49 protein-coding genes and 2 pseudogenes (1 of these 51 only partly in view) are annotated in these 57,671 nt (G+C 41.4%); 18 read left to right on the top strand and 33 right to left on the bottom strand.

The genetic code is table 11. The features are described from left to right. On the bottom strand, window positions 1–1,182 hold the beginning of the coding sequence (locus tag O9X84_RS12750) for a DNA internalization-related competence protein ComEC/Rec2 (protein ID WP_269520151.1). The gene continues 1,656 nt to the left of window position 1, outside the view; 1,182 of the gene's 2,838 nt are visible here — the first part of the coding sequence; the start codon lies at window positions 1,180–1,182; its stop codon lies off the left edge, out of view. Window positions 1,183–1,324: 142 nt separating this feature from the next. Here O9X84_RS12750 and O9X84_RS12755 point away from each other — a divergent pair, with 142 nt between their 5' ends. Then, window positions 1,325–1,858 (top strand): DUF2062 domain-containing protein, encoded by a 534-nt coding sequence (locus O9X84_RS12755; protein WP_032094201.1) that lies wholly within the window; start codon window positions 1,325–1,327, stop codon window positions 1,856–1,858. Window positions 1,859–2,083: 225 nt separating this feature from the next. Here the strand turns inward: O9X84_RS12755 and ligA (O9X84_RS12760) are convergent. Beyond that, window positions 2,084–3,097 (bottom strand): annotated as a pseudogene (ligA, locus tag O9X84_RS12760) (NAD-dependent DNA ligase LigA); the annotation flags it as partial. A 113-nt stretch (window positions 3,098–3,210) separates the two neighbouring features. Here ligA (O9X84_RS12760) and O9X84_RS12765 point away from each other — a divergent pair. The 6 genes from O9X84_RS12765 to O9X84_RS12790 all read left to right on the top strand — a co-directional run bounded on the left by O9X84_RS12765 (window position 3,211) and on the right by O9X84_RS12790 (window position 10,880). Further along, on the top strand, window positions 3,211–5,397 hold the full coding sequence (locus tag O9X84_RS12765) for a hypothetical protein (RefSeq protein WP_052009988.1): 2,187 nt from the start codon (window positions 3,211–3,213) through the stop codon (window positions 5,395–5,397). Window positions 5,398–5,400: 3 nt separating this feature from the next. Next, the gene (locus O9X84_RS12770; RefSeq protein WP_052009989.1) at window positions 5,401–7,422 is read left to right on the top strand and encodes a hypothetical protein; all 2,022 of its coding nucleotides are present in this window, start codon (window positions 5,401–5,403) and stop codon (window positions 7,420–7,422) included. A 1-nt stretch (window position 7,423) separates the two neighbouring features. Next, window positions 7,424–7,960, top strand: coding sequence for a hypothetical protein (locus O9X84_RS12775; RefSeq protein WP_032094202.1), 537 nt, complete (start codon window positions 7,424–7,426; stop codon window positions 7,958–7,960). Between the two features lie 11 nt (window positions 7,961–7,971). Then, a complete protein-coding gene (locus O9X84_RS12780; RefSeq protein ID WP_232043425.1) occupies window positions 7,972–9,315 on the top strand; it encodes a site-specific integrase in 1,344 nt (447 codons plus the stop codon). Between the two features lie 282 nt (window positions 9,316–9,597). Next, window positions 9,598–10,500, top strand: a complete 903-nt coding sequence (locus tag O9X84_RS12785; RefSeq protein WP_032094204.1) for a GIY-YIG nuclease family protein — start codon at window positions 9,598–9,600, stop codon at window positions 10,498–10,500. 125 nt (window positions 10,501–10,625) lie between these two features. Beyond that, window positions 10,626–10,880 carry a helix-turn-helix domain-containing protein gene (locus tag O9X84_RS12790; RefSeq protein WP_032094205.1) on the top strand — a complete coding sequence of 85 codons (255 nt, stop codon included), beginning with the start codon at window positions 10,626–10,628 and terminating at the stop codon, window positions 10,878–10,880. Here O9X84_RS12790 and O9X84_RS12795 read toward each other — a convergent pair. Then, the gene (locus tag O9X84_RS12795; protein ID WP_232043427.1) at window positions 10,863–10,994 is read right to left on the bottom strand and encodes a MerR family DNA-binding transcriptional regulator; all 132 of its coding nucleotides are present in this window, start codon (window positions 10,992–10,994) and stop codon (window positions 10,863–10,865) included. The two genes, O9X84_RS12790 and O9X84_RS12795, sit on opposite strands and share 18 nt — an antisense overlap. A gap of 104 nt (window positions 10,995–11,098) precedes the next feature. Between O9X84_RS12795 and O9X84_RS12800 the strand changes: the two genes are divergently transcribed. Further along, the gene (locus O9X84_RS12800; protein WP_269520152.1) at window positions 11,099–11,260 is read left to right on the top strand and encodes a hypothetical protein; all 162 of its coding nucleotides are present in this window, start codon (window positions 11,099–11,101) and stop codon (window positions 11,258–11,260) included. Here the strand turns inward: O9X84_RS12800 and O9X84_RS12805 are convergent. From O9X84_RS12805 to O9X84_RS12835, 7 genes are all read right to left on the bottom strand, one after another. After that, window positions 11,253–14,363 (bottom strand): efflux RND transporter permease subunit, encoded by a 3,111-nt coding sequence (locus O9X84_RS12805; RefSeq protein WP_269520153.1) that lies wholly within the window; start codon window positions 14,361–14,363, stop codon window positions 11,253–11,255. The two genes, O9X84_RS12800 and O9X84_RS12805, sit on opposite strands and share 8 nt — an antisense overlap. A gap of 60 nt (window positions 14,364–14,423) precedes the next feature. Beyond that, window positions 14,424–15,371 carry an efflux RND transporter periplasmic adaptor subunit gene (locus O9X84_RS12810; RefSeq protein WP_032094207.1) on the bottom strand — a complete coding sequence of 316 codons (948 nt, stop codon included), beginning with the start codon at window positions 15,369–15,371 and terminating at the stop codon, window positions 14,424–14,426. Next, window positions 15,364–16,791, bottom strand: a complete 1,428-nt coding sequence (locus O9X84_RS12815; RefSeq protein WP_032094208.1) for a TolC family protein — start codon at window positions 16,789–16,791, stop codon at window positions 15,364–15,366. The genes O9X84_RS12810 and O9X84_RS12815 overlap by 8 nt, the downstream gene beginning before the upstream one ends. 71 nt (window positions 16,792–16,862) lie before the next feature. Further along, a complete protein-coding gene (locus O9X84_RS12820) occupies window positions 16,863–17,240 on the bottom strand; it encodes a hypothetical protein (RefSeq protein ID WP_032094209.1) in 378 nt (125 codons plus the stop codon). A 19-nt stretch (window positions 17,241–17,259) separates the two neighbouring features. Continuing rightward, on the bottom strand, window positions 17,260–18,171 hold the full coding sequence (locus O9X84_RS12825) for a cation diffusion facilitator family transporter (protein WP_032094210.1): 912 nt from the start codon (window positions 18,169–18,171) through the stop codon (window positions 17,260–17,262). Beyond that, window positions 18,158–18,523 (bottom strand): DUF3703 domain-containing protein, encoded by a 366-nt coding sequence (locus O9X84_RS12830; protein WP_032094211.1) that lies wholly within the window; start codon window positions 18,521–18,523, stop codon window positions 18,158–18,160. The genes O9X84_RS12825 and O9X84_RS12830 overlap by 14 nt, the downstream gene beginning before the upstream one ends. Then, a complete protein-coding gene (locus tag O9X84_RS12835; protein WP_032094212.1) occupies window positions 18,520–19,146 on the bottom strand; it encodes a cation transporter in 627 nt (208 codons plus the stop codon). Before O9X84_RS12835 ends, O9X84_RS12830 begins: the two co-directional genes overlap by 4 nt. A gap of 81 nt (window positions 19,147–19,227) precedes the next feature. On the opposite strand from O9X84_RS12835, the gene cadR reads away from it, so the two are divergent. Next, window positions 19,228–19,653 carry a Cd(II)/Pb(II)-responsive transcriptional regulator gene (gene cadR, locus O9X84_RS12840; protein ID WP_032094213.1) on the top strand — a complete coding sequence of 142 codons (426 nt, stop codon included), beginning with the start codon at window positions 19,228–19,230 and terminating at the stop codon, window positions 19,651–19,653. Between the two features lie 101 nt (window positions 19,654–19,754). Here cadR and O9X84_RS12845 read toward each other — a convergent pair whose 3' ends face one another. Then, window positions 19,755–20,210: a hypothetical protein gene (locus tag O9X84_RS12845; protein ID WP_269520154.1), complete on the bottom strand. Its 456-nt coding sequence runs from the start codon at window positions 20,208–20,210 to the stop codon at window positions 19,755–19,757. Between the two features lie 954 nt (window positions 20,211–21,164). On the opposite strand from O9X84_RS12845, the gene O9X84_RS12850 reads away from it, so the two are divergent. The 6 genes from O9X84_RS12850 to O9X84_RS12875 all read left to right on the top strand — a co-directional run bounded on the left by O9X84_RS12850 (window position 21,165) and on the right by O9X84_RS12875 (window position 26,923). Beyond that, window positions 21,165–22,973: a copper resistance system multicopper oxidase gene (locus O9X84_RS12850; RefSeq protein WP_442864539.1), complete on the top strand. Its 1,809-nt coding sequence runs from the start codon at window positions 21,165–21,167 to the stop codon at window positions 22,971–22,973. Window positions 22,974–22,983: 10 nt separating this feature from the next. Beyond that, on the top strand, window positions 22,984–23,733 hold the full coding sequence (locus O9X84_RS12855; RefSeq protein WP_032094216.1) for a copper resistance protein B: 750 nt from the start codon (window positions 22,984–22,986) through the stop codon (window positions 23,731–23,733). A 22-nt stretch (window positions 23,734–23,755) separates the two neighbouring features. Continuing rightward, window positions 23,756–24,172: a hypothetical protein gene (locus tag O9X84_RS12860; protein WP_032094217.1), complete on the top strand. Its 417-nt coding sequence runs from the start codon at window positions 23,756–23,758 to the stop codon at window positions 24,170–24,172. A gap of 21 nt (window positions 24,173–24,193) precedes the next feature. After that, window positions 24,194–24,703 carry a DUF305 domain-containing protein gene (locus O9X84_RS12865; RefSeq protein WP_032094218.1) on the top strand — a complete coding sequence of 170 codons (510 nt, stop codon included), beginning with the start codon at window positions 24,194–24,196 and terminating at the stop codon, window positions 24,701–24,703. 46 nt (window positions 24,704–24,749) lie between these two features. Further along, a complete protein-coding gene (locus O9X84_RS12870; RefSeq protein ID WP_032094219.1) occupies window positions 24,750–25,490 on the top strand; it encodes a MauE/DoxX family redox-associated membrane protein in 741 nt (246 codons plus the stop codon). Between the two features lie 95 nt (window positions 25,491–25,585). Next, window positions 25,586–26,923 carry an APC family permease gene (locus O9X84_RS12875; RefSeq protein WP_032094220.1) on the top strand — a complete coding sequence of 446 codons (1,338 nt, stop codon included), beginning with the start codon at window positions 25,586–25,588 and terminating at the stop codon, window positions 26,921–26,923. Between the two features lie 106 nt (window positions 26,924–27,029). On the opposite strand, the gene O9X84_RS12880 is transcribed toward O9X84_RS12875, so the two are convergent. The 6 genes from O9X84_RS12880 to O9X84_RS12905 are packed head-to-tail and all read right to left on the bottom strand — an operon-like array spanning window position 27,030 to window position 31,399. Further along, window positions 27,030–27,233, bottom strand: a complete 204-nt coding sequence (locus O9X84_RS12880) for a hypothetical protein (protein ID WP_032094221.1) — start codon at window positions 27,231–27,233, stop codon at window positions 27,030–27,032. A 52-nt stretch (window positions 27,234–27,285) separates the two neighbouring features. Next, entirely contained in the window at window positions 27,286–27,651 is a 366-nt protein-coding gene (locus O9X84_RS12885) for a hypothetical protein (RefSeq protein ID WP_032094222.1), read from the bottom strand. Window positions 27,652–27,709: 58 nt separating this feature from the next. Beyond that, entirely contained in the window at window positions 27,710–28,363 is a 654-nt protein-coding gene (locus O9X84_RS12890; RefSeq protein WP_032094223.1) for a methyltransferase family protein, read from the bottom strand. Then, window positions 28,353–28,652 carry a DUF2933 domain-containing protein gene (locus O9X84_RS12895; RefSeq protein ID WP_032094224.1) on the bottom strand — a complete coding sequence of 100 codons (300 nt, stop codon included), beginning with the start codon at window positions 28,650–28,652 and terminating at the stop codon, window positions 28,353–28,355. The genes O9X84_RS12890 and O9X84_RS12895 overlap by 11 nt, the downstream gene beginning before the upstream one ends. A 29-nt stretch (window positions 28,653–28,681) precedes the next feature. Next, on the bottom strand, window positions 28,682–29,038 hold the full coding sequence (locus tag O9X84_RS12900) for a cupredoxin domain-containing protein (protein WP_172602873.1): 357 nt from the start codon (window positions 29,036–29,038) through the stop codon (window positions 28,682–28,684). Window positions 29,039–29,047: 9 nt separating this feature from the next. Beyond that, window positions 29,048–31,399: a heavy metal translocating P-type ATPase gene (locus tag O9X84_RS12905; RefSeq protein ID WP_172602874.1), complete on the bottom strand. Its 2,352-nt coding sequence runs from the start codon at window positions 31,397–31,399 to the stop codon at window positions 29,048–29,050. 793 nt (window positions 31,400–32,192) lie between these two features. Between O9X84_RS12905 and O9X84_RS12910 the strand changes: the two genes are divergently transcribed. Further along, window positions 32,193–33,194, top strand: a complete 1,002-nt coding sequence (locus O9X84_RS12910; RefSeq protein ID WP_032094225.1) for a hypothetical protein — start codon at window positions 32,193–32,195, stop codon at window positions 33,192–33,194. A 175-nt stretch (window positions 33,195–33,369) separates the two neighbouring features. Here the strand turns inward: O9X84_RS12910 and O9X84_RS12915 are convergent, their stop codons facing one another. From O9X84_RS12915 to O9X84_RS12965, 12 genes are all read right to left on the bottom strand, one after another. Then, window positions 33,370–34,440, bottom strand: a complete 1,071-nt coding sequence (locus tag O9X84_RS12915) for a hypothetical protein (protein ID WP_032094226.1) — start codon at window positions 34,438–34,440, stop codon at window positions 33,370–33,372. A gap of 507 nt (window positions 34,441–34,947) precedes the next feature. Then, window positions 34,948–35,295, bottom strand: a complete 348-nt coding sequence (locus tag O9X84_RS19655) for a cupredoxin domain-containing protein (protein ID WP_052009990.1) — start codon at window positions 35,293–35,295, stop codon at window positions 34,948–34,950. Between the two features lie 164 nt (window positions 35,296–35,459). Further along, window positions 35,460–35,813 (bottom strand): hypothetical protein, encoded by a 354-nt coding sequence (locus tag O9X84_RS12920; protein WP_032094227.1) that lies wholly within the window; start codon window positions 35,811–35,813, stop codon window positions 35,460–35,462. A gap of 94 nt (window positions 35,814–35,907) precedes the next feature. Further along, the gene (locus O9X84_RS12925; protein ID WP_235207747.1) at window positions 35,908–36,222 is read right to left on the bottom strand and encodes a hypothetical protein; all 315 of its coding nucleotides are present in this window, start codon (window positions 36,220–36,222) and stop codon (window positions 35,908–35,910) included. Window positions 36,223–36,597: 375 nt separating this feature from the next. Beyond that, on the bottom strand, window positions 36,598–37,080 hold the full coding sequence (locus tag O9X84_RS12930; protein WP_032094229.1) for a YybH family protein: 483 nt from the start codon (window positions 37,078–37,080) through the stop codon (window positions 36,598–36,600). A 46-nt stretch (window positions 37,081–37,126) separates the two neighbouring features. Then, entirely contained in the window at window positions 37,127–38,053 is a 927-nt protein-coding gene (locus tag O9X84_RS12935; RefSeq protein WP_032094230.1) for a copper resistance D family protein, read from the bottom strand. 28 nt (window positions 38,054–38,081) lie between these two features. Further along, window positions 38,082–38,504, bottom strand: a complete 423-nt coding sequence (locus tag O9X84_RS12940) for a copper resistance CopC family protein (protein ID WP_032094231.1) — start codon at window positions 38,502–38,504, stop codon at window positions 38,082–38,084. A 182-nt stretch (window positions 38,505–38,686) separates the two neighbouring features. Continuing rightward, the gene (locus tag O9X84_RS12945) at window positions 38,687–41,824 is read right to left on the bottom strand and encodes an efflux RND transporter permease subunit (RefSeq protein WP_032094232.1); all 3,138 of its coding nucleotides are present in this window, start codon (window positions 41,822–41,824) and stop codon (window positions 38,687–38,689) included. Next, on the bottom strand, window positions 41,821–43,653 hold the full coding sequence (locus O9X84_RS12950; RefSeq protein WP_032094233.1) for an efflux RND transporter periplasmic adaptor subunit: 1,833 nt from the start codon (window positions 43,651–43,653) through the stop codon (window positions 41,821–41,823). The genes O9X84_RS12945 and O9X84_RS12950 overlap by 4 nt, the downstream gene beginning before the upstream one ends. Further along, complete coding sequence (locus O9X84_RS12955; RefSeq protein WP_032094234.1) at window positions 43,650–45,011, bottom strand: TolC family protein; 1,362 nt, start codon at window positions 45,009–45,011, stop codon at window positions 43,650–43,652. Before O9X84_RS12955 ends, O9X84_RS12950 begins: the two co-directional genes overlap by 4 nt. Then, window positions 45,011–45,535 carry a DUF411 domain-containing protein gene (locus O9X84_RS12960; RefSeq protein ID WP_052009992.1) on the bottom strand — a complete coding sequence of 175 codons (525 nt, stop codon included), beginning with the start codon at window positions 45,533–45,535 and terminating at the stop codon, window positions 45,011–45,013. The genes O9X84_RS12955 and O9X84_RS12960 overlap by 1 nt, the downstream gene beginning before the upstream one ends. A gap of 96 nt (window positions 45,536–45,631) precedes the next feature. After that, complete coding sequence (locus O9X84_RS12965) at window positions 45,632–45,919, bottom strand: hypothetical protein (RefSeq protein ID WP_152561491.1); 288 nt, start codon at window positions 45,917–45,919, stop codon at window positions 45,632–45,634. Window positions 45,920–46,296: 377 nt separating this feature from the next. Between O9X84_RS12965 and O9X84_RS12970 the strand changes: the two genes are divergently transcribed. Beyond that, window positions 46,297–46,980: a heavy metal response regulator transcription factor gene (locus O9X84_RS12970; RefSeq protein ID WP_013783912.1), complete on the top strand. Its 684-nt coding sequence runs from the start codon at window positions 46,297–46,299 to the stop codon at window positions 46,978–46,980. Beyond that, window positions 46,964–48,361 (top strand): heavy metal sensor histidine kinase, encoded by a 1,398-nt coding sequence (locus tag O9X84_RS12975; RefSeq protein ID WP_032094236.1) that lies wholly within the window; start codon window positions 46,964–46,966, stop codon window positions 48,359–48,361. Before O9X84_RS12970 ends, O9X84_RS12975 begins: the two co-directional genes overlap by 17 nt. A 281-nt stretch (window positions 48,362–48,642) precedes the next feature. Here the strand turns inward: O9X84_RS12975 and O9X84_RS12980 are convergent, their stop codons facing one another. The 4 genes and pseudogenes from O9X84_RS12980 to smc all read right to left on the bottom strand — a co-directional run bounded on the left by O9X84_RS12980 (window position 48,643) and on the right by smc (window position 57,343). After that, window positions 48,643–50,577: a BRCT domain-containing protein gene (locus tag O9X84_RS12980; RefSeq protein WP_032094237.1), complete on the bottom strand. Its 1,935-nt coding sequence runs from the start codon at window positions 50,575–50,577 to the stop codon at window positions 48,643–48,645. A 187-nt stretch (window positions 50,578–50,764) separates the two neighbouring features. After that, a pseudogene (gene ligA, locus O9X84_RS12985) lies at window positions 50,765–51,793 on the bottom strand (NAD-dependent DNA ligase LigA); the annotation flags it as partial. Window positions 51,794–52,104: 311 nt separating this feature from the next. Next, window positions 52,105–53,760 (bottom strand): cell division protein ZipA, encoded by a 1,656-nt coding sequence (gene zipA, locus O9X84_RS12990; RefSeq protein ID WP_269520156.1) that lies wholly within the window; start codon window positions 53,758–53,760, stop codon window positions 52,105–52,107. Between the two features lie 19 nt (window positions 53,761–53,779). Beyond that, on the bottom strand, window positions 53,780–57,343 hold the full coding sequence (gene smc, locus O9X84_RS12995; protein ID WP_269520157.1) for a chromosome segregation protein SMC: 3,564 nt from the start codon (window positions 57,341–57,343) through the stop codon (window positions 53,780–53,782). Window positions 57,344–57,671 lie beyond the last annotated feature (328 nt).

A 57,671-nucleotide genomic window follows, 5' to 3' on the forward strand; every position in this document is an offset into this window, starting at 1 on the left:
GGGAATTTGCCGTCCACAACAGCGTTGTTTATAAACCGGCCAACACGAGCGCCAATCAGGAATACGCAACAAAACCACTACGCGTTGCAGCAGTATCTTTAGGTGACTCCTCACAAATAAAACAATTCCGCAAAACACAAATGTATACGCCGCTACAACACCTAAGTGCATACCCGATATGCTAAAAAGGTGCCCTGTACCGGTAATTTGCAATAGCTGCCAATGCGTTTTATCGAAGTTGACCCGTACACCTACTAACAGCGCTTGCCACCAGATTCGATTTTGAATGTCGATATCATCTAATACAGTCGCCATACGTAATCGAAAACTGTGCTTATGAGTAACCGACGTTGAACGTAAGGTTTTGATGTATCCAGTTACATGAACGTTATCTACCAATAGCTGCTTTTGTTTATTAAACCCAACGGGATTTTGAGTGCTGTATCTCGGTTTTAGCTTTACCACCGCTGTAAATTCATCGCCGTTGTGTAGGCAATAGTGTTCAGCTTCCGCGTCTTTGATAACTGTGTAAGTAGACATGGTTAGCAAACCTTTCTTACCTATTAAAAACTCGGCATCGCTTACTGTCTGTTTGTCTGTCTCGTTGTCTTTCTCGTCTTGTATTGTGCTCTCTTTCTCAATTTCTTTCGCTCTATCTAGTCTTCTGCGTCGGTTATCACTTTGATTATGTGAAATTGTTGTTATGTCAGTGTGGACGAGATTACCCGCTAATGTCGTTGGTTCTAAAGCAATAAATTTTACTACGTATTTATAGTTCTTTTCGCATGTAGAAGCGTGTTCAGTCTGGATATTACCTAACGGGATACACCCACCTTTGAGAACGCGAGCTCGGATTGTGATCTCTTTTTGAATTTTGTCGTTTGGTAGTTGCCAAGCATAGTGTAAATACCCTACACTCGCCTCCATCAGTGCTCCGATGACACAACCACTTAATACAAGGCAGCCATAGTAGATACCTTTACCGGCTTTAGCATTCAAAGTGAACAGCGTATTATTGATGTGTTTGCTATGCAGGGAAAGCAGTATGAGCAGCAAACATGAAATACACAGAGCTATCAGTAAAATCGTAAGTTCGATGTTGGTTGGTAGCCGCGGCCAAAAGGCGGCACTTAACGCACCTAAGCAAAAACTGATTAACCAAATTGTGATACGATTTACCATGTGTCCACGTAGTCATTAATGCGTATTGCGTGGTATGTGGCGAGTAAGGCACATTCAGCGGAACATATTTTCTTTTTTATTTGTAACGGATTGCGAGCTATCATGTTTTTTTTGACTCTAATTTTAAGACGCATCGAGTTTTATGCCTAAGAAATTCATACGACGCTTTTTGCCTGATCATCAAAGCATTAAGAAAAATAAGGCACTCAAGATATTTGGCCATGTGCTTCATGAGCCGAACTTATGGCATTTGAATCGCCGCTCTGCGTCGGGCGCTTTTGGCATAGGGCTTTTCTTCGCATTCTGGCCAGTGCCCTTTCAAATGTGGTTGTCTGCGGGCGTTGCCATTCCTTTTAGAGCCAACATTCCGTTATCAGTAGCCACCGTTTGGATAACTAACCCCTTTACTATTCCACCCATATTTTACGGTGCCTACAAGGTGGGTACTACTGTACTGGGGACTAAGCCTGAGCATTTTGAATTTCAGTTTAGTTGGCAATGGGTGGTGGAAAGCATAAACACCATTGGGCCTGCGTTTTTGGTTGGCTGTGGTATCTGTTCAGTAGTGTTTGGTCTGCTAGGTTACTTATCGCTTAACTGGATATGGCGCTTTCAAGTGAGTAAAGCGTGGGAGCGCAGAAAGCAGAGACGGAATATGAAGGCGAATTCGCTGTAATTTTTTGTTGTAGGTTTTTTGTTATAGCTGTTTGCTACAGGTTTTTACAATAGTTTTTACGATGCTGCTTTATAATATATCTTTGTAATATATCTTTGTAATATATTGCCTTCCCCTCTTCAATCACATTGCTATCTTAATGAAGAGTGTTCTTAACACAATGAACAGCGGCGCCGTATATGATTAATATACTTTCTAGCACCGCTATCCACTTTTAAAGCATCTCTAACCTTCGTGTTCGTCAAGATATGCAATTAGTGCAGCTTCGTCCCACACTGCAACATCAAGCTCTTGAGCCTTGGTTAATTTAGAGCCAGCCTTTTCACCTGCAACCAAAAAGTCCGTATTTTTTGAAACTGACCCAGCAACCTTTGCACCTAGTAACTGAAGTCGCGATTTAGCATCTGTTCGGCCCATTTCATTGAGCGTTCCGGTGATGACGCAGGTTTTACCTTTTAGCGGCAAGCTGTCTTCTCGGGGCTTCTCAACGGCAGGCCAATGGATGCCTTCACGTAACAAGGCGGTGATCACATCAGTGTTGTGCGCTTCATTAAAGAAATTGAAAATATGCTCGGCCACAATAGCGCCTACATCTTGCACCTCAATTAATGACTCAATAGACGCCTCTTGAATAGCCTCTAGCGTGGTAAAGTGCATTGCAAGGTTTGCAGCAGTGGCTTCACCTACCTCACGAATGCCTAACGCATATAAGAATTTCGCTAATGTCGTTTGCTTTGATGCCTCAAGTGAGTCTAACAATTTAGACGCCGACTTCTCGGCCATTCTCTCTAAACCAATTAGGCGACTAAGAGACAAGGTAAAGAAATCTGCCGGACTGTGCACTAAATCAGCATCGACGAGCTGATCCACAAGCTTATCGCCAAGTCCGTCGATATCAAACGCTTTGCGAGACGCAAAATGCTTCAGCGCCTGCTTACGTTGTGCTGGACAAATCAGCCCTCCTGTACACCGCGCAACCGCTTCGTCTTCTAATTTCTCTGCCTTCGAGTCACACACCGGGCAATGGGCTGGAAAATTAATATCTACCTCATCACCAGTGCGGTTAGCTTCTACCACAGACACCACTTGAGGAATAACGTCGCCAGCCCGTCTTATCACCACAGTATCGCCAATTTTTACGCCCAAGCGCTCTATTTCATCTTGATTGTGAAGCGTTGCGTTAGACACGGTAACCCCGCCTACAAAGACAGGTTCAAGCCTTGCCACAGGCGTTACTGCGAAGTGTCACCAGAGCAACCTAATTTCAATTAGAGAACATCCGGTTATATTAGACTTTATATCAAAAATAAAATAGCTTCACCTATTTGAAAACATACAGGTAGGAAATGCAAATGGATACGACAATGAGCTTAGATGAAAAATATGCCTTTATCAAAATCCATTATGGAGAGTCTATACACGGTGGCACGGTTGAACTGTTCAAAGAAATAAGCTACTCCCAAGTCATGAAAATATCAAAAAATCTTGTTGCATATAGCAATATCCTCTGCCCTGTATTGCTATCTAGTGGTAGAAAGGACTTAACTTATTGTTTGAAACTTGTAGCTATAGATTTAAGCCAGCGACTTGCTAAACCTACTGCATATTCAAACTTTATATCACTAAAAACACATATTATTAAATTGATAGAGCGTGGCGATATAACTTGGGTACCTTATTCTACAGAACATCTCTCTTTTCTCAGTGTTGCTATCCCCAAAATGACTTATGAAGAACTTAAAAAGCAAGCAATCCCTAGAAAAATTCAATTAGGATTCAAGCATGTAAATCCTAAAATTGGAGTATTTAAAGAAGTCCTGAATAAAACATGTAGCCCTGAAATCTCTGGCGCTTTGATAAATCACGCGATGGCATACAAGAAGAAAACGAAGCAGAGGATAATAGCTCAATTAACAGATTTTCTTAACGGTATAACTACAGATAAGCCTGATTGGTATAATCATCCACTGGTTTTACAAAGTGAATTAATTAAGTTCCGGGCGAACCTGCTTGACCGGTATCAAAGAAATACAGCTTATTTGCATTTCCATATTATTAGTAAAGCAATAAGAACACTAATGGAACAAGGACTACTAGACAGCCAAATAGACCTGCCTGACAACTATAAGGGGTCATGGCGTGATCAAACATTGCATGCAAACAATCCCTTAGTATCTAGCTTAGATTTATACGATTTAAAAAGTATATCTTCTAATAAAGATACGCCACGATTTCTCGAACTGTTGAAAAAAGAAATCCATACGAACCTTGCCTGCTTGACGGATGTAGCAAAAGATATTGTTTGGAAAGGTTATCAAGATTATTTATTAGGATCCGAAGTTGTTACTCAATATAAAAATTTCATTGTACAACATACAGATAAAAACATTGATATCGAAGCTGAGCTTGCTCCCAAGTTTCAAGCTAAATTAAGCGCGATTTGGCCAGAAAACAACATATCTGACTTTTTAACATCTAAGCGCGTTGCGTATTATGACAGCAACTATGAGTTTTATATCGCAGGTGGGACCAATGACCCAAATAGCCCTTACAAAGTAAGTAATTCTGTAAACAGATATTTGGGACTGACCATAGAAGTAGCTTCAGCTATGCAAACGATAATCGTGGAAGAAATTGGCATCAATCCATTTTCTCTCTACGATATCTCGATATCATCTGACGGGGTTGGTAGAGAGTTTGTTCAAATTACTGATGAAGGGTCTGTCCGACTTCGCGCTTTAAAAAAACGCGCAAAACAATCAAAAACAAGGAAAGCTAAAGGAGGCCCCGTCTTACTCTCACAGATACAAAAATCAGATATAGATGCTGCTACTTGTCTGAAAATGGCTTTAGAAATGACAAGTAGAGCCAGAAATTCGAGCGAAATTAGAAAGCTTTGGATAATTCGGACAGCAAATGGGGTGCAACATGTTTCAGACACTGCATTTCAACATAACTTTAACAAAATGAAAGCGAGCCTACCTAGTGAAAATAATGCCTTACAACACTCAACATTAAAAAAAATAAGAGGTTCCAAAGGGGTGTTAATATTTCTTCAATCAAGAGGGGATGCATTGAGAACCGCAAATTACTTAGGTAATAAAGTCGAAACAACCTTAAATAGATACATTCCCCCTTATCTATCAGAGCTAATCTATAGAAATAAAATTAGAGCGTTTCAAAATATATTGCTATACATGGCGATTGGTTTGGAAGATTCGCCCTCAGACGCGCTTAATATGAGTGAGGAGGAATTAAAGTCTCAGCTTGAAGTTGCTTTTAACAATGAAGATATGGGTGGTAATTTTTACGACAAACTTAAAAACCCGAATGATGAAAATACCCAGAATAAAGAGGTGTATTTTTGTGTTTCTATCGACAATATAAAAACAGCTCTTATCTATATTAAAACTGGTAGTGATCCGATACTTAAGGAGCAATGTGTCAATGCTGTTTCAGCAATATCTGAAAGCACTGTCATAATGAAACAAATGCTCCGAACTGCTCAACTTGCAGTGCAAAAAAGCGAGGTTAAATAAAACATGAGTGAAAGTGCAAATTTAATAGACGATGATTTTGTTGACTTTTCCAAATTGATTGATTCCGCAGGAAAGTTTGAATACGAAATGCCCAGATGGCTATTAAATGACAATATTTACGACCAAGAATGGTTAGCTTCAAAAGTGGCTATAGATATTGACTACTATCGTAAGAACAAAAACAAAGCACTAAAGATAAATTTTAAAAGAAAGATTTCTGACGTGGAGTATTTGACTGACGGAAATAATGAACCTTTATTGAAAGACATTATGCATAGCTTATTATACTTGGACGCACGAGGAAAAATAACACGACCATTAAGAGCTAAAGCCATTCTGGTCGCCATTACAGACTTAATTAAACATGCTAATGAGGTTCGGCAAAAAAAATCAAGATTGCTTGTACGGGGACTAGATCAAATAAAATTAAACGAGCTTAAAGATTTTATTATGGATTATAATACACAGCCTCATGTATTTGCTGCCGCCCTTAAAATCATAGATTTGAACTATGGTTCATCTTCACGAATCGACTGGATTAAGATAAAAAATGAGCTTAATTTAACAACAAGATCACTAATGTCATTGCAGCACTCTTTGAAAAAACACTATAAGAGTAACCCACCTAAAAACGATAAGAGTTCTTATCAAGAAGACCACTCAGTGACAAAGAAATGGAACCAACCCAATAAGGTTCGTGAATTTCAACCTGCGAATACAATGGATTTCGATATAGACACAGATTTACAACCTTCAGAAAAGACAATATCAAATATAGTATCTTTGCTTGAGGCGGTCTACACAGCAAGGGCATCTCAAAAGTATAAATTTGCTCACTCGCCCGCAGCATTATTTAGCAATGGTGAAACTCTGTTTGATAGCATGAGACAATCAATAAAAACCCCCATAATGCCTACTTCTAATTACCTGCATTCTATTTCAACAAGCCTTAAATTTGCTAGGAAGTATGGTTATGCTATCCGCCAGCATTTATCCGTTCTTGCGAAAAATGAGCTTAAAAAAGTAGATAACAGCGACGTTTACCGCTCAAGCTCATCATTACAAGAGGAAGTGTTTAAAGAAACACCTTTGCCAGACGTATTAAAAGAACTGAATATTACGTCGTGGTGTGACGACAATTTGGTGTGCTTCAGCCAATTTAGACGAGAAATGTCCATGGCCGTTGCGATAAGGTTATATTTAGCCTCAATTTACATACTAGTAGCAGGTTTTGTTGCTAGTAGAGTTATGTCTATGAGAAGTTTAAAACGGAACTGCTTTGTTCAATCGCCTATTGATGGACTTTTCGATTTAGTCTTAAGAATTCCAAAAACTTCTGAACGTATTGAACTTGAAGATGTTCACCGCCCAATACCAGACTTGATATTCGATTATGGCTTAGAGTTTGCACTTTTAAATAATGTTCTAGAAGAGAGAAGAGGCTTTATTGTAGATGAAAACGAACAGTTCTTATTTGGTGGTTTTTTGTCACACACGTCTTTTAAAGCCTATACATCAGAATTTGCTCAATCGCGTGTTACCCCTCTCAGCGATGATTATATAAATGGTTGCCTAGACTTGTTTGCAGACTGGAGTTTCTCTCCCTTAATTAATGGAAAACGATGGTATCCAAGAAGTCACCAATACCGACGAACGTTTGCTGTACTGTATTTCAACATGACTGACAATACGGGGTTAGAAGAATTGTCCTGGTTTTTGGGGCACGCTGACCTAGAGCAAACTTTTCACTACGCAGAAGTATCTCCAAGTTCCGAGTGGATTGACGAAGCAGAAGTTACAATTGCAAGGATTGGTGCTTCTCTTGGTAAGGCGATACTGGGTGATTCAAGCGTAACAAATATTGTAAATACAGCTCGTAAAAAAGCAAAAACATCTCTGGTAATTGAACCTTTAGTAAGAGATTTGATCGATGAGCATAAAAAAAATACTGGTGAGACAGTTCGATTTCATCGAATTGAAGGAAATGCTGTGTTTTTTTATTTTCAGAAAAAAGAGGCATATTGACGTGGCGAGATTTCAAAAAGGGCAAACTTCTCAATCTGTAATTTTGAAAAAAAAAATGATCACTGAATCAATGATTCGTAAAAGTGAAATCCTCAATAGCATAAAGCATTATGATGAGATTCCCGATAGCTTAACGACCAGTAAATCAACCATCACTAAGACAATGGTAAATAAGTGGCACGACGACTCATTAGGCGTAATAAGGTATTCTTACAACTCTTCAATGACAGAACACAACGCATTAGCTTTACGCGAATTATCAGTTGCTATTGAAGACCTTAATGTAAGGCTTAAAAAATCAGAAGCAAACAAAAATAAAAACGTTGCGATAAAAAAGACTCGGTTAACAACCCATGATATTAATGAGTTGAAAAGAGAAAATGAAGACTTAAAATCTGCACTTGCAGAAGTTTACAGGGCATACATGCAACTTTTAGATAATTGTAGAGAGGACGAACAAATAGACAAAGCTTATAGAAAACTGATTTTGGATCAGGCTCGTATTTTAGGAAATAACAGATTGGCTTTGATAAAATAATGTCATATGTCATGACGGCTAAATCACCCTGCCTTGATTTCCTTATAACCAGTCAGCGCAGAAATGAAAAACATGATTGCTCACTGTCTTTAATAATGAAGAAAGGCGGTGGCATAGATTGGCACGCCAATGCTTACCTAACCAAATTGGGCGGAGGCGCTCAAATATTTAATATTAGGCCGTTAGCACCGACGGTTACAAAGAAAGCTTATAGCCTAAATATATTTTGTTCTTTCCTTGAAGATAAAAAAATTTCTCTATCCGACATCAATGATTCGGCTTTATATCAATTCATAGGCGTATTAAAAGATCGAAAGATTGCCGATGAAACAGTATTAACGCACGCCAGAGTCGCTTTGGGTTACGTTATATTTTTATCTGATGAAAATCCCCACTGGAAACTAGCAACTGAAGAAAAAGACACGGTGAGAGCATACAGTGTTCATTACTCTGAAAAGAAGTTTAAAGCAGGTAATAGAGAAATAACTTATGTAGATCATGTATCATTTGCGGGGTTGATTAGCATTGCCGTGGACGTAGAGTATATTCACGATCATGAATTTGTTTTATGGTTGGACGCCATTAATGAAAGCACGTATCACCCAGAGCTTAATGAATTTTTAATATACAGATGGCAAGCCTTCTCCACACTACTTGAGATTACTGGGGCAAGAATAAGTGAAGTTCACCAGATAACAAAATCTTCAGTTGAAAACGCTTCTAAGTCGCTCCTGAATTCCAAGAAGTGTGTATTAAGAGATATTCCGATTCTAAAGGGTAAATATAAAGGTAAAAAAAGAGAAGTAGAAGTCACAGGTGATGACCTACAGATCATAATGTATTACCTAAAGTTAGTCGAAAACACATTTCCCAACCAAAACCATGACGCCATTTTTGTTGATGCACGAAGTGGCAAACCATTGGCAAAATCATATCTAAAAAACTATGCAAAAAAAGTAATTAATGCCAGTAAGTATAAGGAAGAGTTGCGCCATGTCACAAATCACTCTTTCCGACACAGATTTATTACAATGAATGTAGCTAAGGCGATTAAGAAACTAGCAGCATCAGGAAGCTTTAATAATATTTTGAGTGTTGCTGCTACAGCATGCCGAAAAGTCACAATGCATGCTTCAAATGCAACTATGGCAAGATATGTCCATTTGGCGTCTGAACTGAATCATCAATCAACTCAGCTAGATAGTGTTTTACTTGCAATGTCGTCTCAGGTCAGAATTAGAATGATTAGAATGATAAATATCAGTAAGTCCTTGAAAGCGAAAAAAATCGATGAGACTGAGGCGATTCAATCGTTATTGACTAACATTGACGAGATTGCAAAATTCGATTTATAAGTTGTCTTAGTGTGGTTGCCAGATCAAGTCTGAGCTAGTACAAGTTACTAGTACAAGTTACCGCACTTTACGCTCAATAATCTTTCCACTAAGACCACTACAATCGTTCCCTGTAGTGGCAGAATAAACCCGTACACCTTCTTATAATTCGGCTACCAATAGATAACAGTCACAAAGTTAATTAAACACCGGCAAATATTTATTTGGTTTAAATAAGGTAACTGTATATTATTCAATATAATCGGGACAAAATAATTGAGCCGAAGATATTTGGGAATTAATATGACCGTCAGCTCTTATGAAAAAGACCTCGCTATATGTGAACATGTATTTAATCATTTTATTTTAAGTGACCAATTCTTTGGATTTGTCACCATTGGTATCCTTGCAAAGTATGCTAACAAAAATAATGTTTATTCTAGTGATTTTAAATTATTGGTTCGCGAACGAGGTTTTGATTTAAAATCAAAATGTAACGAAAGAGGCGTATACTTCTCTCGCTCGTGCTCCAAGGCTCTCGCAAACAAACATCCAGTTAAATTATTACGATGTGCTGAAATACAATCAGTGATTGCTGAAAGCGGTATAAAGGGGGCTTTATCGCAGTTAAAAATTAAAAGGAGCATAATCGACCAACTCTTTTACGAAATGCTAGGGTCGGTGCAGTACCGAACCAATTTTTTAGAGCTTGGATGGGATATTGCCGACTTACCCCACCTTACCACTCCTCTTTATAAACAGATGGTCAAATACATAGTAAACAATCAGGTTACCGATAAGCATGCATTACGCAATGCAATTGTGAGAGATATGAATGATGGAAAAAAATGGTGGTTGCACGAACATTTAGTGAATACTGACAAGCCTGGCTTCATTTACGTAGCTATGCTGTCAGAGGAAAACAATTTGTATCGGGTTAAAATAGGCCAGACTGAGCGTGAAATAAAAAAACGCCACAGTGAACATCTCAGAGCAAAAAAAGTAAATATCGATACCACGTTTTTGTGTAAATATGTCGAGTCTCCTGTTAAAGAAGAATCCGCTATTTTGTCTTATTTCAGGGAGCATGGGCAGCTGATTAGTGGCAGAGAAGAATTTATCATTAATAATAAGTTGGCAGCGACACTCAAGGACTATTTAGTCAGCGATGTTAGCTTTGCTACTTTCGTTTCTCAAGCACAATAATAGCCTAAAGATGTCCATAAAAGGCGTAGCAGTCCAAATTACAATGGCAAGTTGGCAACTAATCTCTTAGCATGAACGATATTCCCTAATTTCGGGACATAAGGTTTCACTGTCATAATGCAGTGATGATTAAATCTCTTGCACATCCCGATTATTTAGCCCTTACAAGTTGGCTTAAAAATTCCCGTAAACAGAAAGGGTTAACTTTGAGAGATGTTGCTGAAAGAATTGACGAACCATTTCAAACAGTGAGCAAGATTGAAAATGCACAGCGCAATTTAACGATCTTAGAGTACGTAGAGTATTGCAGAGCAATAGAAGTAGATCCGGCAATTGGCTTAGATTTGATCATTAAACTATCGTCAAAGAGAAGATATTGATAGTACACCTTGAGATGGTTTTATCGGTTGCTGCAACAAGGCCTTCTTTTCATAGAATCGAATAGTATCTACACCCACATTTGCTTCCTTTGCGAGTTTACTTATTGTGTACATATAAAGCCCTAAATAGTTTGACTCACTTACTAAACGAAAAATAGCATCAAGTCATAATTTATACCGAGTTTGCATAAATTCATCACGAGCATCAACAATAACTGATGATGGCAATTCGACAAAATCGAACGGTAAAAACAACACAACCCCTTGGTCGTCATGCTCAGTCACACCCTAAAGTCGTCTATAAAGAGCCTGATATCACAGAGTTAGCATGGCAGATGTCTTTTTTAAAGAAATCTGCCGTTCACTTCTCCTTTATTTAAGTTTTCTGCCGTGCACAAGTCGATATAAAACAGGCAAGACTATCAATGTCAGCAAAGTAGAAGAAATTATTCCGCCAATGACCACTGTTGCCAAAGGTCGCTGCACTTCTGCTCCCGTTCCCACATTAAGCGCCATTGGCACAAAACCAAGGCTAGCAACCAATGCCGTCATCAGTACCGGCCGCAAACGCGTTAAAGCACCATCAACAATAGAGTTAATTAACTCACCTGTCTCTTCCAGCCTTTGACGGATAAACGACAACATAACCAAACCGTTAAGCACAGCAATGCCAGACAGTGCAATAAAACCAACGCCTGCTGATATAGACAAGGGCATGTCTCTCACCCATAGCGCAAAAACGCCACCTGTTAATGCTAAAGGCACACCGGTGAAAATTATCAATGCATCTTTCACCGAGCCAAAGGCAATGACTAGCAATGCAAGAATTAAGAAAAGCGTCGCTGGGACAACAAGGCTCAATCGCTGACTCGCACTTTCTAACTGCTCGAACGTACCGCCATAATCAACCCAATAACCACTTGGCAATACGACATTTTCTGCTATTTGCATTTTTGCTTCAGTAACAAACGAGCCTAGGTCGCGCTCTCTTACATTCGCCGTTACCACAATACGGCGCTTGGCGTTTTCTCGGCTGATTTGACTGGGTATACTGGCATATTTAAGCGTTGCAACCTCTACTATAGGCACATAATCACCATCCCCTGTCATAATGGGTATGGTGCCTAGCGTATCAAGATTATTGCGAATATCCTCTGAGTAGCGCACGACTATCTCGAATCGCCTGTCGCCCTCGAATATCAAGCCAGCTTCTTTGCCGCCAATCGATGCGCTTAACCAAGTTTGCAAATCAGTGACATCCAAATTATAACGCGCTAAAGCATAAGGCTTGGGGTTCACAGTAAAGATAGGAATTTCATCAACTTGCTCAACGCGTGCATCCGCAGCGCCGGGTATATCTTGCAGTACCGCTAATATATCACCGGCTGAATCGCGCAGTTTATTTAAATCATCCCCATAAATTTTTATACCTAAGTCGGCTCTAACGCCACTAATTAATTCGTTAAACCGCATTTGGATAGGTTGAGTAAACTCGTAATTATTGCCGGGCACGTTTTGAAGCTCACGCTCCATTTGCTCGACAAATTCGGCTTTAGATAAAGTAGGATCTGGCCATTGGTCGATAGGTTTCAACATCACAAACGTATCGGTAACATTTGGCGGCATCGCATCTGTGGCAACTTCTGCCGTGCCGGTTTTAGCAAAGACAGTGCTCACTTGTGGGTACTGCATAATGACGTCTTCCAGCCTTTTTTGCATATCCACGGCTTGCTCTATGCCAGTGCCGGGCACTCGCATAGCGTGCAAGGCAATATCCCCCTCATCAAGTTGAGGAATAAATTCAGAGCCAAGTCGCATGCTTAGCCAAACGCTTACAACAACCAATAATGTCGCTGAGCCTATTACCAACCAACGTAGTTTAAGCGACCATAAAAGAACCGGACGATACACCGATTTCGCCCCAACTATAATTGGGCTCTCTTTTTCACTGACTTTACCCGACATAAACATCGCAACGGCTGCTGGCACAATAGTGATTGAGAACACCATCGCAGCAAGTAATGCCAAGATAACGGTGGCCGCCATCGGGTGAAACATCTTCCCTTCTACCCCTGTTAAACTAAAAATAGGGATATATACAATGGTAATAATCATCACGCCAAAAAGACTAGGTCGTATTACTTCGTTGGTTGCTTCATATACAACTTCAAGTCTTTCCTTGATGAGCAGCACTGAGCCGGTTCGCCGCTGCGCTTCACTTAAGCGCCTGATACAGTTTTCAACGATGATAACCGCACCATCTACAATTAACCCGAAGTCTAACGCTCCTAAGCTCATTAAGTTTGCGCTTACTCCTGTTTGCACCATCCCTGTTATTGTGGCGAGCATAGCGAGCGGTATCACAGCGGCGGTAATAATAGCTGCTCTTATATTCCCAAGCAGAAGAAACAACACCACAATCACCAGTAATGCGCCCTCAACGAGGTTTTTACGCACGGTATTGATGGCTTTATCTACCAGTGCGGTCCTATCGTAAACGGTTTCTATTATCACACCTTCGGGCAAGCTAGCTTGGATTTCATCCACTTTGTCAGCCACTGCCAAGGCCACAGCACGACTATTTTCACCAATGAGCATCATGGCAGTGCCTAAGACGGTTTCCTTACCCTCTCGTGTCGCAGCCCCCGTTCGAAGCTCTTTACCAATAGCCACTTCGGCAATATCGTTAACGGTCACTGGAGATTGGTTAGTGAGTGTCACCACGACATTACCAATATCTTCAATTGTGGCCAGCTGCGCTTGAGAGCGCACCAGTATTTGTTGACCGTTACGTTCGATATATCCGGCACCTTGATTGGCATTATTTCGCTCCAATGCCCTCAGCAGATCGTCAGTGCTCACACCATAATTAAGCATACGTTGAGGATCAGGATTCACATGATATTGCTTGGTAAAGCCGCCAATAGCGTTTACTTCGGTGATACCTTTTACTAAAGCGAGTTGAGGTTTTACCACCCAGTCATGCAGTTCTCGTAGTGCCATCGCATCAAAGTCTCTGCCGTCAGCCGTCAATGTGCCCGGCTCAGCGCTGAGCGTGTACATGTAGATTTCACCCAGACCCGTGGCAATCGGCCCCATTTCTGGCTCGATACCCTCAGGTAGCTGACTTTTAATAATGCCTATCCGCTCATTAATGAGGTTTCTGGCAAAGTACAGGTCGGTGCCTTCTTCAAATACGGCGGTCACTTGAGACAAGCCATAACGAGATAGTGAACGGGTATAATCCAAGTTTGGCAAACCCGCTAAAGCGTTTTCTACCAAAAAGGTGATGCGCTGCTCAGTTTCAAGCGGCGAATAACCAGTTGCTTGTGTATTGATTTGAACTTGGATATTGGTGATATCGGGTACGGCGTCAATAGGCAGCTTTTGATAACTAAATAAGCCAAAACCAATGACTAAAAAACTCAGCATCAAAAATATACCGCGCCTGTCGATTGCAGTGCGAATAATGGAGGCTAGCATGTTAAGCCTCCCTTAGAGCCTTGCAGTAGCAAACATGTATATTCAGGTTGTATTGAGGCATTAATGATCATGACCGGCCTCCGATTTTTCTAGATCTGCTTTGATCAGGTAACTATTTGTAGCCACCACACGCTCACCTATTTCAATGCCGCTTATGACTTCAATATAGCGACCATCAGTTACACCGAGCTGCACGGGTCGTGGTTTATATTCATTATCATGGTTAACAAATACCACTTGCTTTTCTTCATACTCTTGCACGGCAGTCACAGGCACCATATGACTCACGGCCTTGGTGGTTGTCGTTACCTGCGCTTTTACCAAGGTGCCTAATGGCCAATAGCCACTGCTATTGTCAACAGTGACATTAGCAAGCGAATGCGGACTACTATCAGCAGATGGTGTCAGGTAAGCAATTTCAGATAGCTGCTCAAAGTTTGCATGCCTTAATTCAACAGCTTGTCCGACCTTAATTTTGCCGAGGTGCTGCGAGAACACGGTTAATTGTGCCCACACATCCTTGTAGTTGGCTAAGGAAAAAAGTACTTGTCCGTTTGATAACTCACCATTGTTGGCATGCCGAGCTATTACGTTGCCATCAAATGGAGATGTAATTGAGTAGCTTTTTAAACTCTCATTTGATTCTACGACCGCTAAAATATCTCCTTTTTTAACGGTGTCGCCAATGTTGACTTTGACATCGTTGATCACACCGTCAAAACGCGCTCTGATATGACTCAAAGAAGCAGGATCTGCACTTATTCGGCCATAAAGTGTGGTCGAGAGTGCAATGTCGCCAGCAATAACATTTGTGGTAGTAATGCCATTTTGCAAAGCAGTCTCGTCGCTCATCGCAACGACTTCACCAGCGTGTTTATCATCCTCATGAGAATCACCGTCTGCGTGTTTGTCTCCCGCGCTCACCGCCCCATGTATCATCATTAGCGTGATGCTTAAAACGAGTACTTTTAATATTGTGAATGTTTTTAATAGAGTAAATTTATTCATGATAGTTACTTCTTATCGAAATGTTTGATGGCTGCTGCATAGTGATGTCGTGCGCTAGCTTTTTGGAAGCGTTGCTCTTTGCAGTATCCGTTTTTGCAGTGCTGCTTTGTGAAGCCTTAAGTGCGAGACCGGTAAGCGTTTCAATTTCTGTTTTGCTTAGGTGCACTTGAGACGCCGCCTCAATTAATGTCAGGCGCGTATTTAAGAACTCTTGTCGAGTAGATACCCACTCCAAATAGCTAAACCGGCCATCTAAATAGGCGCTTTCGACTAACTCCAAGGCTTCTGTAAGAGGCGGTATGACAGTTTGTTGGATAGCGTCAACCTCTAATAATGCGCGGGTGTGCTCACCTAAGGCTTGATTAACTGAATGTAAAAGACTGCGCACATTACTCTGTTTTTGCACCTCTATTGCATCAAGGCGAGCTTTTTGCGCCTCGTATTCACCTAAGTTTCGTTTTTGTTGAAACAATGGCACGCTGATCCCGGCTATTAAAGCAGTTTCATCAATACCTTGTATTCGTCGAATACCCGCCGACCACTCAATGTCAGCTCGATTATTGGCTTGCACTAATCTGAGCTGTGCTGCTTGAACACGGCTTTGTTTTGCAAACAAGTCTATATGCGGACTGCTTTGGATAGCGGCAGAAAGCATCTCGAATGACCCAATGTCTTGAAACGCAAAAAGCTTACCTTCCACACGCTTAAAAGTGGGCGTTTGTTCGCCCCACATGGTGGCAAGACTGCGCAGTGCAAATTGAAGACCTTCTTGAGCTAATTTAACATCGAGTTTTGCTTGGGCTAGCGCTGCTTGGGCGCGTTTTTGCTCTAGCAATGGTGACGCGCCTGCATCAACGCGCTTAGAAACTGCGTTATAGGTATAGAGTGCAAGTGTCTCTGCATCGTTTTGCACGTCTAAGGTGGCTTGCAATACAAGTGCATCGATGTACCGACGATTCAGCTCGCCAAGGACATCCAATGTGCGTATTTTCTTTTCCACCTCTTGTTGTATTTTACGCTCAGAGAGTACGTCCAATCTTGCGCTAGGCTTGTCGTTGAGCTGTAGTACAGATGACAAGGTCAAACTGACTTCGAGCTCCTTAATGCCCGACACCTCGCCGGTTCCCATAAAGTTTTCTAGTTCAATCCCAGCATTCAGTGCGGGTTTAAGCGCGGCAGTTTTTGATTCACCGTCAATCACTCGCTGTCTAAATTCAAACTCATACAAACTTGGATTATTGGCAAGTGTAAGTCTGATTGTATCTTCAAGGCTCAGCGTTTCTCGTACGGGCGCTTGAACACCTTCATCTAAATAGCGACTAGTTTGCACCGCTTGTGCGGCAATTGGACTCAATGTTAAGCCCAGCATGCAAGCAAACGCAATGGCGCGTGCATGCACAAAAATATGAAACATTTTCATTAGAATATCCTAATAATTTATCAATATTCAGTGACGCGCTTTTTCTCAGCGAGACACTATCGAAAGCGATATTAGGATAGTGTTTTGGGTGGGCGTAGTAATCGGTTGATGGGTGCGTCGATAATCGCATCCAAATAATTAAAGTTGTGGGTAGACACCACAGATTGTAGATTGTTGATGTCGTGCTGGCCTAACCACTGCGCATGCGTACCGTGGCAGTGGCCACAATGATGGCAATCGGCAGGGTTATGGTGATCTGCTTTTGCTGACTCACCAAGCACTTTAGTTGGCATATCATTTGAAGCTTGATTGTGCTCTGAATGCTGATGTTCATGTTGCAAATGTTGTGTGTCTATTGCATGAAAATCTAACGAATTGGCCACAGCAGAAAACGACTGAAAGAGTATCAGCGAGATCATGATGTAACTTATTCGTTTTAAATTTTTCATAAGTGCCAGTCTACCAAGCCTATTTCACTTCGTCACGACATTGTTCGTCAGCAAATTCCAGCTCTACTGTGGTATGTTCAAAATGATACTTTGCTAATGAGCTTTGTATGCCCTCTTTCAATGACTGTATGTGCTCAACACTGACTTCACCTTCCAACACAAGGTGGACAGTCATCACATTGCGCTCTCCGTCTAAAGACCAAATATGAAAATGATGGAGGTCGCTTATCTTATCGTTTGCAAGCAAGTCGTTTCGGATTTTTGACATTTGCTCTTCATCTGGCGTTGCCTGTAAAAATAGCATCAGGGTTTCTTTTAGGTTACGAAACACATTGAAGAGGATGAACAAAGTAAAGCCAATGGACAGGATGGGATCTAAAATCGCCCAAGGCTTAAACATTAAGACGATGGATACAATAAATACGGCAACCCAACCGAGAACATCTTCTAGCAAATGCCAATTAAGCACGCGCTCATTTAATGACGTTCCTTCGCTTAGTTTATAAGCGGCGAAACCGTTTACTGCCATACCAAAAATAGATAAGGCTAACATCCCCTCTACTTGTGGCATTTCAGGCACAGCCAAACGTGGGATTGCTTCAAACAATATCCAAATAGAACCTACCGTGAGCACTAAACCGTTAATCAACGCGCCCAATAAAGAAAAGCGCTTATATCCATATGAGAAGGTTTTATTAGCTGATTTATCGCTAAGTTTGTTCAATCCCCAAGCTGTGCCAATTGACAAACTATCGCCGAGGTCATGCACCGCGTCTGCCATGATAGCGGTGCTGTTGGTTAGCCAACCACCGATAAACTCGATGATGGTGAACACCACATTTAAAAAGAACGCCCAGCCAATGCGCCTTGATGCATCGTCTGAATTTCCATCTGAGTGCGTATGGCTATGTGAATGATTATGACTGTGCATGTTTGATCTTATCCAAGATTACTTTATTTGCAGGTGAAAGCGGCATGAGTTTGAACGGGCTTACACTTGCCCCGCCCGTATTGCCCTCCGGCAACAAGCCAATAGCCGTTTTGGTAACAGCACCAATCAGCCTGAAGAGCTGCCCGAAGACTTCTATAAAGTCCTTACGTTTTAATCCAAACTTGAGCATTTCATAGTGTACTCGGGTATGGTGATAAGTTGAATGTTGCCCAATCACATGTGCATCTTCCAATGCTGTAAATCCAGCCTCATCATCTTTGTCAGTAAATAATTTATGTGCTTCATTCAATTTCTGGGTTACGTAAGGCTTTGCTGCTTGCGTAAAATTCATAAAACTTCTCCATTAGATGCGCTGTTATTACGAAGTTCTTGCTTGGCATCTTTTAAGATTAAGATTGCACCCCGCAAGACGATAATTGAAACAATAAAGCCAATCACTAAATCAGGCCAGCGAGTGTCAAATAGATAAACCGTCACTCCCGCTACAATTACGCCCACGTTGGCAATAACGTCATTCGCCGAGAAAATCCAACTCGCTCGCATATGTACTTCGCCACTCTTCTGTTTTCTAATGATTGCTAAACATATAACGTTAGCGATTAAGGCAACAAACCCCATCCCCATCATTAACAATGACTCGGGGTCACTGCCTAATATCGAACGACGAGCAATATCTAATAAAATAATAAGGCCTAGAATCAATTGAAAATATCCGCTAATTTTTGCGGCATTTGCTTTGTGAATGATGGTTTTACCCACTGCATAAATACCAATGCCATACACCACCGCATCCGCAAGCATATCCAATGAATCAGCAATAAGCGCTGTTGAGTCAGCCAATAACCCTACACTCATTTCAACAACGAACATAACGGCATTAATGCCTAATAACCAATACAACACCCTTTTTTGTTCTTGGTCTTTGATTTCAATGTCGCACCCACAGCCGCTCATAAAAACACTCGCTTTACTGACTTATGACACAAGTGTAAACTCTATACTTGGTATAGAGTCAAGCGCATTAGGTAAAGTAAAATGAAAATAGGACAGTTAGCAGATAAAACGGGCTTAAGTATTCAAACTATTCGCTTTTATGAACGAAAGGCGTTGTTAGCAGCACCACAGCGCACGCAATCGAATTATCGAAGTTATTCGGACGAAGCACTAAAGCAGTTGCTGTTTATTAAGCAATGCCGTTCGCTAGATATGACGATTGAAGAAATTAGTTTAGTACTAGAAACACGAACTAACCCAGAAAGCAGTTGCGAAAACGTCAATGCTACAATGGACAAACATATTGATGATATTAAGCATCGAATATCTGAGCTAAACGCTCTACAGAAAACACTTAAATCCATGCGAGCCGCTTGTAACGACGATAAGAAAATCAAGGAATGCGGTGTTTTGCACAGAATAGACAGCATTGTAGATTCGCACTGCCCTGCAAAACGTAACGACTGAGCCTCAATGACTCGTTCGCTAGCGAACGGTATAACAAGTTGTTGCCTCACAATAAATAGTATTTCCAATGAAACGCTAGTTTTACCGATTGGGTTATAAAATTAAATATCCTGAAATCTATTTAATCCTTGAGCCATCCGCACAATTTCTTGATTTTCCAGTGCCAGTAAGTTGTCCAAAAGTTCTTTATGATGAGGGATTACAGCCTGCTCTCTTAGATAAGAATAAAGTGCTATCACTTCTTGATGTTGTTCAATTACGATTGCTGCAATCTCTGAGTCTGCCTTTTGTTCAAATGCGCCGTCGCAATGTTCGTGTAAAACTATTGGATTCTTTTCCAAATATTCTATAAAGAGCGTTTCCAACTCTTCAGATTCCGCTTTCACTGAAAATGATTTAATAAGCGCTGCTAAATGCTCCTCATGAGCAATCAAGTATTGCATTGCCATTTTTGAGCGCTCAGAATTATTTGGTTCGCAATGCGTGAGGCAGCTTGCTAGTTGTTTATGGAAATCCATGGTCCACTCTAAAATATCTCTTACACTTTCTATTTTCATACTAACTCTCGATATCCCGCACAGATTAAAAAGGCTCCAGACAGAAATTTAAAGTAAATACCGCTTAAAATCATAACGGCTAGATTACAGTTGCATTACAAATTTGTCAGATCCGCTCGTTTATGTGTCGTTTCACGTTGGGTCACTTTAAATTAAAAATTAAGCCATGAATACGTCACCACTTATTCGCTTATTTCAATTAAGAAAGAGGCTAAAACTCTCATCTAGGCTTGACTAGTCATAGTCGGACTGCTTTTTGCACTACTCTCAAATATGACTAGGAGAGAGTGACTATATGGACATTAAGTTGTGCTCTACTTCCCAAGACTTAGGGCGTTTTGACTTGATTTGTTGTAGAAGAGCGATTTTTTATTTCTGTAAGGTTGATTGCATTATTTACCTACATATGTGAACTTTTTACCCGATATTGACGGGGTTTGAGCAACATTATGAACGCAAATAAAACAGATAAAGGATTACTTGATGCATTTGTAAAATGCGCTGCGTGCCTCGCTTTGCTTGTTTTATCATTGTCTAGTGTTGCATGTGAGCCTTCAAACAAAAATGACGCAACTGCCAACTTCATTGAGTCCGCAACGACTCAGCATCATTCTGACAATACGCAACATTTGGAACATTCGCAACACTCGGAACATCAAGATCATACAGAGTGCGACGGTAAGTGTTGTGACGGTGTTTGTGAGTGTAAATTAGGCTCGAGCTCTAACCTTTCATCAATGGTTGCACCTGTTTTGAAATCAATCAATGCACCATCTTTTTCAAACTTTTATTTCTTCAATTTTTATCATTTCTACTCGGGGTTTAGCCTCCTGAGGCCGCCTAAAATCAACTTCAATTCTTAAGCAGTTTGTCAGGTTACTACCTTACAAACATGTAAACAGTGCAGCGTATCGCACATATCGCTAAAGAAGTGAGGTTCTTATGAATAATCGAATGAAGCAACATAGGCGCATTTTTTTGAGAAACGCGGCTTATGCCACTGGTGGCTTTGCCCTGCTAGGTCAGATGAGAGCACCTTGGGCTTTCGCAGAGGGTTATAGCAATAGCAAAAATGACAACAGTATTGCAGAGGTAAACTACGGGGATGCAGTAGTAAGTGGGAAAAACATCAACATGACTATTTCTCGCCAGCAAAAGAAAATTGCCGGCGATGTTGCAAGCCCTATTACCATCAACGACATATCACCTGGCCCATTGCTCCGGTTAAGAGAAGGTCAGCAAGTTAAGATTCATGTTACCAACGAATTACCAGACAGCACGTCTATTCATTGGCATGGTTTTATTCTCCCATTTAACATGGATGGAGTACCTGGCGTTTCATTTCCTGGTATCGACCCGAACTCTACGTTTACCTATGAATTTGATATAAAACAAAACGGCACCTATTGGTATCACAGCCACTCGGGACTGCAAGAGCAACTGGGGCACTTAGGCCCGGTCATCATTGACCCTTCCGACGGTGACATAGGTGCAGACAGGGAGCATGTCATTCAGTTAAGCGATTGGACCTTTGAAGATCCACACGATGTGTTCAGGCATTTGAAAGTGGCAGAGGGTTACTACAACTATCAACAACGCACCATAAGCGACACTGTTAACGATATTAAAAAGCAAGGTTTTTTTAATACAGTAAAAGAAAGAGCTATGTGGGCCAATATGCGGATGAATCCCAGAGATATTCTCGATGTAACAGGCTCCACATATACATATTTAATAAATGGCAGAGATGCTCAAACCAACTGGACCGCGCTCTATAAGCCCAATGAAAGCATTCGATTAAGGCTCATAAATGGCTCCGCCATGACGTATTTTGATTTTCGTATTCCGGGCCTCGAAATGACGGTAGTGGCTGCTGATGGACAACCAATAAAACCCGTTAAAGTCGATGAACTTCGAATCGCGGTTGCTGAAACCTATGATGTAATTGTAAGGCCAATCGGCACGACTACATACACTCTTTTTGCAGAAAGCATGGACAGAAGTGGCTTTGTTCGTGGAACGCTTAGTACTGAACTTGGGAAAGAAGCGCCTGTGCCGACATTGCGTGAAATGCCAGAGCGTGGCATGGCGGCCATGGGGATGAATTCAGATATGGCCGGGATGGAAGGCATGAACAAGCAATCTAATAAGCCAATGAATAAAGAAGAGTCTTCTGAGTCATCAATGGACACAATGAATGACCATTCATCGATGCATATGCGAGCACTCCCGGTAGATAATATTAATATTGAGCATGATGAGGAGGGTCATGGACCCAGTGCAAGTATGCTTGCAACAAACCCTACCAGTCGACTTGATGAGCCAGGCATTGGCTTAGAGGACGCAAAACATCGGGTACTATTATATAGCGACTTGACCGGCGCTGAGGAATGGCCCGACACCAGAGAGCCGACCCAAACTATTGAATTACATCTTACTGGCAATATGGAACGTTATATGTGGTCGTTTGATGGACTCAAATTTAACGAAGTCGATGGCCCTATTCATTTTAGGTATGGCGAACGAATTCGTTTGATTTTAGTGAACGATTCTATGATGAACCATCCAATCCACTTACACGGTATGTGGATGGAGTTAGAAAACGGGAATTATCCGCCCCCCCGAAAACATACGATAAGTTTAAAACCCAGCGAAAAAGTGTCGCTCTTGATAAGCGCAGATGCCCCCGGAAATTGGGCATTCCATTGTCACCTGCTCTATCACATGGATGCGGGCATGTTCAGAATCGTATCGGTCTCGTAGGGGAAATTATATGAAAAACACGTCTAAAATTTTCAGTACTTTACTAATTGGTCTTTGCGCATCGTCTAATGCGCAAGAGATTCCATCAGATTGGCCAAAACCAGTCGAACAGTACAACACGGGCATGATTTTATTTGACCGTTTTGAATATACACGCACAAACGATGAAGAAAACATCGGAGTGTGGGACATGATCGGATGGTACGGCGGTGATACCTATCGCCTTTACTTCAAAAGTGAAGGCGAAAACAAGCAAGATGATGGCGAACCAACAGATTTAGAGCGAGCTGAGCTCCTTGCTAGTAAATTAATTGCGCCATTTTGGGAATTTCAAGTCGGTATTGGCACAAGAGGACTGCTAAGTAGCGATACGAGTATGGAGAACTATGCCGTCATTAGCTTGTATGGGGTTGCTCCTTATCAATTCGAAATGGATAACTCCATTGTGATTAATGAGGATGGTGATGTCAGTTTCTCAGTAGAAGCCGAATATGAAATAAGAGTAACCCAAACGTCATTCTTACAACCGAGACTTGCCCTTGCTGGTTCGCTTTCAGAATCTGAAAGGTTTGACCGCCCCTCTGGCCTCAATTCGATACGTTTAGGTTTGCGATATCGCTATGAGTTTGCAAGAGAGTTTGCACCATACGCAGGCATTTATTGGAGTCGGAGTCTCGTTAATAGCGCTGATATTGCTCGAAACAAGGGTGAGTCGGTAAGTGAAACTGGTTTCGTGGTGGGTGCTCGATTCTGGTTTTAAGCGCTTTTAAAAGGAGCAATCAATGGAAGTAATTATTCAGTTGATGATAGCTTTAGTGGCAATAGGCCTCGCTACGACGAGTCATTTTTTAAGCCTCAGAGCGTTAAAAAATTACGTTGTTAGCTCAGACCTTTCTGCATACTTAAAGCTCATTGCAGTAGTTTATGGCATAACCTTTAGCCAGTTGATAGCTGCCTTTTGGTTCGCCGTAGGGTTTCTGTTATCTATAGAGATCGGTCTAGGCGATTTGCAGGGATCAAGTTCTCTTTATTTTATTGAAATTTATTACTTCTCACTCATTAACTTAACCACCTTAGGATTAGCTCAACTAGAGCCAATTGGGCATTTAAATTTCTTATCAGGTTTGGAGGCAATGACGGGCTTTTTGCTTGTTAGCTGTTCGGCCTCTCTAATATTTAAAACAATGAATCAGTCCTAGAAGGACAGACAGGATAACGTGATGACTAAATATACAAAATTTTTAGCAATGATCTTTACATCAACTGCGGCCATGCTGTTAATGATGTATTTCAATACATATGCATTTGACCACATTTTTTTTAGCGAAACGCGGTTTTACATGGCTATCTATATGGGCTCAATAATGGCAATCATTATGTTGCTATTTATGCTTAACATGTATGAGAACAAAGCCAAGAATTGGACAATTTTGCTAGGTAGCGGACTCATCTTTGTGATCTCACTGTACCTAGTCCGCTCTCAATCAACCATCGCTGATGAAGCGTGGATGAAAGCAATGATACCGCATCACTCTATTGCGATTTTAACTAGCGAGCGAGCCAATATCTCAGATAAGCGAGTCCTCAAGCTAGCAAACGAAATCATTGCGGCGCAAGAGCGAGAAATCAAGGAAATGAAATGGTTACTAGAGGACATAGAGAAGAATGGTGAAGTAAAAACTGAAGCTGAAGTTGAAAGTCGTCAAGTACCGGATTTCAGTCAAAAATAGACACGCCATTGGAAAATTACAAATTACTTATAATTAGGAGAAGACCATGGAATTAAGAGCAAAATTATATCGAATGCATACAGATGAACACATTTGTCCCTATGGCTTGCGATCTAAAGACCTACTGGAACGAGAAGGGTATCAAGTAGAGGACCACAAGCTAGCAAGTCGTGAAGAAACCGATAAGTTCAAAAACGAACACGAAGTAGAAACAACCCCTCAAACGTTTATCAATGGAGAAAGAATCGGAGGGTATGACGATCTACGTGAATATTTTGATTTAGGGGAAGCAGGACAAACGGGCACCACCTATACACCTGTCATTGCAATATTTTCAGTTGCATTGTTAATGGCACTAGCAATCGCATATGCCTTTGTTCAAAGCAATTTTTTCATTCAAGTTATAGAATTATTTGTTGCATTTAGCATGAGCTTATTAGCGATTCAAAAGCTTAAAGATCTCTATAGTTTTACGAACTCCTTCATCACCTATGACTTACTCGCTATGAGGAATATACGCTACGGCTACATTTACCCCTTTGCCGAAGCGTTCGCTGGAATCGGAATGCTCGCAGGCCTGTCTGGTTATCTCGTTGGCCCTGTCTCTCTATTTATCGGGACAGTAGGCGCGGTTTCAGTATTCAAAGCGGTGTATATTGATAAGCGTGAACTCAAATGTGCATGCGTGGGCGGTGATAGTAACGTACCGCTTGGCTTTGTATCACTCACAGAAAATCTCTTTATGATTGCCGCAGGGTTATGGATGCTCTCAACCGCAATGATTTAAAGACGGTGGAGACATATTTAAAGCTTTAAAAACAAAATAGATTTGTGTCTCCACAAAATAGTCTTTCTTAAACCGCATTTTAAGGAATATTTACAATGAGTTCTCACAACGAAGATTATGAAAAAGGAAGCTTAAGTTTAACCGGTACAATAGCGATGGGCACTGGTGTAATGATTGGAGCAGGAATATTTGCGCTCACCGGTCAAGTCGCGGAATATGCAGGTTCGCTTTTCCCGCTTGCATTCATCATAGCCGCCATCATTAGTGGATTTAGTGCCTACAGTTACATCAAGGTTTCAAACAAATATCCATCTGCGGGCGGGATCGCAATGATATTAAAAAAGGCCTATGGACCAAGTGCCGTGACCGGAGGTGCCGCATTATTAATGGCACTTTCAATGATTATCAATGAAAGTCTGGTGGCCCGAACGTTTGGCACATACACCCTTCAGTTATTTGATGTGCAAGAAAATAGCATATTAGTCCCGATACTAGCTATCGGACTCATCATTTTTGCATTTGTTGTAAATGTTGCGGGTAACAAGGTAATTGGAAGTGTATCTAAGGTTACAGCCGTCTTGAAAATTGGTGGCATATTAATTTTCGCCCTTGTAGCACTCTGGGCAGCAGGGTTTGCTTTTCAAGCCGCTAGTGCTGATGTAAGTGAAAATTCCTCTGCTAGTGGATTTTTAGCTGGGACCGCTTTGGCGATTTTAGCCTACAAAGGATTTACAACTATCACCAATAGCGGCGACGAGGTGGTCGACCCAAACAAAAATGTTGGGCGAGCCATTATAGTGTCTTTATTAATTTGTTTGGTTATCTATTTATTAGTCTGCTATGCCGTAGGCTCCACATTAACGGTCAAACAGATAGTTGCAGCTAAAGACTATGCACTCGCTGAAGCGGCTCGTCCCGCTATCGGACAGTATGGTGTTTGGTTTACGGTGGGTATTGCAATAATAGCGACCGCATCGGGTCTACTAGCCAGCGTTTTTGCGGTTTCGCGTATGTTGGCAATGTTGACAGATATGAATTTGATCCCCCATCGGCACTTTGGTATGCCCGGTAATATTCAAAAACATACTTTGGTCTTTACTGTAGTTGCTGCCGGACTACTTGCCGCTTTTTTTGATCTTTCAAGGATCGCATCTTTAGGAGCCATTTTTTACTTAGTAATGGATATTATCATTCATTGGGGCGTATTAAAGGTACTTAGAAAAGAGGTTGGAGCAAACCCACTGGTGGTGATCACCGCAATTATATTAGATGCTGTTGTTCTTCTCGCATTCATTTGGATCAAAGGCAGTGATGATTTACAGATTATCATCATTGCTGGCATTGGCATTGTTGCCGTTTTTGCCTATGAGCGCTTTTTCCTCAGGCATAAGCGCAAAGATGATGACGATGAAGGACATGCCCATGATGGCTAGAATAAAAAAACTTTGAGGATATAGTGCGGGAAATGCACGTTTATCGGCCTGAACATTCTATAAAATTGAATCAGTCCGATAGACGTGTAGATATGAGCTCTACTAGTTACACCTTCACAGATATTGATTGCTTAATTTCACTCGGCTCGGTCTGGTTATTACCGTTCACTTTATTCGCCTCCGCAATGGCGCTTTCTCCAGCTTCTTTCTTTTTACAGTTGGATGTTTCTGCTTCTGCTGTTTGATGATTTTTTTCCAATTTGTCACTCACAATCGGTCGATAAACTGGCGTGTTGTTAGAAATCTGCATTGATAATGTCTCCTTAAGATTAAAAAGGTTTTGAACGATGTTTTAAGTCTTTTTATTTAGAGCGCTTGCCCAGATCAGTTGTATGGCAGCTCCATGGCTTATGTTTGGCATTTTCGCGAATATTTTCGTCAACAAATTGATAATAGCCTTCTTTGAAATGCGTCCACCAATCGTCCGAAATGTCGGCTCTGTGCGTTCGAACTATATTCTCGATGCCATCCAGTTCACAATGCGTCGCATCATAACCAATATGAAGCGTGTTGGATGACTCTTCAAAGGACACTGCATCAACGCCGATGGTTGAATCTATATCTCGGACAATTAAGTCTAAATTGTCCGCAGTCACACCCGTCAGTCGAAGGTGACGAATTACTAAATTTAATTCATTTACACCAACTCTATGATGTTTGTTACTCATTGTTTTTTCCTGCCTATAAATATGTTGATACCTTCGACCATCGCGTTTTACAAAAACGTTAATTGCCATATTGTAGATTTGAACTGCTTAATTTAGGGAGCCAAGCAGGCGTGTTATCTTTGTATGCTAAATAACGCTCCCCAAATTCGGCTATCGCAGCCTTTTCTTCACGTTTCGCTAAGCGAATATAGACTAGTGTCAATATTGGAAACATGATCAATGTCGGGATGGTGGGCCATTGCAATAAAAAGCCAAACATTATGATAATAAAAGCTAAATACTGTGGATGGCGACATCTTGCATACCAACCTGTATTGGCAAGCGAATGGTTTTTCTGCGCATGATGTAAAACGTTCCACGCAGAAGATAAAATAAAGAAACCAGCAACGATGAGTACATTGCTAGTAATGTGCAATATGCTCCAATGGGCATCCCCCTCAAGACCTAAAATCGTTTGGAGCAAATGTCCATTTTCATGTGCAAAAAAATCTGTGTTTGGGTAAAGCTCTGTTAACCAGCCTGACAAAAAATAGATGGTGAGTGGAAACCCATACATTTCTGTGAACAAAGCAAGTATAAAAGCGGAAAAAGCACCCAAGCTTCTCCAATCGGTCTTTGATTGTGGTTTTACAAAGCTAAATGCAAAAAATATAAAAATGGCCGAATTTATGAAAACTAAGCCCCATAGGCCATAGTCGGATTCACCGTGCATCGTTTTCTCTCTTTTCTTCGATGTTTGTAGTTGTTTTTTGTTGAGGCCTTTCTTTGAACGTCATTTGGTCTTCTTCTGTCTCTTTTTGCTCGTTATTATGACGATCGTGCCCGTGACTCCCATGCATAAAAAAATGCATAAAGGGGCAAAGTAACAGAATCAGGTAAGGCAAATATGACCACACATGCTCGCCATGCTCAAAAAATAAAAAGTAACTCGCAGCAGCAATGAGTCCCAGTGCAGCCCACCCAGAAGGCGTTTTCCAAAATGATAAATTTGAATTGCTCATATTTATTCTCCTTTTTGAAAGCTAACGAATCATTGAACCGTTATCTTCCCTTTATACATTTGCATTTGACAGTGAAACGCGTACTCACCTGATGGTAGCGCTGGAAGAGATATAACTGTCTTCTTATTTAAAGGTAGCCGTTCTGAAATATCTAAATCGGGTATTGATAGCATTTCTGCGCAAGGAGTCGCATCAGCTCGATGAAATACTATTTGTCTTTCTTCATTCGCTCTGATTTTGATGTGTGCTGGTTGGTAAATACCGTCTTTTACCAAGACCTCTAACGAGCCTTCAGCGATACTAATATTGTGCTCTTTGTACAACCAAAACCACCAGACGATTAGAACAATAAGCGCAATTCCTACAAGGTTGATCCATAGCATCATCACAATCTCCTAATGCTCTTTTGCTTTAAACAATCGCAAACGATTGGCGTTGGTGACGACTGTTAGTGATGAAAACGCCATCGCAGCACCAGCTATTACTGGACTTAATAAAAGACCGAAAAATGGATATAAAACACCGGCAGCGAATGGAATACCCGCAACGTTGTAAATAAATGCTCCGAATAGGTTTTGCTTAATATTGGTTAGAGTGGCTTTACTCACAGCAATTGCGTCAGCAAGACCATGAAGAGAGCCCCGCATTAGCGTAATGTCAGCGCTTTCAATGGCTACGTCAGTACCTGTACCTATTGCAAAGCCTACATCTGCGTGAGCTAGGGCGGGTGCGTCATTAATACCGTCACCTGTCATACCCACAATTTCTCCCATCGTTTGATACTCAGCTACTTTATTTGCTTTTTCCTCAGGCATAACTTCAGCCACAAACTCTGTGATACCTGCTTTTTCAGCTACTGCCTTTGCCGTTGAACGATTATCGCCAGTTAGCATTACTACCCGAATTCCATTGTTCTGAAGGCGCTTTATTGCATCAATAGAATCAGTTTTAATTGGGTCGGCAACTGCAATTACTGCAACAAGTAATGAATTAACCGCAAAATACATTGGGGTTTTAGCTTCAGAGGCTAAGCCTTGGGCTTTTTCGACGTAGTCGCTAATGTCAATATTTCGCTCTTTCATTAGCTTTTCGTTACCGAACAAAAGCGTGTCACCCTTAAGCTGTGCTTCAACGCCCTGCCCAGCAATCGAGGAGAACTGAGTGACTTTTTTAGGTAATATGTTTTTTGATTTGGCACTTTCAACTATCGCCATCGCTAAAGGATGTTCTGAGCCTGCTTCGATACTCGACGCGAGCATTAGCACTTGTTTTTCATCTTGACCGGGTGCTAACAATACATCGGTTACCTTAGGTGCTCCCTCAGTAATAGTGCCTGTCTTATCTAAAATCATCGTAGTAATTTTACTGGCTGTTTGCAGCGCCTCGCCGTTTCTTATCAACACACCAGCTTCTGCGGCTTTGCCTACTCCTACCATTACTGACATCGGTGTCGCTAAACCAAGTGCACATGGACAAGCGATGATGAGAACTGTTGTTGCCGACACAATTGCGTAAGCAATAGCTGGAGACGGCCCAAAGTTTAGCCAAACTAGAGCGCTTATTACGGCGATGATCATAACAACGGGCACGAAGTAAGCTGAAATGATATCGGCTAAACGTCCTATCGGAGGCTTTGAATTTTGAGCGCGTTTTACCATGTTGATAATTTGAGCAAGCGCCGTATTTTTGCCTACGCGCGTTGCCTTAAAAATAATTGAGCCTGATTTATTAATCGTACCAGCGACGACTTCTACCCCCTCTGTTTTTTCTACAGGCATCGGCTCACCGGTCAACATAGATTCGTCAACTGTGGAGTGTCCTTCTACCACCACGCCGTCTACTGATATTTTTTCACCTGGCCTGACTCGAATAAGCTCATCGAGCAATACTTGTTCTATTGGAATGTCTTCATCTTTATCGTTTCTAATAACACGGGCTGTTTTAGCTTGCAGGCCAATTAAACGCTTAATCGCTTCTGAAGTCTTACCTCGCGCTTTAATCTCAAGAGCTAAGCCAAGATTGATTAAACCAATAATCATTGCAGTCGCTTCAAAATATACGTGTCTTGCCATTAGGGGAACCACATCAGGAGCAAACACAACCACCATTGAGTAAAGCCAAGCAGTTCCTGTTCCGAGAGCTATTAATGTGTCCATATTCGCAGAATGATTTTTAAATGAATTCCAAGCGCCCACATAAAAGTGTTTACCCGCAAAAACCATTACGCCAAGAGTCAGCAATCCGACGGTTAACCAAACGAGTCTTTCTGTAGTAGTTGTTACTGTCATTTCGCCAAAGACCAGACTGTAAATCATCAATGGCACACCAAGCGACAACGCAACGGCCATTTCGCGCATTAATTTTTTGTAGTATTGCCAGTCGGCTTTTTCTTTTTCGTCCAGAGCTTCTTGCTCAGAGTCGCTGTCGTCTAATTTTGCTTTGTATCCGGCTTTTTCCACCGCTTCTATAATATTTGAAACCGATGTATCTCCAGTTACCGTGACAACACGCTGAGCGAAGTTCATCTCCGCTCGTTCAACCCCAGGCAGATTGTTTAATGCCGCCTCAATTTTGTTGACGCAGCTGGCACAACTGGCTCCTTCAATTATAAATCGATTTTCTGATAGATTATTGGGCTCTTGGTTGGTTATGTCTTTGACCGCAGGAGTTTCGCTCGCTGATTGGGCTTGCTTGTTACAACAACAGTTATTCGCTGTCTTTTGGGTAACTTTTTCAGTTGCTGTCATTTAGACTCCGTCGTGTTATTGGCGCGTTTAACTTTTTTCTGTGCTCTGTATTTGCATAGATTCATATTTTTTTGACTCTAATTGCATAGTAATTAGGGGCAATACGGGAACAAGACAAAAAGCAATAAGGTTGCTTTTATATTAAACATAATTTTAACGGTGTAAGATGTTAGGAACACGGCACTGGCATTACAGTTTGATTACTTTTCTGTCATTTATGAGATAAATAATTGGTATGCGCAAAAACGACAATGTGAACGGCTACTAATTGACTAGAAGACTTTTAGCTAGAAATTGGACTCACCCAACATTATGAACATCTTTAGGCTATTATTCGCGAGAAACGAGGTCATCAGTAATCAATGATGTAGCCCTGAATTTTAAATTAAATTACCACTGACTACGCACAACTTTTTGCGCTTCGAGATAAATATTGATAAGTGAAGATTCACAAAAATGTATCATACTTTGTGGACGTTTCGACTGGCTGGATTGCCCAAGATAGCGGACGGATCTGTTTAGATGAATTTAATCCCTTCAGAGCGATAAACAGACATCAGATGGTCAGCTCGGGAGAATAGACCCCTAAAGACAAATATTAGAAATTCAGATTTGAAAATTCGGGGCTGGCCACACTTCGTAAAGCAGAAGCTCTAGACTCAATCAGATTTGGCCTGATGAGGCGTAAATTTCTTGATTAAAGTTAATTATGCACAAAATATAGGATCTGTAATTGCGATTGTTGATATTGCCCCAACTGTATTAGTAATCCGAATTGTAGGTGAAAAATAGTTTGAATAGTAATATTGAACATTTGGAAAAAACTCTTCCAGAGGACTTGACCATTTCACTCAGGCAGTTTGAGAGTGAAGAGTTTGCAAAAAAATTTGGAGAAACTTGCATATATATTTTGAGCGAGCTCTCCAAACGTTTCAACTTGTCTAATTTGGACGGAGTAACGATTGCTTATGATTATTCGAGTGAGGTCGCGGCAATAGATCGAGGTTCTAATGGTTTTGGTGAATTAAAACCAAGCACAGGTGATGTAGAAGGAATCGCAATGGCTCCCGCAGTTATGCGAGACGGTAAAATCAAATCTCATCTTATATTAAATGCTAATTATCTAGTTCCTATGCTAGATTTTAACGGAGAGCATATAGAAAAAGGTATAAACGTAATCGCACACGAGTGTGCGCATGTAGAATCAAATCACGCATTTTACGAGTGCTTTCCAGAATATTCATACGGTAAGATAATTCATAGCGTAACCGAATATCTAAGAATACTTGCTGGTCAGGCATCTTGGGATGAGTATTTTGCAACAAAGCTTTCCGCCACGATCGGAGACAGTGATCCAAAAGCTTTTCAAGAGACTTTTTTGCGTGTTCTAGATACATCCGAAAAGTCCATCTACTCAGTTCTTATTGACTACCAGCACCATCATGATGTAACTAAAGGTATCGAAGAAGTGGGAAACGCAGTTATTGAATTAATGAAGTTTGCTTCATATATGATTGGTGACTGCATAGGTAGAAAAGAAAGCCCTTCAGAAATACCAAATGTAAGAGCAGCATTGGATAAAAGCTGGTTCACACCTTATTTTTTCGAGTTGGTTAACTCTCTTAACGCACTTGATGAAGACTATCCTAATTGGCCTTCGTTTGAACCTTTCGAACGAGTTATGAGGCTTTACGATAGCGTTTTAGCCCACTATGGTGTAGTTGTTGAAAGTAGCGATTCAGATTCACCTTACGTTCATTTTTATAAAATGCCATTTTATGATGACTACTTTTAACAATACGTTTAATTTTTTAACTGACCGAGAAAAGAATGCTGAACGTCATTCCATTGATAACATATTAAGCTCAAACAAACCTGAGTCCTCTATAGGCAAACAATGGACATTAAACGCCTTAATAATCGACATCCGGTATGGCTGTCCTGCGTCGTACAAGCTATTGATTGACTTATTAAGCATAAATTCCCGGATATACCAAATTAATTGCTTCACGCACATCATCTGTATAGTTGTCTTCCACAGAATCTAGATACCTGTGAAACTCATCCCAGTTTCCTACAGAAAATATCTTTGTATCATAAGGTTCTAAAAGCATTGATTCAGGGTTCTCGCACCATTGCTTCATGGCCCTGTCTATAAAAATTGCATCGCTGTAAGGACCGAAAACAGAAATGCACTCAGAATCATAGAATAGTCCAGCCAGTTTCCGGCGTGCATTGATGGGGTTAGTGTATGCTCCGTTCTTGACCATCTTTCGTAAAACCGCAAAGATTCCACACGAAACCTTTATATTTGGAATGCTTGTAAAATAATGCGATGAAAAAAATGCGCTTATTCTTCTTAATCGCTCATCAATTTTCATGGTTGTTCTATCACAATGAAGTAGCGATTCTACGTACATCGTGTCCATTGGGGCATCCATATAACTCATCAGGTTTCCAGTTCCAACATTGGCAACCATCTGCAAATACTGATTAAGCAAAGATATCCCGTATCCTCTGGCCTCCATACTTACATCTTCTTCGAAGGAAGTTGTCAGTTTTGCCCAGTCCGGGAACAGATTTACCAGACCTTCGATTGCAGCAGCCTTTCCTTGTCGCATAGCCTCTAAGTCTCCCAAGTAGGGACGTAAATCGATCCAAATATAATCATCCCATCCATGGATTTCATCGCGAAATGCATCGCGCTCTTCGATAGGTTGAATAATTTCTGAATTGGACCTAAATGCGTCAAATAATCGATGCATTTGTTCCAGCTTGATCTCGTAGGCTTCTCTAAATTTATAGCCGCGTGCAGTTTGCTTTATGAATTTATAGAGGTTTTCTTGTTGCTCGTGTCTCCACAAGTGCGTTTCGTCTGTATGAACGGATGAATATGGACATACAACTAATTGCCTAGCAGCCATGTCTTTTATGCGATTGGCCGCATCTATAAATGATCGCTCTTGATCCCTAAAAGCATGAGACAGAAAAAACTGATCAAGATAAATTATCTTTTTTCGAATATCTGGGAGAGGGAACATTGTCCGTTCTCCACAACTATTACACCCTCTATTTAGGATGTTTCTACTGACATTGACGTTCCCATACTTTCCTGTAACACCGCACTTGGGGCATGGTTCATCAAGATATCTGGATATCAGCACGCTTTTTTCCTTGTGAGCTTAACAACTTAATATCGAACCCATGGGTCATTTATATAATTTGTTGGTTTTAATATATTAACTGCCGTGTTGCCAAAGATATATTTTTAATCATTAATTAATTTTTTAAGAAGATAAAACGATCATAGGAACGTTTTTTTGAATATAGGAGTAAGTCATTGAAACGTCTGTTTTACGCACTTTGTAGTCTATCAGTCATCTTTGACTGGCATCAATAGACAAGGATCAGGCTTTCCAAAGGCAGGCTCCAAACTGCTGTTTCAGATAAGAGAAGAGCCGCCGGTCGGAGTATATCAATAATCAAAAAGTAGTATGATACTCTTTTGTAAAGCATGACACTTTCGGTGTTTGTCAGCCTACACCGAGCTACACTATTGTAAGCTTCCCAGAATACACATTCATCGCGCTATAAAACTCATACTCGCCTGGCGGATAAGCAGAAAAGTTCACCGATACTTGTTTATTAAGTTTGAGTCTTATCGATAATCCTAGCTCCGGAAAAAGTAGGTATTCAGAGCATAAATTTGAATCCGTTCTCAGAAAAACAATTTGATTAGCTTTACGAGCTTTCAATTTAACCCTTGCGGGTTGATAGTGTAAGTCTTTTACCTCGACTAAGATGCTGTCGTGTCGATGTCGCTTTTTAATGTACTCGCGAAAACTTAGTATTAGTAGTAAACATATTAAAAACAATGCGCCGCTAATCCATGGCATTTTAGAATCCTTTTATACAGTTCGCTGAACAGCTACTTTTTGATTATAAAGAAATGCTCGTTCGAGCGATATTTAAGTTAGCTGGTACGTCTTGATTAATCAGGAGAGCGAATGAAAAAATAGGGCAGCAATTGCTACCCTTTATTGGTTTGAGCAATGTTTAATTATTTATCGAACTCCACCATATCATGTTGGTATATTTCTCCTGTGACCACACTAGCGCTTGCAAAGTGTTCATCCTGCTTTTCTCCGAGCCTCACTTTTCCCACAAACTCACGAGAATAGCCAGTTTCACCCTCATTTATAACAAGCTTATCCATTACCGTTCTGTAAACGTTAAATACATCGCCTGTTTCGAGGCTTTCTGTGTTTGCAACGCAAATAAGAAGAGTGTTGTCACCTTTAACACTAGCAACTTGGCCGCTCATTACATAATCATGGTATAAACTGTTGGCACAACCGCTTAGAAGCGCAGTTGCGATTAATATCAGTGTCGCTAATTTAAGTGTTTTATTCATTTCAAATTCCCTTAATACGTTTATCCTTAGCTCAAAACGCAACTACCTTGCTATTAAGCGGCGCAAACCAGCATGCATATTAGTTGCTTGATATCTATTTGTGTTCATGCACCTTTTTGGATTTTTCTACGGTATGCTCCATCATTTTTTCCATCATCTGAAGGCGCTTTTCCATCATGGACATTTTCATTTCAGCAGACATTTCCTTGCCATGCATCATGCTTGAATCACCTTTAGAGTGATGCATCGTGCCCATCATGTCTTGCATGCTTTTAGCATGCTCATTGAGCATTTGTTCTCGTTTCGCTGGGTCGTTTTCTTGTTTTATTTTCTCTAAGGCACTGTTCATTTTTGTAATGTGTTCATTCATCTTTTCTATCGATGCATCATCCATCATATTCATCGGCATATGCGATTTATCGCTGTGTTGATGCGCACTGGTGATACTTAATGGGGAAAACATCAAAAGTGAGGAAAAAGCGATTATAAGTAGGTTTTCATATTCAATTTCCTTGTTGTTGAGTTAATGATTTCTGTCTTTCGATGCAAACAAAATCTGCTTATTGCATCAAATTTTGAAATGTAACTGTAATTCAAAATAAACGTTGTTTCACGGCAGAAGCATTACAATTTAATTACCTTTTGGTAATCAAACTTTGTGTAGTAATTAACTTGCAGGAGCGTTAAGCGGACTAGCATGAAAATGCGAAAGGTGGAAAAAAATTTGGCAATAAGATAAACGCTGCCGCCCCATTAATAACAAGAAGTCGACAGCGCGGTGTTTTTAATTAGACCAATGAATATGCGTGATTTTCCAATCATCATTCAACTTTTCTAAACCTATGGTTTCGTTCCCAATATGGTTTACTTCTTTTCCTTTGTATTGCCCTTTCACCAAGCTTCTCGACAAAGATATTGCATATGTGCCGTTTTCTTTTACATGATGCTCTATAAGCTCAATTTGCATTTGTGACAAATACTTCATATCAGAGAGCATATGATGACTTGCATACTCTTGGGCGCTTCGCTCCACACCCTTTCCTTCAAAAATTAAAACATCATCTGCCAAAAGGCTTGCAGCTAAGTCGCCATTCCCTGTTTCTAAAGCTTTATGAAATTTAAGCACTAACGTCGCTGCATCAGAATCTGTTCCGCTAAAGTACTGTGATTCTTCGTTGTGTTTCTCATCTCCATGAGCACTAACTACTGCACTAAATGACAATAGAAATGCAAAAACAGTCAAGGGTCTTAAAGCAGTCATTTTCATAAACATTTTCCTTTTCTTATTTTGGCGAAAACGCCGATTATTTATGTTAAAGGTTCGGGCTCAGCGCAGTAGTTAACAGCGCTGTAAGAGACAAAATGAAAAGCCCAATAATGAACTCAAATTTGATTGATTTGAGTAATTTAAAGCGCACATTTTGATCCTTAGGTAGCCTAGGTACCCAAAAAAGCTTATGCCCAGCTGCTAACGTGAGCATTAGAGCAACTGCAAAAAGTTTGGATAAAAAGGCAAGTCCATATTCAGTGAATATAAGGGTCGATGGGGAAGACAGTAGCTGTATCAACATTACTACACCAACTGTGACTAAGATAAACACCAACACTATGGCAATGTTACCGTAACGTTTCATGACGAAAGCTAATTCGGAGTGATTGAGTAATCTACAAGCAGTAATCAGTGGGTATAACGAGCCTACCCATGTCAAACCAATGAGGGAATGGATAAAAATTTGAATTTCGCCCAACGTGACAAACTGACTAGCATGTCCGGTCAGGGAAAAAGTAAACGCTAGCGGCAATGAAAACATTGCGGTGCTTGTTAGCAGTAGCTTGGATGACACTAAACTCTGGTCACGTTTGAGTTTTTGTAATAGAAACCACGTAAGCAACGCGAACAAAACAAAGATAGCGCTACGAATTGCGGCAATAGTTCCTACCTGTGAGTGCCACATCATCTCCACCATGAAAGGAGAAAACATACCCGCTAATCCTTTCTCCGCCATATAGCCAGTCTGAAGAAAAAAACCAGCGACACTAGCAAAAAAGCCAACAACTGAAAGGCGAACAGAATAGTTTAAGGTAACCAGTTGCCAGCTTTTATGAGCCTTGAATGCTACGCGCTGCTTGCTGCCTTTTAAAAGTAACAAAGTAGCGCTAGAGCCCATAACACCCATCATACCTAAATAGACTAGGAATTTGCCTAACACTAAAAATGCGGTCCACCATTCTGGCAACATATCGATTTACCTATTTAACTCTTAATAACTAATGAGTCATACCTGAATGATCCATCGAAGTATTTTTCATGTCTTTGTGCTTCATTCCTTTCATTTTTTTGCTCACATGCACCATAAATGAAAGCTGTCCCTTCATTTTATGACCGTCATCTCCCATAATGGTCCATGAGACTACGTAAGTATCCACAGCAAGCAAAGGTAAGCTGAAACTATAGTTTTTGTTTGCGTCCATCGAAGGTTCAAAGCCAACATCCACAAGCTCACCTTTTTTACTTTTAACCTTTAAGTCAACAAGACGCACATCATCTGCAAAATTGAGATCCAGGTTGTCTGGACTTTCCATCAACATAGCATTGTCTTTCGGCATTGATGAGGCCAACGATGTATGAGCATATGCTTGTATGCTTAAGCTCAGACTTAAAACGAAAAGTGCGATGATTATTGATTTCATATTATTTCCTTAATAGATAGTTTGTTTAAATAATGTAGTTGTTCTTGTTTGTTGTCGTAAAAAGTGAATCGTTGGTGATAGGCCGAATGTCACGGACGCATAGTCGCGGGCGAAAAAGTTCGCCACGCTACTACATGTCAATAGTCCTCTTATGAAATGTCGTTCCTTGCTTGAAGCTAGCATCAGAAAGTATCCAGCAAGTGTTGAATTTGCCTTCTCTTCCACAGAAAATAAATTGCGGGTAAAACCAACAAGGTCAGTAGTAAAGCGCTAACCATGCCACCAACCATCGGAGCAGCAATACGACTCATGACTTCAGACCCAGTGCCTGAGCCGTAAAGTACGGGTAATAAGCCAAATATTATGGTCGCTGTGGTCATCATAACCGGTCGGACACGTAATCCAGAGCCATGAATAACCGCTTCAGTTAACATGTTTATGGTGGGTTTGACGCCCTCAGATTTACATTTTTCGATTAAGGCTTGATACTCCTGATTTAAGTAAACAAGCATAATTACGCCAATTTCTACGGCAACACCTGCAAGTGCAATGAAGCCGACGCCGACGGCAACTGAAAAGTTAAAACCCTCTATGTACATCAGCCAGATACTTCCCACCATAGACAGTGGTAAAGTCCCCATAATGATCGCTACTTCGATGAAGTTGCGAAAATTGAGATACAGTAGAATAACGATGATAGCTATGGTCAAAGGAACCACATAGGTTAATTTCTCTTTAGCCCGCAACATATACTCATATTGTCCAGACCACTTCACCGAATAACCTGCCGGTAAGACTAATTGCTCGCTCACTGCTTTTTGGGCTGAAACCACATAGGAACCAATATCTACACCATCGATATCCACATACACCCAGCCATTAAGCCGTGCATTTTCACTTTTAATACCTGGAGGACCATCTTCAATATACACATCCGCCACATCGGCCAAAGCAATTCGTTTACCCTGTGGTGTAACGATAGGTAATAAAGATAAGGACTCAGGCGATGAACGATAAGACTGAGGATAACGAACATTTACAGGGTAACGCTCTAAACCTTCAACACTCTGAGTCACATTCATCCCGCCGATAGCACTTGAGACAACTTGTTGGACGTCAGCGATGTTTAGACCATATCGTGCTGCCTTTTCGCGCTGAATATCTACTTTGACATAACGTCCTCCTGCGACACGCTCAGAATAAACAGAAGCAGTGCCGTTAACATCGGAAAGTATGGTTTCAATTTGCTGTCCGATTTTCTGAATTTCCTTGAGATCAGGGCCACCAATTTTAATACCAACGGGCGTCTTTATACCTGTTGCCAACATGTCAATTCTAGTCTTAATTGGCATTACCCAAGCATTCGTTAGGCCCGGCAATTTGACCACTGAGTCAAACTCCTTTATTAAATCATCAGTTGTTAAGCCTTCTCGCCACTCCTCTTTAGGTTTTAATTGAATGAAGGTTTCTATCATCGTTAAAGGAGCCGGATCGGTTGCGGTATCAGCGCGACCTACTTTCCCAAACACGGTTTCGACTTCTGGGACCGTTTTGATCAGCTTATTGGTTTGTTGCAACAACTCTCGGGCTTTGCCAATCGATATACCCGCATAGGTTGTTGGCATGTACATCAAATCCCCCTCATCCAAAGGTGGGATAAACTCGCTGCCAATCTTGTTCACAGGCCACAAACCTATCGCTAGTACTAAAGCCGCAGCTAACATCGTTACCTTAGGGAAACGCAGAACAGTTCTAAGCGTCGGCATGTACAAAAAAGTTAAGAAACGATTGACTGGATTTTTGCTTTCAGCAAGTATTTTACCGCGCACAAAATATCCCATAAGAACGGGCACAAGCGTAATTGCAAGAGCTGCTGAGGCTGCCATTGCATAGGTTTTGGTAAAAGCAAGCGGTGAAAACATGCGCCCCTCTTGTGCCTCAAGCGTAAACACAGGCACAAAACTGACTGTTATAATTAGAAGACTGAAAAACAATGCAGGGCCCACCTCAGATGCTGAATCCACAACTATTTGCCATCTATTCTCTTTGGTTAAGGGGGTGCGCTCCATGTGTTTATGCATATTCTCAATCATCACAATCGCCCCGTCGCTCATCGCACCAATAGCAATAGCAATTCCACCCAATGACATGATGTTGGCATTAATACCTTGCATGTACATCACGATAATTGCTGTGATAATCCCTACTGGAATACTAATGATCGCAACAAGTGACGAACGTACATGAAACAAGAATGCAATACACACCAGTGCAACGACGATAAACTCTTCCACTAATTTCGATGCAAGGTTGTCTACCGCTCTTTCTATTAGTGCAGAGCGATCGTAAACCGTGACAATTTCGACCCCATCGGGTAAGCCTTTTTTAAGGTCTTCAAGTTTTGCTTTGACGCCGTCAATCGTTTTTTGCGCATTTTCACCAAAGCGCATAACAACGACACCGCCAACGGTTTCCCCTTCACCGTTTAACTCAGCTACCCCCCTTCGCATCTGTGGACCAAGACGAACATCAGCAATGTCTTTTACCAAAAGCGGCGTTCCATTTTCGTTTACACCCAAAGGAATGAGCTCAATATCCCTTTTACTCTCTATGTAACCTGTGGCACGGACCATGTATTCAGCTTCAGCCATTTCGATGACCGATGCGCCTACTTCCTGATTTCCGCGCTTAATCGCCGTTTGAATGTGAGAAAGCGGAATGCCATATGCTCGCAACTTCTCCGGATCGACCTGCACTTGATATTGCTTTACCATGCCTCCAATAACTGAAACTTCAGAAACGCCTGGCACCGTTTGAAGCTCATACTTAAGGAACCAATCCTGTAAGCTTCGTAGTTGGCTGATATCGTTTTGTCCCGTTTTATCAACAAGTGCATAGAGATAAACCCAACCCACGCCGGTAGCATCTGGCCCCAATTGTGGTCTTGCGTTTTCGGGTAGATTAGGAGCAACTTGCGATAAATATTCAAGCACTCGACTACGCGCCCAGTACAAGTCGGTGTCGTCATCAAAGATGATATAGACATAAGAATCGCCAAAAAACGAATATCCTCTCACTGTTTGTGCCCCGGGCACTGACAGCATTGCGGTAGTCAAAGGATAGGTAACTTGATCTTCTACCACTTGAGGCGCTTGTCCTGGATAACTAGTTTTTATAATTACCTGTACGTCCGACAAATCGGGTAATGCATCAACCGGCGTGTTTTTAATGGCAAACAACCCACCACCCACGAGAATAAGCGTAGCCAGTAGAACAAAAAATCGGTTATTGACCGACCATCTAATTATGGCAGCTATCATTGATGAGCTCCTTGATGGTCTGAATGATTAGAATGATCCATGTCTTGGGTATCGTTCATGTCTGTCATCGAGCCCATGATGTGGACAGTTGCCACTTCAAAACTTCCAGAGTCGGTTTTGACAATTTCCATGTGCAGTGACATACCGGCTTTCAATTCTTCAATAGCAACGCTATCGGCAACATCGAAATCCATTGTCATACTCGGCCATTCCCACTCATCAATAGGACCGTGATCAACGTTGATTTTTCTGCTCTCCATCATCACGTTATTTATGGTTGCCTCTGTCCAAACCGACATAATAGGCTCTTCCATACTGTGCATTGCGTCATGACCTGAATCAGTGCTCTCCTCAGAGCTATCCATGTCATTCATCGAATCCATGATATGAACGGTGGTTACTTCGAAACTTCCAGAGTCAGTTTTAGTGATTTCCATATGAAGTGACATGCCGGCTTTCAACTCATTAATGTCGACGCTTTCGGCAACGGTGAAATCCATTGTCATGCTCGGCCATTCCCACTCTTCAATAGCGCCATGATCAACATTTATCATTCTATGATCTGTCATCACACTGTTTACGGTCGCCTCGGTATATACCGACTGCGCAGTCGCTTCAGGCTCCTCCATCCTTTTGAAATCAGAACTAATGCTGCTTTCTGAATCGAGTAAGAATTGTGCTGACGTAACGATTTTGTCGTTGAGTCTCAAGCCTGATAAGATCTCTGTATATTCATCAACTACCTGTCCTACTTCTACTGACACCGACTTAAACTTACCGTCTCCAAGTGCTAAAACCACTCTATCTTGGCTACCAGTTCTAATTACCGCCTCAGAGGGCACGAGTAAATTCTCACCTGTTAAATCGGAATGGATCGTTACCTGAGCGAACATGTTAGGTTTTAGTGCATAATCATCATTGGTAAATCTCAGTCTGACTTTAAGCGTCCTAGTCGTTTCATCTAGGGTTGGATAGATATAATCAACCTCTCCTGTCCACTCTTTACCTGGGAGATATTCTAAAGTCATAGTCACAGGCAAACCCTCTTGAATTTGAGCAGACTGTCGCTCAAACACCTCAGCATCGACCCAAACTTTATCCAAGGCACCAATTGATAAAATTGTCAGTCCTGGCTTTACGTAAAACCCTTGACGCACATTCAAGTTATCAACAAAGCCAGTTTGGGGTGCATAGAAGGTTATTGTTTGCTGAACTTTACCAGTTGAGATAAGCGATTGAATCTCAGATTCTGGCATTTGCAGCGCTTTTAACCTTGTTTTTGAAGCCTCTATCAGCTCCTTATTTGAGCGTTTTAAGGCAATAAGATATTCTTCTTGAGCATTTACAAGTTCGGGAGAATAAAGCGCGTATAGTGGCTCGCCCTTTTTGACATATTCGCCCGCTGCTTTTACGTATAGCTCATCTATCCAACCCTCTACCCTTGGGTGAATATGAACGAGTGTGTCCTCATTATATTGGATATAACCTACTGTTTTTATAGGTACGTGCAAAGACCGCTTTTCCACTTTAGCAGTACGCACACCTAGATTGTTCACTACAGTTGGCGAAATCTTCACCGTACCTGGGCTATCGCCAGCGCCTTGTTCATCTTCGTAAACAGGTACTAAATCCATGCCCATAGGGGACTTCCCAGGCTCATCTCTTCTATAGTTTGGATCCATTGGCGCAACCCAATACAAAGGCTGCTTTTCTCCAGCATCCGCCGCACTATCATGTGAGTCATTTGAGCTTGGTAATATTGAGTAGGTAAGAGCTGTCATTACAGCGCCTGCTATCACGCCTATAGCGATTGCGTTAACAGTTTTCATTGGTTTGCTCCAAATTCAGATACAGCTTTAAGACTCTGCTCAGAAAAAAAGTAATTTAGTTGAATGTTTGTTTTAAGTAGTTCGACTTCGATTTCTAATGCGTCAATACGAGCATTTAGATCAGCAATCCTAGCTCTCACAACTTCAGCAAAATCACCGTCATCATTGGTATAAGCTGTTAACGAGGCTTCGGCTTGTTCGCTTGATTGCTGGAGAATATTCGTGCGATATAAGGTCTGTCTCTCCAACAGCCGTTCTCTTGCTGCAAAAATGGATTGCATTTGAGCAAGCATGCCTCTAAGCACTAATCGTTTTTCAGTTTTAATTGCTTCTGATTCGTTAACGGCGGCGCTTACTTCTTTATCTTGTTTATTTTCTGTAAACAAAGGGAGGTCAAAGCTAACGCCGATTGAAAGAAAATCTGCTCGGCTTCTGTCCATTTGGTCATCTGCTCGATATGCATAACTGGCATTTACTCCCCATTGCGGCTTGTATTGTTGTTTCGCTAGTTTAATGCCAGTCTGACTAGACTTTATTCGGCTTTCAACAGCTCTTATTAGAGGATGCGAGATGAGTATATTTGCCAACATTTGTTGATTATTAGCTTTTAATATCTTGTAGTAGGCGTTCTCTATTCCTTCAATTTCTGGCAACGTTTTTGGTAGTTCAAGAGAGGCAACATTTACCGAGTTATTGAACGCGCCTGAATCGCCGCCGGTCAACCATTCTAAAAGTTCGGCCGAGGCTCTTTCTTTTTGAGAAGATAGCTTTGTGAGTCTGTCTTCAAGTCGCGCTAGTTCCAACTGCGCTCGGATAATATCTTGTTGCCTGACTTTACCGACGGCAGAGGAGTAATTCGCTTCTGCAATTTCACTGAGTTGTTCAAACAAAGATCTGTCTTTCTCAATTAGCGAAATGCTTTGCTGCGCTAGATAAACGTCTAACCACTTCATAGAAACGGCAACTTGTGTTTTGGCTATTCTGTCCAATCGCATAAATGGATGCTGCGTTGCCAATTCTTCGAGTTGCTTGCGTCTAATACTCAAGCTTTCTCCACGAGGAAACATCTGTGAAATGCCAGCTTTAATTTGAGTCATAGGCTCTTGGTCGAATGCGAAACCATCAGTAGGGACGTTTGCCAACCCTAATGACACAACTGGATCAGGCAAAGTATCTGCGGCGATACTTGAAGAAATAGTTGCGTTTTCCCGATATTGGCTACCTTCCAACCACGGGTCCTTTTGAATAGCTTGGGCAACAGCCTGCTGCAAAGTAAGGGGGGTCTTTTGTTCTGCTGATATTTGACTACTTGTTGTAACAAGCAAAATTAGGCATGCAAGGCCTTTAAAAGCACTCATCAGAATTGCTCCTCATACGAATTCACCTCTGCAAAAACCTCTGCTGTACCGTCATCTTTGAGCAATAACACTTGATATGGTCTGAATTGATCGCCGTTCTCCATTCCTGGACTGCCAACAGGCATACCCGGCACCGAGAGGCCGATTGTGCCTTGCGGAACATTATCTAAGTATTTAACAATAAATTTGACGGGTATATGACCTTCGAAAACATACCCTTCAGTTGACACCGATGTATGGCAGGAGCGGTACATTGGCTCGATTCCGAGATCTTGTTTTTTAGTAGTGAGAAAAACAATATCATCTACATCGGTTTGGATGCCTTGAGATTCAGCATGATCAATCCATCCCTGACAACATCCACACGACTCGCGTTTAAAAACGTCCAACTTTAAACTTGGCTCAATATCTTGGGAATTGGTCTTGTTTTGTTCAGTAGTAATTGATTCATTTGTGCATGCAACGACGATAGTCACTGAAATAAGCAGCACTAATTTAGTAAAAAGCAATTTTATTGGCTTCATTTGATTTCTCTTTCTAACAATTTAAATGTCGGCCACAGCCTTCATTGGGCGGCGTTCGATATTGGAATTTTGACGAGCTTCGCCAAATTTTTGGAGTTAGGCTAAAGAGCGTTTTGGGGGACGTTGCAAGCGACCAAGGACAGCATCATCTGCATCCGTGATAAAAGTGTTGGGCTTAAGGGATTTGAAGTCGATTGGAGTTAAAATGTCAAAATTCACGAGCATCGCGATGGACACGATGCCTAGTGGACAAGCACACCCGTCGCCACAGCAATCCGCGTCCATCTGACTCGTCTCATGGCTATTTTGTGATGAATTATGGTCGTTATCCATAAGGTGTTGCTCATGCATATCGTTTTGCATGTCGCAGCCAGGGCTGGACATCGCAAACGAATCTGCAACTTGAGTGCTTAAAAATATTATAAGCAAAACAGTTTTAATGCATTTACTGACCAAACCGACCCTTAATGAATAATCTAATACGACTTTACTATTCTTGAAATACCTTTGATAAGGTATTCTAAATATAGTTCCAGTTGAAGAGTATAGTTAAGCAACATGGCAGTGCGATTACCTGCTCATTACAATGTTGTAATCTAGTCAGAGCAATCGTTGGTTATTTTTATGCATTGGAATATATTGCTTGTGAGTGAGGTACGTTTTGTTGGCCCGAGTTGCAACATCCAATCTCGAACACCCACTTGTTAAACATTTAGCAACACTAAGTACCGAAATCGCATTAAACATGACGTGAGTGAACTATGAAAATTTTGGTAGTCGAGGATGAAAAGAAAATCGGTGACTATATAAAGCAAGGACTAACAGAGTCTGGATTTGTCATTGAACTCGTGCGCAATGGTTTAGACGGTCATCATAAAGCGATGACAGGCGAGTTTAATCTAATAATATTAGACGTCATGCTCCCAGATATTAATGGTTGGCGGATTTTAGAGTCATTACGTCAATCTGGCAATCAAACGCCGGTATTGTTTTTGACAGCGAGAGATAGTGTAAATGACAGAGTAAAGGGTCTAGAGCTGGGCGCTGACGATTATCTAGTCAAGCCTTTTGCTTTTGCAGAATTGTTGGCTAGAGTCAGAACCCTTTTTCGAAGAGGAAATACAGTAGCTGCCAACCTGCTACAAGTCGCAGACTTACAAATGGACATCCCGTCTCGTGTTGTAAAACGCGCTGGCCAATCCATTAACTTGACAACAAAAGAGTTTTCGCTTTTAGAACTCATGGTCAGAAGACAAGGAGAGGTGCTTCCTCGCTCCTTGATTGCGTCTCAAGTATGGGATATTAATTTCGACAGCGATACAAACGTCATCGATGTAGCGATACGCCGCTTAAGAGCTAAAATTGATGATGCATTTTCCCCTAAATTGATTCAAACGGTTCGTGGTATGGGATACAAGTTAACAACTGATGAAGAGCAAAATTAAAAGGCAAAAGCCGTATTCAATTTCCTTTCGAACAATGGTATTTGTGGGAATAGCTATCTTTGTGTGTTTGGGCGTTATGGGCACACTCGTAGTCACCTCCATCGAAGATCATTTTCAAGAACAAGATGCCGATGAGCTTGATGAGGTGTTTCATGCCATTAAGTTAAAGCTCGAAAAGTCACATAATCAGTCAGTACAACCCAGTAAGCTTTTATTTCAGGCGGTTTCAGGACATCATGGTGTGTACTATTATGTTGAGGATGCCGAAGGAGATACAATATTTTCAAGCGAAGGAGCCGACTTTTCTTTCTTTCCTAAAACAGCCAAAACATACACATCAATTAATCCCGCAGACATGCTGTTATTTAGCGATGAAAACCATATGCATAGAGCCATTAAATTAGGTTTTAATACGCATGATACTAGCTATACCATCATCGTTGCTTCAAACATGGAATTTCATATGACATTTATGAACAGCCTTTTGAAATCGATTATTGGCATCATTATTTGTTCGGGCATTATTACAGTCTTAGCTGCGCGTTTTGCGATTTACAGAAGCCTATCACCATTGAGAAAGCTTACGCGAAAAATTGAAACCATCACCGCCGATAATCTTGATATACGACTAAACCCAGATGTGGTACCGGAAGAATTAATCACTCTAGTAAGTTCTTTCAATACCATGATTGAGCGGCTTGAGGATGGATTTGAAAAACTATCCCACTTCTCAGCCGATATCGCGCATGAATTACGAACCCCAATAACTAGCTTAACTACCCAAACCCAAGTGATGTTGGGACAAGCTCGGTCAAATGACGAATATGCTGAAATACTTTATTCGAATTTAGAAGAATATGAGCGTATGACGAAAATGGTAAGTGATATGCTGCTATTAGCTAAAACCGAGCACGGTCTTATAAAGCCATCAATTGAACCTTTAGATATTCAACAGGAAATATCAAGCCTACTCGATTACTTTAATTTACTCGCTGACGAAAAGCATATAAACATCCAAGTCACCGCATCCGCCCTTACTATTCAATGCGATAAAACCATGTTCCGACAGGCAATAGGAAATCTGATTTCAAATGCGATTAGACACGCTCCTAGTAATAGTACGGTAGAGATCAAAACGGAGTCCAAAGGAAAAAAGCAGAAAATAATGGTGTTAAATAACGGGGAGAAAATTGAGCCTCAGCATATTCCCAAATTGTTCAATCGTTTCTATCGAGTTGACCCATCTCGACAAAGAGATGGGCAAGGTACAGGCCTTGGATTGACTATTGCTAAATCTGTGATGAAAATCAATGGAGCCGATATGTACGTCGAATCAGATGAAAGTAAGACGGTTTTTATTATCGAGTTTAGCGATACTTAAAAATAAGATGATGACGACGGGTAATCATGTTTGGAAAATTGCTAATTTATCGGGCTATTTATTGAGGTCGCAATATGAATTAAATTAAGACTTATGAACATGTTAATTAGAGCATGTTCAAATATTAATAAAATAAATGAAAATTATTTTGAACATGCTGCATTACATGAGCCCAATTTGTCGTTAGATTATTTATTGGTCTGACTAACGGGAAAACCTATTTTAATTATCGTGTATTCTTACAACCGTGTTACCCATTTCGCCAAATCAATAAAGGAGCTTTACCTAATAAAGTCAAGATACTGCTGCTCAGACAAAACTTTTACTCCTTTGTCTTTTGCTGCGTTAATTTTAGTTTCGCCAACTTTATCGCCTGTCACAAGATAAGTTGTCTTTGAAGTTACCGATTTTCCAACTTTTGCGCCTAGGGCTTTAGCCTTCTTTTCCATATCTGATCGGGAACCTTCAATCATAGTGCCTGTAAAAACGATTATAGCTCCAGATATCGGTGATGACAATTTTTCAGTATTTTCTATAGCTGTTGGTCTTAATGCAAAGCCTAAATCATAAACCTTAAAAAATTCTTCCCTTATATTTTCTAAACCCTCTTTAATAGCCTCAGCGCTAATTTCAGCGAATCCATCAATTTGGATCATGTCAGAAACTGTGAGTTCAAATAAACTAACTAATGAATGATGTTCTAGAAGTTTTTCGCAATTCCCTGAACCTAACCGGCTAACCCCAAACGCAGATAGGAATCGCCAGTCTTCAATCTCAATACTTCTGCTCGCTTGGAGTTGATTAAATAAATTTATCGCCGTCTTCTCACCAAAGCCAATCCTTAAGAAATCGTCAACTTCTAAGCCATATATTTCATGGATATATTTAACTCCAAAGCTGGTCAGCTTTTCAATCGTCTTAGACCCAAACCCATCATTATTACCAAGAGTTTTGAAAAAATGAACTAAGGTGTTTTCAGTTTGCGCGGGGCAGTCTATTTTATTAGGACAAATTAAATTATCTGATTCCCACAACAAATGAGATCCGCAACTGGGGCATGAATCAGGAATATCAGGTGCAACCTTCGTTAAGACCTCTTCAATTTTGGGAATTACTAAACCACTTCTCACCAACCTAATTATAGCGCCAGCTCCAACGCCATTTGTTTTGACCATATTGTAATGGTGAACTGTCACTCTGCTTATAGTGACTCCACTTAATTTCGTTGGCACAAGTTCGGCTACAGGTGCTATCCTTCCAGTTCTTGATGTTTGTGGTATAACCCTAACTACTTCGACATTTGCAGATTCTTCATTTACTTTAAATGCTATTTGCCACCTATGGTTACGTCTTGTCGCGCCCATATACTTTTTAATAGTCTCATTTGTAGTCTCTAAAATTACACCATCCACATCAAAGTCTACCGAACTCCAAATACCCTCAACGATTGATTCAAACTCATCCATCAACACCGAAATTTTGACTGTATTATTTTTAAGAAGAGCGAAGGGATAAAATACACATGCGCCATCTTTTATAGCCTTCTGGATTCTGTTATCAACCTTCTTTTCAGCTATAATAGCGGCTTGGATATTTCTAGAATTTTCAAAATAACTACTGAGTACCTCAGTGAAATAACTTTTTTTAATGACTATTTCACCGGGCCCCAAACCACGCTCTCCGGAGTTGGCTACCTTCAATCCGCGTTTAAATGCTCTTGTTACATCTTGTCCTCTATAACCATCCCCTCTGGTATATAGAGTATCACCGTCATCAAAGGCTGCATAACCATCGAGTTTAGGTGTCACCCTAATATCAATCTCTTCTTCAGGTACATTCGTCTCTTGAGCTGCTTTTTGTATTCTCTTTACCCACTTCTCGATATCTTGAAGTGAATATGCTTTTTCCGTTGACAACATTCTTTCTGGAAGTTCGACTGTTTTAGACTCAATTAAAGGCTCTGGCTCAACAGTGTTAAGGTATGGATGAAGATGATTTTGATCTCGCAATAATGAAATGTATATATCATATTGCTTATCTGACAGAATCGGACTACCCGCCCGATAAAGGGCGTTGGATGCTTTTAGAATAAATACTAACTCTTCAGTATTTAAGTCTGACCGAGAGAACAACGATACTAATTTTTCTGGCTTAAATTCTTCACCTATCTCATTCAATATTTCCAATTGTTCTTTGGTAAAGTCAATATTCAGCATATCAAAGCCCTCCATTTAAACGAACAACTAAGGTGGTATTGTTATATCCTAATGATGGCTGATAAATATCCGTTTGGAAAAACGATGTAAGGGTATCGTTGAGACCTTTTGTGAAGACATTAATTAAATAATGTAACTTGAGTATTTGAACAAATCTATTTGAAACAATTTTGTCCATGGTGACACCCATCGCACCAGTACGACCTACTTGAAATTCTACATCTAATAATGTAGTTACCTCTTCTTGTGCCGGGAATTTTTGTGCAATAGCCCAGCGCGGCGCTCTAGCAACAAAGCCGAGTGTGCGTTGAATAGAAATATCATCGACTTTAAACACAACTCCGTCGATGTCGTAAGGAAGTGCATCCCGTTTGTTTAAGATAAGGTTGTAGTAGTCTAAGCAGCCGTCTCCGCCCTCAGCAGTACTGATATCAGGGCACAAAGGAAGGCCCCAAGAGGCAAGCTTATTGAGACGCTCACTATGAGTATTAGGAAGGTCAAACGTCTCAGGCTCAACCACACCTAGTGAGTACGAATAAAACATGAGCGGGCGTTTAGCGGTAATTTTAGAGTCTAATTGCCTTAAACTTCCTGCCGCCGCATTTCGAGGGTTAGCAAATACCTTCGCACTTTTTTCACGCTGGGTATTATTGAGCTTTTCAAACCCCTCTTTGGGCATGAAAACTTCGCCACGCACTTCTACACGGGCTGGCAGATTATCTCCGCGAAGCGATAAAGGTACGTTGGCAATGGTTCTAACGTTGGCAGTAATATTTTCGCCAACCTGCCCATCACCGCGGGTGGCCGCTCGCACAAGCTCTCCATTTTCATAAAGAATACTTACAGCCAGTCCATCAAGCTTAGGCTCACAGCTAAATGCGAGGGTTGTCGTATCTTTTAAGCGGTCTTTTAAGCGCTTTTCGAAAGCCAGTAGCGACGCATCATCAAACGCATTATCTAGAGATAGCATAGGTACATCGTGAGTCACTTGCTCGAAGGACGACAGCGCCGCGCCGCCCACCTTTTGACTTGGTGAGTTAGCACTGTACAAATCCGGAAACTGCTTTTCTAATGCAATAAGCGACTGCATGTCGCGATCGTACTGTGCGTCTGGCACAGAAGGGTCGTCCAGCACGTAGTACTGATAATTATACTCGTTCAAACGTTTGCGAAGTGTCGCAACATCATTTTTTGCTTGCTCTAAGGTATCGGACATAGAGTCGGTATCACGCCATAATAAAAGTGGAAAACGTTAAACAGGTATCATGAGTCTCTCTACAGACATCTGTTTAAATGAAAAAAGGACTTGATAGGCAAGTCCTTATAAATTAACTAAGCGGTTCTAGATAGCTCTGTTCTAGATAGCTCTGTTCTAGATAGCTCTGTTATAGTTAGGTTTGATCTCGTTAAGCCTCTACTAACTAAATCTCTACTAAATAAGCCCCTACCAAATCTGGCTCTTCTTTAACGTTAGCGGATAACGCAACAGGCAAGCTAAATTTACCTATTCCCTCCACCGCTAACACTCTAGCTACGCGAAATCATTCGCTTGCGCTCAAATTCTCGAATTTTCTCAACGTACTGCTGCAGCCCTTGTTTTGTTAACACACTGCGACGACCATCGAGTACTTGTGCGTCAAACTCATCCGCTAATTTGCGAGCCGCATTATGCATCATATTAAACACCTGATGCGGGTCGCCCTCAATGGGTAGGATCATAAACAACGAGATGCCTTGGGTGTCAAAGTTCTCTAAATTGTCTATATCGAACACGCCTGGCTTAAACATGTTTGCAAGGCTAAACAACACAGGCCCTTTACCGTTTGAGTTAACATGGCGGTGAAAAATATCCTGATCGCCAAATTTAAACCCCAGAGTGAGTAGCATAGGCAGTAAAGCCGCTCCCGATATGGGCGCGTCATTCTTTGCTCGCACATTTAGCACTAACACTTCCTGTGCGGCTGAGTCAGAGGTTTCGTTTGATGCGGCCTGATTAGCAGATTGAGTATCGTTATCGTCGAAATCGATACGCATTTGATCATCACCAAAGTTTGGCTCTTCTCGTTTTCTTGCCGCGGGTTTGGTACGTTTGGTTTTAGAGAATCGCTTTCTCTCACCAGCAAGCTCATCGTGATTACTGGCTACACGTTCGTTTTCGCCCTTCTCTCGCAGTGAGCTAGAAAAGGAAGGTTCTACCCGCTGCGGTGCAGCTGTTTTATCAAACTGCCCTTCTACAATCTTAGACTCCGAAGCACCTTTTTCTAAAACGCCGTTTTCCATAGAGCTTGTTTCGGAAGCCTCTTCTTTAGTCGCATCTATATACAGCGTTGAAGTGGCTTTTGGTACTTCAGAACGCTGATATTTTTTCGATTCATTTGCTAAATTGTCACCGTGGGCTGTATGTTTTGCTGATTCTGATGCATTAGCTTGTGCACTGTCAGTTACACCAGAAATGTCTTGTGAAACTTCACTTTCTCTGTTGCTTACTTCATCCGCTTGAGATGACCCATCAGACTCTTTAAGCAAGAACCCTGGTGGCTCTGGAAAATCTGCTATGTTGTCATGTTGAACCGATGCTGTGTCACTGAAAGAGCGGCTCTGACCTTGTAAGTGTGGCTTTGGATTAGTAATCACTGAGCCATAAAGCGTAGAGCGCTGCTCTTGTGCGGCCGCCTCCTCTTGGTCAATATTGACTGAATTGGCATTATTCGATGAGCCCTGTGTAATGTCACTACCGCTATTTAAGACATCGGCGTCACCATGAGCGCTATTATCCGCTAATGACTTTCTATCAGCGTCATCGGCAAACGTACTCGAATCATTTGTGGCAGTGCTGTTGATTGTACTATTGATAGAACCGTTAATAGCATCGCTATCACCGCCTGACAACGTGTGCTCGTCATCTGTATTAAAACGGGTCTCATGTGCGTCGTCACCATGATACGAACGGCTGCCGCCAATAACACGAACGCTGCCTACACCGAGTTCGTCGAACCCACCGTCCTCTGATGATTCATGACTTTCAACATCGCTATCTTGGCTGTCGCTCCACTGTCGTGGCTCTAAACGTTCCTTGCGCTCTGGCTTACTATTTTTTCTGATTTTCCATATACCATGGGCTAAAACACCGATGATAAAAACAGAACCACCTAACAGTAAAAATAGACGTAATTCATCTTCCATTTAATTCTTTCGCCCTTTGTTATGCTTCTGCGAATGCAACGGCTTCGTCAACATCAACGGCTACCATCCGTGACACGCCCGGCTCCGCCATTGTGACACCAGTAAGGTGACTTGCCATTTCCATCGCTATCTTATTATGGGTTATATAAATAAACTGCACTGTTTGCGACATTTCCGACACCAAATTACAAAAACGCCCAACGTTTGCATCATCTAATGGTGCATCAACTTCATCAAGAAGGCAGAACGGCGCCGGATTTAATCTAAAGATTGCAAAAACCAATGATAAAGCGGTTAACGCTTTTTCTCCACCGCTTAAAAGATGAATTGTGCTATTTTTCTTGCCCGGTGGCCGAGCCATTATAGTGACACCCGTTTCTAACAAGTCCTCTTCGGTAAGCGCAAGGTAGGCAGAACCACCGCCAAACACCTTTGGAAACAGTGATTTCAAATCCTCATTGACCTGCTCGAAGGTATTCGAAAAACGGGTTCTTGTTTCTTTATCAATTTTACGAATAGCAGATTGAAGAGTTTCCAGCGCGTCGGTTAAATCATTATTTTGTTCATCAAGGTGTGCCTTTCGCTGAGATTGGGCTTCAAACTCTTCCACTGCGGCCAAGTTCACCGCGCCTAAACGCTGCAAACTCGCTTGTGTTTTTTCCAACTCTTGTTGCCATTGCGTTTCATCAGCATCACTAGGCAACTCAGCTAAAAGCATTTTGAGAGATTGCTTTGATTCGTCAAGCTGTTCTAATACTGTATTAGCACGAACACGAAAGCCTTCAATGTCTATATTCAAAGAATCAATATGTGCTTGCCTAGCCTGAATGTCTTTCGCTAATGACTGCTGCCCTTTTTCTGCTTCCCGCAGCCATTGCTCCACCTCTTCTAAGCGCACAAGTGCTTCACTGCGCGAATGTTCAAGCTCCGATTTAGTGTGCAATAGATGCTGTAGCTCTTCGTGCTGAAGCTCTTGTGGTGAAGTGAGTTTTGACAGCTCGTCTTTAAGCCTTTTGGTGGTTTCAGCGTACTCACCCATCTGATTTTCGTTACGCGTAACCTGCTCGCGGTACAGCTGCTGGTGGTTATCTAACTGCTGCTTTTTCAATGCAAGCTCATGTTTTGTAGACGTTAGCATCTCAACTTGTCCGCGAAGCTCGTTGAGATTGCGCTCTGCCAGCTCGCGCTTTTCAACCACGCCACTCATGTAATTCTCTGACTCAATAAGCTGAGCCTCGTGCACGGCGAGATCTTCAGAGAGCTGTTCTAATTGTGCTTCCTCGTCTTTGTGCAATGCTTGCTGAGATGACAGCTCGTCGTATAATTTTTTGCTTCTGGCCTGTTGCTGCTGTTGCTGCATATCAATTAACGAGCGGGCGTTTTTGAGTTGCTGCAAGGCACCTTCGCTTTCCATTATTGACGATTGTAGACGCTGCTTAGTTTCTCGTACTTGATTGAGGTGTTGCTCTGCTTGTTCTACCGCATCAACACAAACGCTTTTAGCCTGCTCTAATTCAACGAGTTCAAGCTCAAGTTGTGAAAGTTTATTTGCTCGTTGCAGCACACCGTCTTCAATATCCCCTGGCTTCACTATCCAGTTGGCACCACACCATAAACCCGTTAATGAAATAGCACTTTTGCCTGTGTCTTTTAACTTCTGCTGAGTATTCGCGCTAAATAGCTCGCTATCTGTCTCGCAAAGAAAAATTTCGTTTAAAAAGCTAGGTACTCTTTCGTTTTGTTTCTGCTCAAGAAGTGCATGCGCCAATGTTCCGGTGTGAGCATGGGTAATGAAAATCTGATGTGAATAAATTCGTACGCCATTCGGTAACGCACTGCTTGCGTCATAAAGTGCGGATATATCGTTTTGGTTAGCCAGTAAAGGCTGGTTGAGCTGATTGAGGATAACTTCGATACACGGGGCAAGGCGCTCAGAAGCACTCATTGATTGCCACAGAGTTTCCGCTATTTTCTCTTTACTGTCAGGGCTATCTTTACTGTCATGACTCTCTTTACCGCCGTCGTCCTTACTGTCATCGTCTTTACTATCAAAACTATCGAACTGCCGGGAAGCGTCACTTTGTAGCGCAGACAACGCCGTGTAGCTAGACTGTATGGATTGCCATTTACCTTTCACGCTATCAAGTTCAGAAACACGCTGCTTCACCGTGTTTATCGCCAGTAACTCATCCTGCTCTATTTCGTGAATAGCATCTTTTTGTTCACTTTGATTAATTTCAGCTTCTTCTAGCTGCGCGTCTAATAATGCACTTTGCTCTTCGTAATCTTCATTCTCAGCTTGTGCTAATTCTTGCTGAATGTCAGAGATTCGCTGTGACGTTCTTAGCTGCACGCTCATCAAAGACTGAATTTGACTATGGCATTGCTGCACTTTACTTTTTACTTGATTATAAGTAGATTCTTGCTCTCGTGCCCTCGCATTGAAATCACGCAGTGATTGCTCCGCGTCTTCAAATCGCTCCTTTACGCTATACAGCTCCGCTTCTTTAAGCTCAATTTCCGGTTCAATATCGACTAAGGCAGCATTAGAACTAGACAGTGACGCTTGAGCTTCACGTAACGAAGTACTTAATAGGTTTTGCTGTTGAGCTATTCGCGCAATTTCTTGCTCTACTTGCGACACCCTTTGCTTGGCGTGCAGTGCATTTTGCTCTAAACGGGTAATGGCAGTGCTTGTTGAGAAGAGTGACTGTTGTAAATCGTCTATAGACTGTTTTAACTCTGCCTGCTGCTCTTTATAGGCCATTGCACCCGCTTCATCACCTTGCTGGCGAGCAATTAACCCTTCCATCTCAGCGGTGAGCCCACTTTTGTTTTGTTCTAACTTGTCTATGTGTTCGCTGTTTTTTAAAAATCGTATGGCTGCCAGCTGGCCTTTAAGCTCTCTTACTTGAGACCTCAATGCTTTATATTTTGTTGCTGCCGCAGCTTGTCTTTGCAGTTTTTCCAGCTGCCGACCCAATTCATCCCTTACATCAGTAAGACGCTCTAAATTGTCTTGGGTGTGCTTTATTCTGTTTTCTGTTTCTCGTCTGCGCTCTTTATACTTGGAAATACCTGCCGCTTCTTCAATGAATACTCTTAACTCTTGCGGCTTAGACTCTATCAAACGCGATATCATACCTTGCTCGATAATAGCGTATGAGCGCGGCCCTAGCCCGGTTCCCAAAAATAGATCGGTTACATCCCGTCGACGACATTTCGCCCCATTAAGGAAATAAGTCGATTGTGCCTCTCGAGTAACCAGGCGTTTAACAGACAGTTCGTTGTAATTGGCATACTCGCCAGATATGCGGCCAGAGCTATTGTCGAATATCAATTCAACGCTACATTGGCCAACGGGCTTTCGCGATGATGAACCGTTAAAGATAACGTCGGTCATCGCATCACCGCGCAAGTTCTTAGCTGAACTTTCGCCGAGCACCCAGCGAACAGCATCAATAACGTTAGATTTTCCGCAACCGTTTGGCCCAACCACAGCCGTCATTTCACCGGGAAATGGTATAGAGGTAGGCTCAACGAAAGATTTAAAGCCAGCAAGCTTTATCTTTTTAAGTCGCACACACATTCCTCGGTGGATGGCTGCCATCTATATGCACAGCGCCACTCGCAGGCACAGTGCCAGAAATAAGCACCGTATAAGCCATGAAAAAAGATCCACGAGTGTTATAGGAAAAGTAAGACGACCCTGCTGAACACTGTTGTTGATACTTACGTTGATCCTTAGCTAAATAGCTAAGCGGATAGCTAACTAGGGTGTTAACTATGCAGTGAAGTAAATAGATAGGCGGAAAATTAAGGGTAATCACGTTAGTTGCGTATACCAGTTAAAATACCATTACACGTACAATGCAATAGCACCTTGTTTTAGTTGTTATTATTTCAAAGAC

The sequence above is a fragment of the Alteromonas sp. BMJM2 genome, from assembly GCF_027257845.1.
Classification (GTDB): domain Bacteria; phylum Pseudomonadota; class Gammaproteobacteria; order Enterobacterales; family Alteromonadaceae; genus Alteromonas.

Bases quoted from the DNA above. Each gene is read 5' to 3' on its own strand.
- O9X84_RS12755 (WP_032094201.1), top strand. From the start codon at position 1,325: ATGCCTAAGAAATTCATACGACGCTTTTTGCCTGATCATCAAAGCATT.
- O9X84_RS12765 (WP_052009988.1), top strand. From the start codon at position 3,211: ATGGATACGACAATGAGCTTAGATGAAAAATATGCCTTTATCAAAATC.
- O9X84_RS12770 (WP_052009989.1), top strand. From the start codon at position 5,401: ATGAGTGAAAGTGCAAATTTAATAGACGATGATTTTGTTGACTTTTCC.
- O9X84_RS12780 (WP_232043425.1), top strand. From the start codon at position 7,972: ATGACGGCTAAATCACCCTGCCTTGATTTCCTTATAACCAGTCAGCGC.
- O9X84_RS12785 (WP_032094204.1), top strand. From the start codon at position 9,598: ATGACCGTCAGCTCTTATGAAAAAGACCTCGCTATATGTGAACATGTA.
- O9X84_RS12790 (WP_032094205.1), top strand. From the start codon at position 10,626: ATGATTAAATCTCTTGCACATCCCGATTATTTAGCCCTTACAAGTTGG.
- O9X84_RS12795 (WP_232043427.1), bottom strand. From the start codon at position 10,994: ATGTACACAATAAGTAAACTCGCAAAGGAAGCAAATGTGGGTGTAGAT.
- O9X84_RS12800 (WP_269520152.1), top strand. From the start codon at position 11,099: ATGATGGCAATTCGACAAAATCGAACGGTAAAAACAACACAACCCCTT.
- O9X84_RS12805 (WP_269520153.1), bottom strand. From the start codon at position 14,363: ATGCTAGCCTCCATTATTCGCACTGCAATCGACAGGCGCGGTATATTT.
- O9X84_RS12810 (WP_032094207.1), bottom strand. From the start codon at position 15,371: ATGAATAAATTTACTCTATTAAAAACATTCACAATATTAAAAGTACTC.
- O9X84_RS12815 (WP_032094208.1), bottom strand. From the start codon at position 16,791: ATGAAAATGTTTCATATTTTTGTGCATGCACGCGCCATTGCGTTTGCT.
- O9X84_RS12820 (WP_032094209.1), bottom strand. From the start codon at position 17,240: ATGAAAAATTTAAAACGAATAAGTTACATCATGATCTCGCTGATACTC.
- O9X84_RS12825 (WP_032094210.1), bottom strand. From the start codon at position 18,171: ATGCACAGTCATAATCATTCACATAGCCATACGCACTCAGATGGAAAT.
- O9X84_RS12830 (WP_032094211.1), bottom strand. From the start codon at position 18,523: ATGAATTTTACGCAAGCAGCAAAGCCTTACGTAACCCAGAAATTGAAT.
- O9X84_RS12835 (WP_032094212.1), bottom strand. From the start codon at position 19,146: ATGAGCGGCTGTGGGTGCGACATTGAAATCAAAGACCAAGAACAAAAA.
- cadR (WP_032094213.1), top strand. From the start codon at position 19,228: ATGAAAATAGGACAGTTAGCAGATAAAACGGGCTTAAGTATTCAAACT.
- O9X84_RS12845 (WP_269520154.1), bottom strand. From the start codon at position 20,210: ATGAAAATAGAAAGTGTAAGAGATATTTTAGAGTGGACCATGGATTTC.
- O9X84_RS12850 (WP_442864539.1), top strand. From the start codon at position 21,165: ATGAAGCAACATAGGCGCATTTTTTTGAGAAACGCGGCTTATGCCACT.
- O9X84_RS12855 (WP_032094216.1), top strand. From the start codon at position 22,984: ATGAAAAACACGTCTAAAATTTTCAGTACTTTACTAATTGGTCTTTGC.
- O9X84_RS12860 (WP_032094217.1), top strand. From the start codon at position 23,756: ATGGAAGTAATTATTCAGTTGATGATAGCTTTAGTGGCAATAGGCCTC.
- O9X84_RS12865 (WP_032094218.1), top strand. From the start codon at position 24,194: ATGACTAAATATACAAAATTTTTAGCAATGATCTTTACATCAACTGCG.
- O9X84_RS12870 (WP_032094219.1), top strand. From the start codon at position 24,750: ATGGAATTAAGAGCAAAATTATATCGAATGCATACAGATGAACACATT.
- O9X84_RS12875 (WP_032094220.1), top strand. From the start codon at position 25,586: ATGAGTTCTCACAACGAAGATTATGAAAAAGGAAGCTTAAGTTTAACC.
- O9X84_RS12880 (WP_032094221.1), bottom strand. From the start codon at position 27,233: ATGCAGATTTCTAACAACACGCCAGTTTATCGACCGATTGTGAGTGAC.
- O9X84_RS12885 (WP_032094222.1), bottom strand. From the start codon at position 27,651: ATGAGTAACAAACATCATAGAGTTGGTGTAAATGAATTAAATTTAGTA.
- O9X84_RS12890 (WP_032094223.1), bottom strand. From the start codon at position 28,363: ATGCACGGTGAATCCGACTATGGCCTATGGGGCTTAGTTTTCATAAAT.
- O9X84_RS12895 (WP_032094224.1), bottom strand. From the start codon at position 28,652: ATGAGCAATTCAAATTTATCATTTTGGAAAACGCCTTCTGGGTGGGCT.
- O9X84_RS12900 (WP_172602873.1), bottom strand. From the start codon at position 29,038: ATGATGCTATGGATCAACCTTGTAGGAATTGCGCTTATTGTTCTAATC.
- O9X84_RS12905 (WP_172602874.1), bottom strand. From the start codon at position 31,399: ATGACAGCAACTGAAAAAGTTACCCAAAAGACAGCGAATAACTGTTGT.
- O9X84_RS12915 (WP_032094226.1), bottom strand. From the start codon at position 34,440: ATGTTCCCTCTCCCAGATATTCGAAAAAAGATAATTTATCTTGATCAG.
- O9X84_RS19655 (WP_052009990.1), bottom strand. From the start codon at position 35,295: ATGCCATGGATTAGCGGCGCATTGTTTTTAATATGTTTACTACTAATA.
- O9X84_RS12920 (WP_032094227.1), bottom strand. From the start codon at position 35,813: ATGAATAAAACACTTAAATTAGCGACACTGATATTAATCGCAACTGCG.
- O9X84_RS12925 (WP_235207747.1), bottom strand. From the start codon at position 36,222: ATGCCGATGAATATGATGGATGATGCATCGATAGAAAAGATGAATGAA.
- O9X84_RS12930 (WP_032094229.1), bottom strand. From the start codon at position 37,080: ATGAAAATGACTGCTTTAAGACCCTTGACTGTTTTTGCATTTCTATTG.
- O9X84_RS12935 (WP_032094230.1), bottom strand. From the start codon at position 38,053: ATGTTGCCAGAATGGTGGACCGCATTTTTAGTGTTAGGCAAATTCCTA.
- O9X84_RS12940 (WP_032094231.1), bottom strand. From the start codon at position 38,504: ATGAAATCAATAATCATCGCACTTTTCGTTTTAAGTCTGAGCTTAAGC.
- O9X84_RS12945 (WP_032094232.1), bottom strand. From the start codon at position 41,824: ATGATAGCTGCCATAATTAGATGGTCGGTCAATAACCGATTTTTTGTT.
- O9X84_RS12950 (WP_032094233.1), bottom strand. From the start codon at position 43,653: ATGAAAACTGTTAACGCAATCGCTATAGGCGTGATAGCAGGCGCTGTA.
- O9X84_RS12955 (WP_032094234.1), bottom strand. From the start codon at position 45,011: ATGAGTGCTTTTAAAGGCCTTGCATGCCTAATTTTGCTTGTTACAACA.
- O9X84_RS12960 (WP_052009992.1), bottom strand. From the start codon at position 45,535: ATGAAGCCAATAAAATTGCTTTTTACTAAATTAGTGCTGCTTATTTCA.
- O9X84_RS12965 (WP_152561491.1), bottom strand. From the start codon at position 45,919: ATGTCCAGCCCTGGCTGCGACATGCAAAACGATATGCATGAGCAACAC.
- O9X84_RS12970 (WP_013783912.1), top strand. From the start codon at position 46,297: ATGAAAATTTTGGTAGTCGAGGATGAAAAGAAAATCGGTGACTATATA.
- O9X84_RS12975 (WP_032094236.1), top strand. From the start codon at position 46,964: ATGAAGAGCAAAATTAAAAGGCAAAAGCCGTATTCAATTTCCTTTCGA.
- O9X84_RS12980 (WP_032094237.1), bottom strand. From the start codon at position 50,577: ATGCTGAATATTGACTTTACCAAAGAACAATTGGAAATATTGAATGAG.
- zipA (WP_269520156.1), bottom strand. From the start codon at position 53,760: ATGGAAGATGAATTACGTCTATTTTTACTGTTAGGTGGTTCTGTTTTT.